Below are 46077 nucleotides of genomic sequence, written 5' to 3'. Positions count from 1 at the left end.
GGGAATTCCGGGGACAGTATACGCATAGGAATTCCGGGGACAGTATACGCATTACAGCGCAATCGCCACGACAAGCCCATGCATCATATACGAAAATGGTGCGCCCGACGGGATTCGAACCCATGGCCCCCAGATTAGGAATCTGGTGCTCTATCCTGCTGAGCTACGGGCGCCCGGGTATTCCCATAAGGGGGATGGCGGGGCGGTGCAACATCAGTTGGCTTTGCCGGGCGGGGCGACGGGGAACAGGATCGGGGCGATTTCGACGCCTTCTTCGACCAGGGCGCGCGCTTCTTCGGGGGTGGCTTGGCCGTGGATCGGGGCGGGGTCGGTTTCGCCGTAATGCATCGCGCGGGCCTGGTCGGTGAACTTGTTGCCCACCCAGGTCGATGACTTCAACGCCTCGGCCTGCATCTGCGCGATCGTGCGCAATGCGGCGATCGCTTCGGGTGGCAGGGGCACATTGGCCGCTTGCGCCGGGGCGGGTGCGGCGGGCAGGTTTTTGGGCGCCCGATCGGGGCGCTGGTTGGCCTTGCGGCCCAGATTGGGGGCCGACACCGCGCGGGTCACTTCGGCGCTGCCGCAGATCGGGCAGGTTACCAGCCCGCGCGCCTGTTGCGCGGCAAAATCGTCGGACGAGCCGAACCAGCCTTCAAAACGGTGCGCGTTCGGTGAACAGCAAAGGTCATAGACTATCATGGGGTTGATCTGGGGATTTCACGCCGGTTGACAAGACTTGGCACCTGCCGCCGCACATCGGCGAGCCGGGCCAGATCGAGCGTGGCATAGCCGATCCCCGCGGCGGTGCCCATGTCGAGCAGCACATCGCCCCACGGATCGATCACCAGCGAATGGCCATAGGTTTCGCGCCCGTCGGCGTGCAGCCCGGTCTGCGCGGGCGCGATGACAAAGGCGCTGGACTCCACCGCGCGCGCGCGCAGCAGCAAGTGCCAGTGCGCCTTGCCGGTCGGCACGGTGAACGCGGCCGGCACGGTGATCACATCACAGGCCCGCCGCCCCAGTTCCTCGAACAGTGCGGGAAAGCGCATGTCGTAACAGATCGCCAGACCCAGCCGCCCGACCGGGCTGTCGACCGTCGCGACGTGTTCGCCCGGGCGATAGGCAGCGGATTCGCGCCAGCTTTCCCCCGTGGCCAGATCGACATCGAACATGTGGATCTTGTCATAGCGCGCAACGATCGCACCGGTCGGGCTGATCACAAAGGCGCGGTTGGCAAAGCGGCCTTCGCCATCGCCCTCGGCCAGCACCGGCAATGACCCGATATGCAGCCAGATCCCCGCCCGCGCCGCCGCCTCGCGCAATGTGGCAAGCGTCGGGCTGGCCGCTTCGGCCACGATATGCGCGCGGGCGCGGGCGCGATTGCGATCGAGCAAGCCGGCCATTTCGGGGGTGAACAGCATTGCCGCCCCCTCACCCGCCGCCTGGAGCAGCGCATCGGCAATGGTGGACGCGTTGGCCGCGGGGTCGATGCCGCTGGTCATCTGCAGCACGGCCACGCGCACGGCGGCGTGGTGGTCGGTCATGCCGCCAGCAACGGATCGAGCCCGCCCTGGCGATCGAGCGCCATCAGATCGTCGCACCCGCCGATATGCCGGCCGTCGATGAAGATCTGCGGCACGGTCATGCTGCCGGGCGCGCGTTCCAGCATTTCGGCGCGCTTCGGCCCGCCCATGGTGATGTCGTATTCCACCGGCGCGACGCCTTTTTCCTGCAACAGCGCCATGGCGCGATAGCAATAGGGGCACCCCCACTTGGTGTAGATTTCCACGCGCGGGGTCGGGGCAGCAGGTTCACGCATCTTGGCCTCTTGAAATCGGGATCATCCACCACACATGACGGATCGAACGATGCGCCGCAAGCCGGGCACCGTTCCTTAGATCGGCCCGTTCGGACGCCTTTCAAGGGTTCGCACCGGGTCATGTGCAAATTGCTCAGCAAGAGGATTGTGCGATGAACCGTTTTGACTTTACCCCCTATCGCCGGACCACCGTGGGTTTCGACCGCCTGTTCGATCTGCTCGAACGGCAGGCCCGTGCCCAGACCGGGGACAATTACCCCCCGTTCAACATCGAACGTCGCGGCGATGACCAGTACCGTATCACGCTCGCCGTAGCCGGGTTCAAGCCCGAGGAGCTTGACATCACCGCCCAGCAGAACCTGCTGGTGGTAAAGGGCCACAAGTCCGATGTGGAGCCCGACGCACGGCAGTTCCTGCACGTCGGCATTGCCAATCGCGGCTTTGAACGGCGGTTCGAACTGGCCGATTATGTGCGCGTGGACAACGCCGACCTGGCCGATGGCCTGCTGACCATCGATCTGGTGCGCGAAGTGCCCGAAGCGATGAAGCCCAAGAAAGTGCTGATCGGCGCGCAAACACCGCTGTCGGTGATCGACGGCGGATCGAGCGCAGCGGCCTGATTGCGGCCAACTGGTAACGATGTGGGGCGGGTCGGCAACGGCCCGCCCTTTTTGCCGAACCACGCAGCGGATCGAACGAAGCTATCCCTCGTCATTCCAGCGAACGCTGGAATCCAGTTGCAACGGTTCAAAGCCGTAATCGATCGCAAGGTCGCGCCAATCCGGATTGGCGGATTCAATCAGGTCGAGTTTCCAACCCCGCTTCCAGGCCTTCAGGCGCTTTTCCCGCAAAATGGCAGATTCCATCGTCGGATGAGATTCAAACCAGACCAGAGATTTCACATCATGCGCGGCAGAAAAGCCGCCGAACGTGCCAGCGCGATGTTGAGCAACCCGCTGGAGCAGGTTTGACGTTACGCCGATGTATAGCGTGCCATTGCGCTTGGACGCCATCAGGTAGACCGCCGGTGCAATGTTCCTTGCCATTGCAAAGTTGCTACTGGATTCCAGCGTTCGCTGGAATGACGAGGGAATAAAATATCAGACCAGCCGGGCCTGTTTCACCGCTGCGGCGATGAAATCGCGGAACAGGGGGTGTGGGTCGAGCGGGCGGCTCTTGAGTTCGGGGTGGAACTGCACGCCGACAAACCATGGGTGATCGGGCCGCTCGACGATTTCGGGCAGCAGACCGTCGGGCGACATGCCCGAAAAGACCAGCCCGCCCGCTTCCAGCCGGTCGCGATAGGCGGCGTTGACTTCATAGCGGTGGCGATGGCGTTCGCTGATCGTGGTTGCGCCATAGATCGCAGCAACGTGGCTGTTGCCGTCCAGCCGTGCCGGATAGGCACCCAGCCGCATCGTGCCGCCCAGATCGCCGCCTTCGGCGCGGGTTTCCAGGCCTTCGGGGGTCATCCATTCGGTGATGATGCCCACCACCGGTTCGTCGACCGGGCCGAACTCGGTCGATCCGGCCGCGGCGATCCCGGCGGTGTTGCGCGCACCCTCGACACAGGCCATCTGCATGCCAAGGCAAATTCCGAAAAACGGCACGCGGCGTTCGCGGGCAAACCGCACCGAGGCGATCTTGCCTTCGGTGCCGCGTTCGCCGAACCCGCCGGGCACCAGAATGCCGTGCATCGGTTCCAGCCTGGCGGCGATTTCCTCGTCACCCTGTTCGAACAGTTCGGCATCGAGCCAGCGGATATGCACTTTGACCCGGTTGGCCAGCCCGCCATGGACCAGCGCCTCGTTCAACGATTTGTAGGCATCGGGCAGGCCGACATATTTGCCCACCACGCCGATCGTCACTTCGCCTTCGGGGTTGTGGAAACGGTCGACCACATCCTGCCAGCGCGACAGTTCGGGTTCGGGCGCGGTCAGCCCGAAATGGCGCAGCACTTCGTTGTCCAGCCCTTCGGCATGGTACTGCAACGGCACTGAATAGATGCTCGACGCATCGAGCGCGGGGATCACCGCCGATTTGCGCACATTGCAGAACTGCGCGATCTTGGCGCGTTCGTTTTCGGGCAACGGCTTTTCGCAACGGCACAGCAGGATGTCGGGCTGAATGCCCAGCCCGGTCAGTTCGCGCACCGAATGCTGGGTCGGCTTGGTCTTCAATTCGCCCGCCGCCGCGATATAGGGCACCAGCGTCACATGGACAAAGCAGCTCTGTTCGCGCTGAAGCTCGTTGTGCAACTGACGCAGCGCCTCGATGAACGGCAGCCCTTCGATATCGCCGACCGTGCCGCCGATTTCGCACAGCACGAAATCCAGATCGTCGGTTTCTGCCTGTGCGAATTCCTTGATCGCGTCGGTCACGTGCGGGATCACCTGCACCGTCGCGCCCAGATAGTCGCCGCGTCGTTCGCGCGCAATGATATCGCGATAAATACGCCCCGAGGTGATGTTGTCGGCCTGCCGCGCCGAGACCCCGGTAAAGCGTTCATAGTGGCCCAGATCGAGATCGGTTTCGGCCCCGTCGTCGGTCACATAGACTTCGCCGTGCTGATAGGGGCTCATCGTGCCCGGATCGACGTTGAGATAAGGGTCGAATTTGCGGATGCGCACGCGATAGCCGCGCGCCTGCAGCAGCGCCGCGAGGCTTGCCGCCATAAGACCCTTGCCGAGCGAGGAGACCACGCCGCCGGTGATGAAAATGTACCGCGCCATGGGAGTAAAGCCTTACCGTCAGAAGTTGGACACGCGCAAGCGGTTGCCGGGGATATTTGCGGGCAATCCACAAGAACCGTGCATCACGAAAAAAGCACGGCCCCGCCCCGCCGCACAGGCAGGTCGTGGCCATGACCTTTTTCAACGCTGGAAAAAACCGGCCAGCCCCCCGTTTTGCGCCGGGGAGCTGATGCCGGGATCATGTTACTGCTTCGCGGCGCCCGACAGCGGATCGGCCGGAAGCGGCTTTACCGCAGGAGTAGCGGGCGCCGAAGGAGCCGCCGACGGAGCGACAGCAGGCGGCGGCGCCAGCGGATCGGCGGGCGCCACCGGCACCGTGCGCACCAGCGAGGTATCGATATTGCGAGTCGCGGTGGTCTTGACCGCCAGCGCCGCCAGGATCACCGACAGCACCACGAACGCGGTCGCCAGCACGCTGGTCGCGCGGGTCATGAAATCGGCCGCTCCGCGTGCCGACATGAAACCTGCCGGGCCGCTGGTGGTGCCGAGCCCCCCGCCTTCGGATTTCTGCATCAGAATGATCGTGACCAGCAGCGCGGCGACAATCGCCTGCACCACGGTAAGAAAGATAAAAATCGTCATGGCTACTCGCCTGAATGGAATAACGCGCACTTAGGCGCGGGCAGACCCGAGCGCAAGCCCACCCTACAGCTCGCCCGTGCCGGCCGCCGCCACGATCGGCAAAAAGGCATCGGCGGTCAGGCTGGCCCCGCCGACCAGCGCGCCGCTGACCCCCGGCGCCGCCAGCAGCGCGGCGGCGTTTTCACCATTGACCGATCCGCCATAGAGAATGCGCACTTTGGCACCTGCATCACCAAACCGTGCCGTCAGCCGCGCGGCAATCACCGCGTGGATCGCCACGACATCCTCGACCGCCGCCACACGCCCGGTACCGATCGCCCAGACCGGCTCATAAGCGACTGACAGGCGCCCCAGCGTGGCCGCCTCGGCAACGCCATCGCCTGTCGGCAGAGAGGCATCGACCTGGCGCGTGACCACCGCTTCGGCATGTCCGGCATCGCGTTCGTCGAGCGTTTCGCCCACACACACGATCACCCCCAGCCCGGCCGCCAGCGCGGCCTCGGCCTTGGCCTGCACCAGCGCATCGGTTTCGCCATGATCACGGCGCCGCTCGCTGTGGCCGACAATCACGAAATCGGCACCGATATCGGCCAGCATGGCCGCCGAAACATCACCGGTATGCGCGCCCTTTGGCGCGGTGTGGCAATCCTGCCCGCCCACGCCGATCGCCGACACTTCATCCCGCAACAGCCCGATCAGCGGAAACGGCGGTGCCAGCGCAACCGCCACATCCTTGTACCGCGCCGCGCCCCGGTCGATGGCGCGCGCCTCGGCCAGCAGGGCCCGGCTGCCGTTCATCTTCCAGTTGCCGACTATATAAGGACGATGCACCATGGCGGGTAAACTTGCCTTCTTTGCAGGGGCCGGAATGCCTGCGTTGCACAGGCGTCCGGACTCGGGGGGTCCAACGCGGCTACCAAATGCGCGCTGCGAATGCAAAACGCGTGGCTGTGGATTTTGTCCAGGGTGGCAGAACCCGCAATTCGCGGCTTGGCGAACCGAAAACCAGTGACTAAGGCAGCCGGCATTGTTCCTGCTTAACGATCGGCTGTCATGCTCGACTTTTTTCGTGCCCTTACCAGATCCCGCATTGGCGCGGTGGTCGGCCTTGTCTTTCTGATCCTGATCGTGCTGGCCTTTGCCGGCGCCGATGTCGGCGGCATGCGCACCGGCAGCCTGCTCGGTGGCGAAAACGTGGCCAGCGTCGGCGGGGCACGGATCACCACGGGCGAACTGGAAAAGACGATCCGCACGTCATACGACAGCGAACGGCAGCGCACCCCCACGCTGAGCATCAAGGACTTCCTTGGCCAGGGCGCGCTGGAGGAAATCCTGACCGGGCTGATCGATCGTGCCGCCACCTGGGAATGGGGCCGCAAATACGGCATCGCCGTCAGCGACCGGCTGATCGACAGCGAAATTGCCAAGCTGCCCGCATTCCAGGGCGCCGACGGCAAGTTCAGCCAGGATGCCTACAAACAGTTGCTGGCGCAGCGCGGGCTGACCGATCAACTGGTGCGCGACGACATCGGCAAGGGCCTGATGAGCAAGCTGGTCTATTCGGGCGCCGCCGAAGGCGCCACGATGCCCGCTACGGTCACCCAGGTCTATGCCGCGCTGGTGCTCGAAAAGCGCACCGGTAACCTGCTGTTCCTGCCCTCTCAGGCGTTTGCCCCCAAGGCTGCGGCCAGTGACCAGCAAGTCGCCGATTTCTACAAGGCGAACATCGTGCGCTATCAGCGGCCCGAACGCCGCACCATCCGCTATGCGGTGATCGATGACAGCGCGCTGAAGAACGTGCCGCCGGTGGCCGAGGCCGATATCCGCAAGCGCTATCAGGCCAATGCCGACCTTTATGCCTCGGGCGAAACCCGCTCGATCACGCAAGTCATCCTGCCGACCGAGGCCGCGGCCAAGGCGTTTGCGGCCGAAGTGGCCGGGGGCAAGTCGATCGAGGCGGCGGCCACTGCCAAGGGCCTGGCGCCGGCCAAGATTGCCGACCGCACGCAAGGCCAGCTTGCCGCCGATGGTTCGAAAGCCGTGGCCGATGCGGTGTTCGCCGCCCCCACCGGCAAGACCATCGCCCCTGCCAAGGGCGCGCTGGGCTGGGTTGTCGCGCGCGTCGATGACGTGAAGAAAAAGCAGGGCAAGACGCTCGATCAGGCGCGCCCAGAAATCGTCGCCGCGCTGACCGCCGACAAGCGCAAGGCGGCGCTGACCGACCTTGCCACGCGGATCGGCGAAAAAGTCGAAAACGGCACCAGCCTGCCCGACGTCGCCAAGACGTATGGCCTGACCGTGATCACCACTGATCCGCTGCTGGCCGATGGCACCGTGGCGGGCAAACCCGACACCAAGGCCCCCGCCGACGTGCAGCCCCTCCTGCAGACCGCGTTCTCGATGGAGCGCGAAGGCCAGCCGCAGATTGCCGGCCTGCCCGGCGGGCTGCGCGTCGCGGTCTATGACGTGGGTACCATCACGCCTGCCGCCCCGGCCCCGCTGGGCGATGTGAAGGCGCAAGTCGCCGCCGACTGGGCGCGCCAACAAGGTGACACCGCCGCCCAGGCCGCCGCCGACAAAGTGCTGGCCGCGCTGGCCAAAAACACCTCGCTCGGCGATGCGGCGAAATCGCTGGGCGTGGCGCTGCCCCCGGTCAACCCGATTGCGGCCACGCGTGCACAACTGGCGCAGATGCAGGGCCGTGTCCCCGCTCCGCTGGCGCTGATGTTCTCGATGGCCAAGGGCTCGGTCAAGAAACTGGCCGCGCCGGGTCAGGCCGGTTGGGTCGTGGTTCAGCTCGACACGGTCGAGCCCGGCAAAGTTGCGCCCAACGATCCCGCCGTCGCGCAGGCGGCGGGCGATCTGGGCAAGGCCACTGGGCGCGAGTACGAAGAGCAATTGCGCACCGCAATCACGCACGAGATCGGCGCCAAGCGCAATCCGACCGCGATTGCCACGGTGCAGACCCAGTTGGCGGGCACCGGGCAATGACCACCGCGCCCGGGCTCGATGCAGCGGCGCCCGACAACGCCGCCGCGGCCCGCATCGCGCTCGAGGCGGGCCGTCCCGCGCTGGTCTGGCGGCGGCTGATTGCCGATACCGAAACCCCGGTGGGTGCCGCGCTGAAACTGATGCGCGAAGGCCGGGGCGATTTCCTGCTCGAATCGGTGCAGGGCGGCGAAGTGCGCGGACGCTACAGCCTGTTGGGCATCGCCCCCGATCTGGTGTTCCGCGCGCGCGGCGCGGTGGCGGAAATCAACCGGGGTTGGGCCACCGATCAGGACAACTTTGCCACGCTGCCGGGCAACAGTCTGGATGCCTTGCGCAAACTGGTCGATGAATGCCGCATCGATGTGCCCGCCGGGCTGCCGCCGGTGCTGGCCTGTCTGGTCGGTTATTTCGGCTATGAAACGATCGGCCTGGTCGAAAAACTGCCACGCGCACCCGATTCCGCGCTCGATCTGCCCGACATGCTGTTTGTGCGCCCGACCGTGCTGCTGGTGTTCGACCGGTTGAGCGACGAACTGGTGGCGGTGGCGCCGATCTGGGCGTCATCGCTGGCGCCCGCGCGCGCGATTGCCGCAGCGGGCGATCGCATCGATGCCGCGCTCGCCGGGCTGAATGGCCCCCTGCCCGCCGAACCACGCCTGACCACGCCGGTCGAGCCCGTGCGCACGCCGGTGATGCCGCCCGAACGCTACGCCGCGATGGTCGAGCGTGCGCAGGACTATATCTACGCAGGCGACATCTTTCAGGTCGTGCTGGCACAGCGCTTTACCACGCCGTTTCCGCTGCCGGCTTCGGCGCTCTATCGCTCGCTGCGGCGGATCAACCCTTCGCCGTTTCTCTATTTCCTCGATCTACCCGGTTTTGCACTGATCGGGTCGAGCCCCGAGATTCTGGTGCGCATCCGCGATGGCGAAGTGACCATCCGGCCGATTGCGGGGACGCGGCCGCGTGGGAAAACCGTCGAAGAAGACCGCGCCAACGAGGCCAGCCTGCTGGCCGACCCCAAGGAACGCGCCGAACACCTGATGCTGCTCGATCTGGGCCGCAACGATGTCGGCCGCGTGGCGCAGGCGGGCACCGTACGCGTGACCGAAAGCTATACCGTCGAACGCTATAGCCATGTCATGCACATCGTCTCGAACGTGGTCGGGCGGCTCGACACCGCGCGCGCATCATCGGTCGATGCGCTGTTCGCCGGGTTTCCTGCGGGCACCGTCAGCGGCGCGCCCAAAGTGCGCGCGTGCGAAATCATCGCCGAGCTGGAGCCTGAAACGCGCGGCGCCTATGCGGGCGGGGTCGGCTATTTCGCCCCCGACGGGTCAGTCGATTCGTGCATCGTGTTGCGCACCGCCGTGCTCAAGGACGGGGTGATGCATGTTCAGGCGGGCGCCGGCATCGTCGCCGACAGCAACCCGATCTACGAACAGCGCGAATGCGAGGCCAAATCGGGCGCGCTGTTTGCGGCCGCGCGCGAAGCGATGCGGGTGGCCAGCGACGCAAAGTTCGGGCAGTAGGCAGGCCATGATCCTCGTTATCGACAATTACGACAGCTTCACCTGGAATCTGGTCCATTATCTGATGGAACTCGGCGCCGAAGTCGAAGTGGTGCGCAACGACGCGCTTTCGGCGGGTCAGGCGATCACCTCGGGCGCGCAAGGGCTGCTGATTTCGCCGGGCCCCTGCACCCCCAACGAGGCGGGCATCAGCCTCGATCTGGTCGGCGCGGCGGCGGATGCCGGGGTGCCGCTGCTGGGCGTATGCCTGGGGCACCAGGCAATCGGGCAGCATTTCGGCGGCACCGTGCAACGCGGCGGGCTGATGCATGGCAAGACCAGCACCGTTACGCATGACGGCACCGGTCTGTTTGCCGGGGTGCCCTCGCCGTTTACCGCGACACGCTATCACTCGCTGATCGTCACCGACATTCCCGATGACCTGGTGGTCAATGCTGAGTCGGACGACGGGCATGTGATGGGATTTCGCCATGCCACCAAACCGATCCATGGCGTGCAGTTCCATCCCGAATCGATCGCGACCGAGCACGGCCATGCGATGATCGCCAATTTCCTGCGCCTGTGCGGGGTCAGTCCACGCGATCTGGCGGCATGACCGCGCTGCCAGCCGTCGATGCGACGCCGCTGGGCGAAGCTGACGCGCAGGCCGCGTTCGGCGCAATCCTGGATGGCGATGTGCCCGATGCGGCGATTGCCCAATTCCTGATCGCGCTGTCCGACCGGGGTGAAACCGCCGCCGAGATTGCAGGCGCGGCGCGCGCGATGCGCGCACGGATGATCCCGATCGCCGCGCCCGCCAACGCCATCGACGTGTGCGGCACCGGCGGCGACGGGCACCACACGCTCAATGTCTCAACCGCGGTCAGCCTGGTGGTCGCCGCCTGCGGCGTGCCGGTGGCCAAGCATGGCAACCGCGCCGCCAGTTCCAAGGCAGGCGCGGCGGACACGCTCGAAGCGCTTGGGCTCAATCTCGACCGCGCTGCGCAAACCGCCGAGGCAACGCTGGCTGACCTTGGCATCGCGTTCCTGTTTGCCGCGCGCCATCACCCGGCGATGGGCCGGATCATGCCGATCCGCCGCAGCATTGGCCGCCGCACGATTTTCAACCTGATGGGCCCGCTGGCCAATCCGGCGGGGGTCACGCGCCAGCTCGTCGGCATTGCCCGGCCGGCCTATGTGCCCATCTTTGGCGAGGCGCTGCGACGGCTGGGCACCACGCGCGCATTTGTGGTGTCGGGCGATGAAGGCCTTGACGAACTGAGCCTGGCCGGGGGCAATGAAATTGCCGACGTGGCCGGTGATACGGTGCTGATGCACCGCATCACGCCTGCCGATGCAGGGCTGAAGACAGTCCCGGTCGATGCCCTGCGCGGCGGCGATGCAGCCTACAATGCCGAGGCGTTGCGGCGCCTGCTGCTGGGCGAACCCGGCCCCTATCGCGACGCCGTGCTGTTCAACGCCGCCGCTGCGCTGATGATTGCGGGCGAGGCAGCCGACTGGCACGCGGGCATCGAGGAAGCCGCCGAAGCGATCGACAAGGGCCTGGCCAAGGCGCTGCTCGATTGCTGGATCGCCACGCTGGCAGGATGACATGACCGACAAACTCGCCGAAATCTGCGCCACCAAGCGCGACGAAGTAACCGCGCGCAAGGCCGCCACCAGTCTTGCCACGCTGCACGAACGCGCCGCCGCACAGACCGTGCCGCGCGGGTTCGAGGCCGCATTGCGCGCCCGCGCGGCCACCGGCTTTGCGCTGATCGCCGAGATCAAGCGGGCGAGCCCGTCGAAAGGCCTGATCCGCCCTGATTTTCAGCCCGCCGACCATGCCCGCGCCTATCAGGCGGGGGGCGCTGCGTGTCTGTCGGTGCTGACCGATGCGCCCTATTTCCAGGGCCATGAAGACTATCTGATCGCCGCGCGCGCGGCCTGCGACTTGCCGGTGATCCGCAAGGATTTCATGATAGACCCGTGGCAATGCGCCGAAGCCCGCGCGATCGGCGCCGATGCCATCCTGATCATCGTCGCCGCGCTCGACGATGCGCAAATGGCCGAGATCGAGGCCGCCGCGCGCGAACAGGCGATGGATGTGCTGGTCGAAGTGCACAACGAGGCCGAAATGGAGCGCGCGCATCGCCTGCAATCGCGCCTGATCGGCGTCAACAACCGCGATCTCAAACGGTTTGTCACCGATCTGGGCGTGACCGAACGGCTTGCCCCGCTGGCGCCCGAGGGCGCGTTGCTGGTGGGCGAAAGCGGGATCAATGTGCACGCCGATCTGTTGCGCCTGGCCGCCTGCGGCACGCGCACGTTCCTGGTGGGTGAAAGCCTGATGCGCGAAACCGATGTCGCCGCGGCCACGCGCAAACTGCTGACCGGCACCGCCTAATTCCTCCCCGGCACGGGGACGAAATAAACTCTGCGACAATTTCGCAACAGAATCGGGTTCTTTACGGTTCTTTATGCGGCTTTTCTCTGGGCCCGCGACTAATCGGGCGTAAATAGGGCCCTGTCGGCAATACCGCCGACACCCCTGTTTGGCCAAGGACGCCAATTCCCATGTTCGATATCCCCGTGTGGGCCGATATCGCCGCCGCGTTGGTGGTGGCGATTGTTTTCGCGCGTGTTTCCGGAATGGTTCGCTATGTCGGCAACAACCGCGTCGCGATTGTCGAAAAACTGTGGAGCGGTTCGGGTTCCGCCACTGGCGGCCTGATCGCGCTGTCGCACGAAGCAGGCTATCAGCCCGCCGTGTTGCGCGGCGGGTTCCACTTCTTCTTTCCGTTTCAGTACCGGCTGCATGCCGAACCGATGGTCACCATTCCGCAGGGCCAGATCGGCTATGTCTTTGCGCGCGACGGCGCGCCGCTCGAACCGACGCAGACACTGGCCAGCAACGCCGCCACTGCCAATTTCCTCGACGTGCGGGCGTTTCTGACCAAAGGCGGACAAAAGGGCCCGCAGCGCACGATCCTGCGTGAAGGCACTTATGCCATCAATCTGGCGCAATTCGTGATCATCAGCCGCGACCAGATCCACGGCCTGATGCTCGAACGCAGCGATGCGCACGTGTTCGAACAGATGTCGGCGCTGATTGCAGAACGTGGCGGATTTGACGCGGTGGTGATCAAGGATGCCAGCGACCAGATCGGCATCGTCACCGTGCATGACGGTCCGGCGCTGGGCGCCGAACAGATCATCGCGCCCGAAGCCGGCACCGATCAGGCCGATCCCGCCACGTTCCACAACTCGTTTCAGGACCCGGAGAAGTTCCTGGCCGCAGGCGGCCGTCGCGGGCGCCAGTTGCAAGTGCTGGTCGAGGGCAGCTATTATATCAACCGCCTGTTCGCGACGGTCGAGATGGTGGCCAAGACGGTGATCGAGGTCGGCCATGTCGGCGTGGTGATCAGCTATAACGGTGCCGACACCGAAGACACCTCGGGCGATGACTATCGCCATGGCGAACTGGTTGCGCGCGGGTCGCGCGGGGTGTGGTCGGAACCGCTGTTGCCCGGCAAATATGCGTTCAACACGTATGCGGGCAAGATCCTGATCGTGCCGACCACCAATTTCATCCTGAAATGGGAACAGGCGTCGGTCGGCAACCACCGCTATGACGAAAACCTGGCCGAAGTGCAGTTGATCACCCGCGATGCGTTCGAACCGATGCTGCCGCTGTCGGTGGTGGTGCATATCGATTACCGCAAGGCGCCGCTGGTGGTGCAACGCTTTGGCGACATCAAGCGGCTGGTCGAACAGACGCTCGATCCGATGGTTTCGGCCTATTTCAAGAACGTCGCGCAGAAACGCACGCTGATCGAACTGTTGCAGGAACGCGCCGACATCCAGCAACTGGCGGGCGAACAGATGCGCACGCGGTTTTCGGCCTATAACCTCGAATTGCAGGAAGTGCTGATCGGCACCCCCCGCCCGTCGAGCAGCGATGAAAACCAGATCGAACGCGTGCTCGAACAGTTGCGCGCGCGCCAGGTCGCCGAGGAACGCGTCGCCACCTATGAAAAGCAACGTGTTGCCGCCGAAAGCGAAAAGGCGCTGCGCGAGGCCGAAGCCCGCGCCAGCCAGCAGACCCAGATCACCCAGTCGGAACTGTCGATCACGGTCAAGGAAAACGAGGGCAAGGCGCAATTGAAGCTCGCCATGCAACAGGCCGACCAGACCCGCACGCTGGCCCGCGCCGAGGCCGACAAAGTGAAGCTGATCGGCGAAGGCGAAGCGGCGCGGATGGTCGCGATTGCCGGGGCCGATGCCGAGCGCATCACCCGCACCGGGCTTGCTACCGCCGAAACGATCGCCAAACAGGTCGAAGCCAGCGGCGGCGCGCGCTATCAGTTGACGCGGCAAGTGATCGAACGCCTGGCCCAGGCGCTCGAAACCTCGGGCGTCGATGTCGTGCCGCGGATCCAGATCAGCGGCAACGGCACCGATGGCGCCAATCCGCTGGCGGGCCTGATCGCCATGCTGTTGTCGGAAAAGGGCGAAGCGCTGCTGAACCGCGAGACCGACCAGGCGGTTTGAAGGCAAAACGGGGCGTTGCTGCAGCAGCGCCCCAAGCCTGCCACATTTGCCCCCCATGCCATGGCCATGAAGACACTTGGCCTGCTGGGCGGCCTGAGCTGGGAAAGCTCGGCCGAATATTATCGCCTGATCAATCAGGGCGTGCGCGACGCGCTGGGGCCGACGCATTCGGCGCAAATCCTGTTGTGGTCGTTCAATTTTGCCGAACTCGAAGCCATGCAGCATGCAGGCGACTGGCCGACGCTGACCGCGCGCATGGTCGATGCCGCACGTCGGCTCGAAGAGGCGGGCGCCGACACGCTGCTGATCTGTTCGAACACGATGCACCAGTGCGCCAGTGCGATCGAGGCGCAAACCGCCATCCCGCTGTTGCACATCATCGACCCGACCGCACAGGCGATCCGCGCGGCGGGGCTGACCCGCATCGGCCTGATCGGCACACGGTTCACCATGGAGCGCGATTTCTACAAGGGGCGCCTGGCGGACCACCACGGGCTCGACGTGATCGTGCCCGATGCCGAAGACCGCGCCGAAGTGCACCGGGTGATCTACCAGGAACTGGTCGCCGGACGCATCGAATCCTCCTCGCGAGAGGCCTATCGCGGCATCATCGGCCGGCTGGTGGCGCGCGGGGCACAGGCGATCGTGCTGGGCTGCACCGAAATCATGCTGTTGATCGGCGCCGAAGACAGCCCGGTGCCGCTGTTCGACACCACCGTTCTGCATGCCGGCGGCGCCGTGCGTGTTGCCCTTGGCTGACCCTGTCAAAACTGGCACAGACGCGACCATGACAGATCTGACCCATCTCGATGAGCACGGCGCGGCACGCATGGTCGATGTCGGCGGCAAGCCCGCGACGCACCGGGTGGCGATTGCCGGCGGCCGTATCCGCATGAGCGCCGCCGCACGCACCGCGATTGCCGACGGCACCGTCCCCAAGGGCGACGTGTTCGCCACCGCGCGGATTGCCGGGATCATGGCGGCCAAGCGCACCGCAGACCTGATCCCGCTGTGCCATCCGCTGGGCCTCGATGCGGTCACGGTCGATTTCGTGCTGGAGGAGGATGGCGTCACAGCCACCGCCAGCGCATCGCTGACCGGGCGAACCGGGGTCGAGATGGAGGCGATGACCGCCGTGTCGATCGCGTTGCTGACGATCTATGACATGGCCAAAGCGATCGACAAGGCGATGGTGATCGGCGAAGTGCGCCTGATCGAAAAGCGCGGTGGCAAATCGGGAACCTGGCGCCCGGACGCGCCCGCCTGATGCCGCGCACGCCGCCCTTGCCGCCGCCCTTGCCGCTGGCCGAGGCGCAGGCACGCCTGCTCGCGCTGGCCCCCGCACTGCCGATCGAATGGCGCGATGTGGCCGATTCCAACGGCTATTTCCTGGCTCAGGCGCTGCCCGCGCGGCGCGATCAGCCAGCCGCGCCGCTGTCGGCAATGGATGGCTTTGCCATGCGCGCAGCCGATCTGCCCGGGCCGTGGCGGCTGGTCGGCGAAAGCGCGGCGGGGCACCCGTTCGCCGGAACAGTCGGCCCCGGCCAGGCGGTGCGCATCAGCACCGGCGCGGTCGTGCCCGCGGGCGCCGACATGGTGCTGCTGAAGGAAGACAGCGCGGTCGATGCCGACACCTTGACGCTGGTCGGCACTGCGCCCGATCCCGCCGAACGCCATATCCGCCCGCGCGGCATGGATTTTGCCACCGACGATGCGATCCTGCCGGCCGGATGGCGGATCAATGCCGCCGCGATTGGCCTCGCGATTGCCGCCGGGCACGATCGCGTGCCCGTGCGCCGCGCCTTGCGCATGACAGTGATCGACGGTGGCGACGAATTGGCACCACCCGGCACCACCCCCGCCACGCATCAGATTCCCGCCAGCAACGGGCCGATGCTCGCCGCCATCGGCCAGGGTCTGCCGGTAACATCCAGGCGGATCGGACCGGTGCCCGATCGGCTCGATGCCCTGATCGCGGCGTTTGACGCCGCCGCCGGGGCCGACGTGATCGTCACCAGCGGCGGCGCATCGGTGGGGGACCATGATCTGATCCGCCCGGCGCTGGCGGCAATGGGCGTGGAGATCGATTTCTGGCGCGTCGGCATCAAACCCGGCAAGCCGCTGCTGGTGGCGCGGCGCGGGGATCAGATCATTCTTGGCCTGCCGGGCAATCCGGCATCGGCCTGGGTGACCGCGTTCCTGTTTCTGCTGCCGCTGCTGCGCGCCATGCTGGGCGCCGCCGCGCCTTTGCCGCGCACGATTGCCGTCCCGCTGACAACGCCAATGGGCAAAGGCGGCAGCCGCATGGAATTCCTGCGTGCGCGGTGGGATGGCGCGGGCGTGGCGCTCGACCAACAGCAGGATTCGGGCGCCCTGTCACCGCTGGCGCGGGCCAATGCGCTGGTGGTGCGTGAACCTGGCGCGCCGCCCGCACCGGTCGGTACGCCGGTGCAAGTCTATCTGACCGAAGCGATCGACGCGCTCCATTGAAAAATGGCGGAATTGCTTGACTAGTTCCGTTTGGTTGCCTAATCGTTCCGCATTCGTTCACGACCTTTGGACCAGTTACCAGCGGGAGACCGGGTGATGCTGACGCGCAAACAGCACGAACTCTTGACTTTCATCCAGAACCGACTGGAAGATTCAGGCATTTCCCCCTCGTTCGAAGAGATGAAGGAGGCGCTCGATCTGAAATCGAAGTCGGGGGTGCACCGGCTGATTTCGGCATTGGAAGAACGCGGCTTCATCCGCCGGCTGGCCAATCGTGCACGCGCGCTGGAAGTGATCCGCGAACCCGACACCGCCAGCCCTCGCGCCGCCGCGCGCGCCGCTGCCCCGGTGATAACCCCGCCGCGCGCCGTAGCGCCGCCACCCGCCAACGACGTGATCGAAATCCCGCTCCATGGCCGCATCGCCGCCGGGGCCCCGATCGAGGCGATGGAAGACCACGCGATGCTGCCCGTCCCTGCCGCGCTGCTCGGCCCCGGGGAACACTATGCGCTGGAAGTTTCGGGCGATTCGATGGTCGAGGCGGGCATTCTGGATGGCGACTTTGCGCTCATCCGCCGCACCGACGTGGCGCGCGACGGCGAAATCGTGGTCGCGCTGGTGCGCGGCGAGGAAGCCACGCTGAAATACTTGCGGCGCGAAAAAGGCATGGTCCGCCTCGACCCCGCCAACGCCGCCTATGACCCGCAATTCTACACCCCCGGCGAAGTCCAGGTGCAGGGCAAGCTGGCCGGGCTGTTGCGCCGGTATCATTGACGCGCGGCGCGGCCTGACGGTCACGGCCAGTGGTGCCACACATGGTCGCCGCTGGTCTGGGCCACAGTGCGGATCGTACCACTGGCCAGATCGATGGTCATCCCGCCGGTGCGCGCCAGCAACGTGCCATCGGCCAGCAACTGGCGGGGATGGCATACCGCCGGCAGCGGGTGATCGGCGATCACCAGATCGCTTTGCGCGCAGGCCTGGGCCAGGCCGTCTTCGTTCAACCGGCGATGGCTTTGCGCGATCATCAGCACGGTGCGCCGTCCATAACGGGTAAGCGCCAGTGCGCAGAAATCATGCGTGCATTGCGCACCGGGCCAGTCCTCCAGCGGGCGGGTGGCGCCGGCCATGCCAGAGGCCTCGAGCACCTGATCGCGCGCGAAATGCCCCTGCCCCGGGCTCAGCACGACCAGATCGGGGCCCAGCCCGGTGATCCCGACATGGCGACCATCGCCGGCAATCAGGATATCGGGGGGGCGGATCATGACCCAGACGCACAGCGCCAGCACCATCGGCACCAGCCCCCAGCGCCGCACCGGCCCGCTCCATAGCGCCAGCCACAACCCGCCCGCGATCCACAGGCCATAGACCCACCCGGGCATCGCGGGCAGCGTGGTCACCGCACCGGGCAAGGATGCCGTGGCGTGCGCGACCCACAGCACCGCATCGAGCGCGCGGCCGGTCACCCACCACGCCGGGCCGCCCAGCCCCAGCGGATCGAGCAACAGCGCCAGCGCCAGTCCCGGCATGGCCACACACACGACCAGCGGGATGGCCACCAGGTTGGCCAGCGCGCCGTACAGGCCCGCCCGGTGAAAATGGAACAGCGCCATTGGCAGCAACGCGCATTCGATGGCCAGTCCGCCCACCACCAACAGCACCACCTGGCGCCCCAGCCGTGCCAACGGGCCTTCCTCGCGCCGCGTCATGAAGCGTTGCATCGGCGCCGCACCGTGCAGCGCGATCACCGCGATCACCGCGCCAAAGCTCATCTGGAACCCCGGCCCCGCCACAGCTTCGGGCCAGAACAGCATCACGAACAAGGCCGCCACCGCCAGCAGGCGCATCGACAGCGGATCGCGACCCAGCGCCAGCGCGCCCAGCACCAGCACCGCGCCTGCCACTGCGCGCATGGTCGGCACTTGCGACCCGGTGATCAGGCAATAGGCCACCCCTGCCCCGGCCCCGCACATCGCTGCCAGCAGCGGCAATCGCACGCGCAGGGCAATCCACGGCACCAGCCCCAGCCCGCGAAACACCAGCAAATAGACCGCCGCGATCACCGCGCTGACATGCAGTCCGCTGATCGACAACAGATGGGCGAACCCCGCATCGCGCATCGCCTCGGCATCGCTGCGCCCGATCGCGCCGCGATCCCCGCTGGCCAGCGTGGCGGCAATCGCACCCGCCGATCCCCCCAGATGCGCCAGCACATGATCGCGCAAGCCCGCCGCCACCCACCGCATGGACGGTGCAGGCGCGGCCCGCGCGATGACGGTAACCGGGCCGCCGATCGATCCGGTCGCGGCGATCCCCGCAAACCAGGCAGCAAAGGCATAGTCGTGGCTGCCGGGCAGCATCGGCGGCGCGGGTGGATCGAGCCGCGCGCTCGCGGCAATCGTGGCACCGGGCACCAGATCGCCGCGATCGATCTGCGCGGGGATCATCACTTGCACCAGCACCGGGCGATCCACCCCGGCGATCCGCGCCGCCAGCAACAGCCGTGCGCCGCCGCTGGCATCCTGCCGATCGACGATCCGCCCCGCCAGCACCACGGTTTCGCGCATGGCAATGGGCGGCGCGCCAACCAGCGCGGACTTCATCCAGATCGCCGCGCACCCCGCCGCCAGCATCAGCGCCATGCCGATCAGCGCGTGGCGCAGATGATCGGCCTGCCCTTCGCGCGCGATCAATGGCGCAATGACCATGGCCGCAGCGCACAAGCTGATCCAGGCCGCCCATTGCCACGGCCCCGACAGCGCGATCCATGCGCCAATTCCCGTGCCATAGCCCACCACCAGCCATGGCGCGCGCTCGAACGGATGCGCGTTCAGGAATTGTTCGATGGTGCGCTGCACACTGGACAACGTCCCCAAACTGTCCCAATGCGCGTTCGTCTTTGCCACTGGTCCGATCGCGCGATTCCCGGCGTCGGCGCACGGTTCGGCCAGCGACGAAAAGGTGGTTCCGGCGGACGCAGGTTCGGCCATGGCCATGATGAAAAGGATTGCGCCAGCAATGGCAAGCGCGAGTGGTTCCAATTCTGCTGCTTCGGACCGCAAGGCTGCGGTGGTTACCCGTTTTGCCCCGTCGCCGACCGGTTTTCTGCATATTGGTGGCGCGCGCACCGCGCTGTTCAACTGGCTGTTTGCGCGCCATCACGGCGGCACTTATCTGCTGCGGATCGAGGATACCGATCGCGCGCGGTCGACCGAACCGGCGATCGAGGCAATTTTCGATGGCCTGTCGTGGCTGGGGCTGCAAGGCGATGAAGAACCGGTGTTCCAGTTTGCCCGCTCTGAACGCCATGCCGAAGTTGCGCACCGTCTGCTGGCGGCGGGCCATGCCTATCGCTGCTATCTGACGCAGGAAGAACTGGCCGCGCGGCGGCAGGCGGCGCAGGCCGAACGCCGCCCGTTCCGCATCGACAGCGAATGGCGCGATGCCGATCCGTCGACCTGGCCCGTTGGCCAGACCTATGTGATCCGCATCAAGGCGCCGCGCGATGGCGAAACCGTGATCGACGATCTGGTGCAGGGCACGATCACCGTCAGCAATCGCGAGATCGACGATTTCGTCATCCTGCGCAGCGACGGCACGCCGACATATATGCTGGCGGTGGTGGTCGACGATCACGACATGGGCGTTACCCACGTGATCCGGGGCGATGACCATATCAACAACGCCTTTCGCCAGTTGGTCGTCATCCGCGCCATGCATACGATTGAACAGGCCGAAGGCACCGGCGCCTGGCCCGATCCGTTTTATGCGCATATTCCGCTGATCCACGGCGCCGACGGGGCAAAGCTGTCAAAGCGCCATGGCGCACTGGGCGTCGATGCCTATCGCGATGAACTGGGCCTGTTGCCCGAAGCGGTGGTCAATTACCTGCTGCGGCTCGGTTGGGGCCATGGCGATGAGGAAATCATTGCCCGCGAACAGGCGGTGGAATGGTTCGACATCGCCGATGTGAACAAGGGCGCGGCGCGGTTTGACCTGAAAAAGCTGCTCAATCTCAACGGACACTATATGCGTCTGGCCGATGATGCGCGGCTGACCGATGAAGTGGGCAAACGGCTCGCCATCACCGACCCGGCGCAACTGGCGCTGCTGACGGCCGCGATGCCGGTGCTCAAGGTGCGCGCCGCCGATCTCAACGAATTGGCCGACGGCGCGCGGTTCCTGTTCGCACGCCGCCCGATAGAACCCGATGCGAAGGCGGCGGCGCTGCTCACGCCGGAGGCGCGAGCGCTGCTGGGCCAGGTGATCGACCGGCTCGATGGCACCGACGACTGGACGATCGAGGCGCTCGAAGCGGCGGTCAAGGCGCTGGCGCAAGAGCTGGGCCTTGGCCTTGGCAAGCTGGCGCAACCGTTGCGCGCCGCGTTGACCGGCACGACGATTTCGCCGGGTATCTATGACGTGCTGGTGCTGCTGGGCCGCGAAGAGGCGATGGCGCGGCTCGGCGATCAGCGCGCCGAGGCATCGGCCGCATGACCGGCGGACGTTCAAGAATTGGGGCATCTCTCAACCATCGCGCATGACCGGGATGCCCGGTGCGATATTGACCTAGGAGGACTGAGACGTGAGCAATACCCAGGCAACGCTGCAGACCGGCGGCACCACCGTGGAATTGCCGGTGACGAGTGGCACGATCGGTCCCGACGTGATCGATATCCGCAAGCTCTATGGCCAGACCGGCATGTTCACCTATGACCCGGGCTTTACCAGCACGGCGAGCTGTGACAGCGCGATCACCTATATCGACGGCGATGAAGGCGTCCTGCTGCACCGGGGCTATCCCATCGGGCAACTGGCCGAACATTCAACGTTCATGGAAGTCAGCTATCTGCTGCTCAACGGCGAATTGCCGACCGCGGCCGAACTGTCCGAATTCAGCCGCACGATCACGCGCCACACCATGGTGCACGAACAGCTCAGCAGCTTTTACAGCGGTTTCCGCCGCGACGCGCACCCGATGGCGGTGATGTGTGGCGTGGTCGGCGCGCTGTCGGCGTTTTACCACGATTCGACCGACATTGCCGATCCCGTGCTGCGCCGCATCAGTTCGCACCGTCTGATCGCCAAGATCCCCACGATCGCGGCGATGGCCTACAAGTATTCGGTCGGTCAGCCGTTCGTCTATCCCGACAACCGCCTGTCCTACACCGGCAATTTCCTGCGCATGACTTTCGGCGTGCCGGCCGAGGAATACCAGGTGGTGCCCGAAGTCGAACGCGCGCTCGACCGCATCTTTATCCTGCATGCCGATCACGAACAGAACGCATCGACCTCGACCGTGCGTCTGGCCGGTTCGTCGGGCGCCAATCCGTTTGCCTGCATGGCCGCCGGCATCGCCTGCCTGTGGGGCCCGGCGCATGGCGGCGCCAATGAAGCGGCGCTCAACATGCTGCGCGAAATCGGCACGCCTGATCGCATCCAGCACTATATCGAACGCGCCAAGGACAAGAACGATCCGTTCCGCCTGATGGGCTTTGGCCACCGCGTCTACAAGAACTACGACCCGCGCGCGACCGTCATGCAAAAGACCGTGCGCGAAGTGTTCAAGGCGCTGAACGTCACCGATCCGCTGTTCGAAACCGCGCTGCGGCTGGAAGAAATCGCGCTGTCGGACCCGTACTTCATCGAAAAGAAGCTGTTCCCCAACGTCGATTTCTATTCGGGCATCATCCTGTCGGCGATCGGTTTCCCGACCACGATGTTCACCGTGCTGTTCGCCCTGGCGCGCACGGTCGGCTGGGTGGCGCAATGGAACGAAATGATTTCCGATCCCGGCCAGAAGATCGGCCGCCCGCGCCAGCTCTACACCGGTCCGACTGCACGCGAATACGTGCCTGTCGAACAGCGCTGATCACGATCCGATCAAAGACAAAGGGCGGGATTGCCGAACGGCAGTCCCGCCCTTTCTGTTTGCGCGATCAAGCCGCCGCCCGCCCCGGCAGCGACAGTTCAAACCGCGCGCCCGGTCCCGGCGCGACTGTCAGATCACCGCCCATGGCACGGGCCAGACGGCGCGAGATATAGAGGCCGAGGCCGCTGCCGCCATCGCCGCTGCGGCCGAGCCGTTCAAACTTTTCGAACACCCGCGCGGCCTGTTCGTGGTCCAACCCGGCACCCTGGTCGTGCACCGCCACCCAGGCCTGTGCGGTATCGCCGCCGCATTCTATCGTCACCGTCGAATGCTGGGGGCTGTAACGGATCGCATTGGTCAGCAGGTTGAGCAGGATCTGCAACACGCGGCGAAATTCGCCGGTGGCCGGGACTTGCGTGCCCTCGGCGGGCGGCACCAGCGTGATTCCGCGTTCCTGCGCGCGCATCGCCAGGATGCCTGCGGCGCGGCGCGCGCAATCGGCCAGATCGATGCGATCGGGCGCGGGGCTGAATTCGGGTGCCTCCACCGCGTCGAGATCGGCCAGATCCTCGACCAGCGACAGCAGATGGCGCCCGGCCTCGGCAATATCGGCGGCATAGCCGGCATAGGCGTCGGCTATCGGCCCGGCCAGCCGCGTGCGGATGGTTTCGGCATTGGCGATGATGCGGTTGATCGGCTGGCGCAAGGCCGGGGCCAGATCGCGCCCGATCAGGCGATTGCCCGGCAAAGTCACCGGCGCAATCTCTTGCGCTGGCGGTCTAGGGTCCGCCAGCGCATCGGCCAGGATCAGCAGATCGAACCCCGCATCACCATGCGGCACAATCCGCGCGCGCCAGGTGCGCGCCGATCCGGCGATATGAAACGCCACATCGTCAAGCAGGCGCCAGTGCAAGGGCTGGCGGTGCGCCACCCCGATCAGGTCGACCGCTGCGCTCCACACCAGGCCTTCGCGTTGCCAGCGTTCGGCCAATGCGCTCAGCGCCGCCGCCTCACCGGCCAGATCGGCATCATCGCCGCGCAGATCGACCGCCAGCACACGTTGATCGGCGCCCAGCACCGCATGGATCGCGGCAATCTGGTACAACACCGCATCATCGGGCGCGATGTCGGCCACCGCGTCGCCCGCCAGGCGCCATTGCGTCAGTTCGATGCGCGTGCCCTGCCCATCGGGCGCGGCATAGGCCAGAAAGGCGATCATCTTGCCTTCATCGACTGCGCCAAGCTGCCGCAATTGCGCCACGCCCGATGCGCGCACCCGGCGCACCAGCGTCAACAGCGCGGGCACCGCCAGCGTGCCCGGCATATCACCGCCGCACCGCACCTGCAGCCCGGCGAGCGCCGCGTCAGCCTCGACCAGACGGTCGGCGTTGTCGCAAAGACCCCGCACCGGGGTGACCCGGCTCATCCGCCCTGCCCCGCCAGCACATGCTCTGCCGCCCCGGCATCGGCGGGCAGCGCCACCAGCGCGGGATCGGCCTCGGGACGGATCGCCAGCAATTGCGCCGCCGCATCAGCGGGCGACAACCCGGTGGCGCGCAGCATCAGCGCCAGCCGCAAGGGATCATCCTCGGCACAGGCGAGCGTGACCAGTTCACGTGGTTGCCCCGAAGCCAGCGCCAGCGCGCTGAGAAACAACGGCACCCCGGCCTCATCGATGCGCAAGGCCATCGCCGTGTCGGGCCCGAGCACCGTCAGCACGCGGCGCAGCAACGCCAGGCGCCCATGCGGATCATCGGGCGCGGCGTGCCGGGGATGGCGCACCGGCGCGGCATGTTCGGCGCGCACCCCATCGGCAATCGCGTGGGCCATATGCAACAGATCACCGGGCAATTCCCCCAGCGGCAGGCACATCCGGCGCAAACTTTGCCCCAGCCGCGTCTGCACCGCCAACAGCGCGGTGGTCGCAATCGCCACATCATCGCCCACCGTGCCCGCATCGAGCCGCCGCCTGATTAGCGGGGGCAGCACCGGATCGAGCGCGCGGCGCGCGGCCAATTGCGCGATCAGCCGTGTTTCGATGGCGATGGCATGCAGATGCAGGGCAATCGCGCGATTGGCCATCAGCCTGTCGCGCACCGGATCGGCCAGTGCCGCCTCATCCGCCACCAGTTGCGCGGCCAGATCACCCGCCAGCGCCCGCACGCGCGCCACGGTTTCATCATCCAGCAGCATGGTCGGCCCCAGCCCGACCAGACTTTCGAGCACATGCGCCGTCATCGCCAGCCGATGGTCGGCGGCGGTCAACGCGCTGTCGGGGTGTGCCGCCTGTGTCATGGCGCAACCCTAGCCGGTTCCGGTTAAATCGGGGTTAGCCACCGGAGTCACCGCGATGGCCCAGACCATCAGCCCCAGCACCGCCGTGCGCAGGCAGAAATCAAACGGCAACAGCGCGCTGGTTACCGCCAGCGCCACACCCAGCACCAGCCGGTCGCGCAACCACCAGGTGGCCCGCCGGTCGCGCACCACGCGCGGCAGCAGATGCAGCAACAGCATCAGCGCCAGCGGCGCAAACCAGGTGATCGCAAACGGCCAGGCCAGCGCCAACGGCACCCCGGTGACATGCGGAATATCGCTGCGCCAGGCCGCCAGCATGACAAAGGCCACATCGATGACCGCCTCGAACCCTGCCCCGGTGGGCGATGCCTTGCCGGTTTCGAGCAGCGACTGCCGCTCGATCCGGGTCATCAACGTGGCCACTTTGGCCAGCACCCAGGCCAGCGCGAGCAAGGCAAAACCGGGGGTGCGCCAGCCGAACCAGCCCGACCCCAGCCCCAGCAACAGCGCCACCACGCCGCCCATTGCCACCACCCAGGGCCGCGTTCCGGCATGGAGCAGCGCAGGGCCCGCCCCGTGCACAGCGCGTGCCGCCAGCCATTCGCCGGGGCTGCGCACATGCGCGCTTTGCGTGTGCAGCCGCAGCCACACCGGTTCGAACGCATGGGCTTCGTCTTCGCTGCGCACCACGGTCCAGCGGCCATCGTCGAGCACCGCCGTGGGCAGCACCTGCAACGGCACCCGCCCCTGCACCGCCAGCCGCAACAGCGCCGCCGGCGCGTTCCATTCGGGCGGCAGATCGCCCAGCCCGGCAACCAGCCGGCCCGGCAGCCGCATCGCCCCGGCATAGGCGTGGTTGATATCGATCCGTTCAAACCCGGCGGCCATGCCTGCCTCGACCGGCAGCGCCAGCACGCCGTTGGCATCCTTCAGATGCGCCAGCGCGATCTCGGGCTGGGCCAACAGCCCGTCGCCCAGCACGATCAGATCATCATCGGCATTGACCAGCGGCAACAGCGCGTGGGCCGACGTGATCACATGAAACCGCGCGCCACCGGATTCGCTGGCATGCTGCAATGCGATCACTTCGCCGGTCAGCGCCTCGGTCACCACGACGATCCGCGTGCAGCCCAGCGCCAGCGCCAGACCAAGCTGGTGTCGGGCCAGCGACCGCCCACCGATCGTCAGATAGCCACGCAAACCCTGCGGTTCACCGGCAACGGCATCGGTTATGGACAGCAATGCGACCCGCAAGGTCCCCGGTCTCCTGTTTCGCGGCGGCGTAAGAGTCTGTTTCGAAAGTCGCCTTTCGGCGACTTTGTGCCACCCACCACCCCGCACCCCCGACCCAACCGCCCATTTAAGGTACCCTGTGGGTGGTTGGGTCGGGGGTGCGGGGTGGTGGGTGGCACTTTCAAAACAGACTCTACATGCGGACCTAGACCATTCGCGCAAAAGGTAAAGTCACGCTGCGGGATCGATCTCGTCGAGCAGGCGGCGAATGCGCCGCACGATGGCCGGATCGCCCGGCACGCCGGCAATGGCCTCGTCGGCCAGCGTGATCAGCTCATCGCCATGAAACGTCGCCGCCAGCCCTTTCAGCCGTTCGGCGGCCTGCCGCCAGTTGGCATCGCAGCGTGCGCGCTGCATCAGGTCGAGCGCCGCCAGCGCAGAATCGAGGAACGCGCGGCGCAGTTCGCGCCGCAGTTCGGGATCATCCCCCAGCGCGCGCACCAGATGCGCATCGATTGCTTCACCAAGATAGGCCATGATCGCCACGATGCCCCCGCGCGGGTTAAGGCGGGGTTACACAAGGCCCGAAAACCGTGTTAGAACCGTGGCCATGAACGGGGGAACACGCATCATCGCGCTCGATGGCGGAACAGTCGAGGCCGATCCGGCCAGCCATTCGGCCTTTCCGGTCGACGAAACCGCCGACGATCACGCCGATTTCACCGAATCCGGGGCGGATTTTGCCGCCCCGCGCGGCGCCTTGCGCTGGCTGGTGCCGGGGCTGGCCATCGTGCTGCTGCTCGGCTGGACTGTGCTGTTCGTGGTGGCCAAGGCGGGCGCCTTGCGCGCCGCGCCGACGCCCGATGCGGTGGTCAACCTGATTGCGATCTGGGCGCTGCCGGTGATGCTGGTGCTGGTCGGCGTGCTGATCGCGCGCACCACCTTGCGCGATGCCAGCCGCCATGCCGTGGTGATCCATGCGCTGGCCGATGAAAGCCGCGCGCTCGAATCGCGGCTGCGCGCGATGAACACCGAATTGTCGCTGGCGCGCGATTTCATCGCCGCACAGGGCCGCGATCTCGAAGCGCTGGGCCGCGTGGCGGTCGATCGCCTGACAGGATCAGCCGACCGGTTGAAAGATCTGATCGCCGGGCAAGGCCAGGATATGGATCATATCGGCACGGTCGCGGCCAAGGCGCTGGACAACATCGGCACACTGCGCACGCATCTGCCGGTGATCAGCAATTCGGCCAAAGACGCCGCCAACGCGATTGCCCTGGCCGGGCGCACCGCCGAGGCGCAGTTGGAAGACCTGATCGCCGGGTTCAACCGCCTCAATGAATTCGGCAGCGCCAGCGGGCGCAAGGTAGAGGATGTGCGCGCCGCGGTCGATGCCGCGCTCGATGCCTTTGCCGGTGCCAGCGAACGGATCGCGGTGGCGGGCGATGTGCGCCTGCGCGCGGTGATCGATCAGCTCGATGCGCAACGCGCGCGCATCGATGCCGAAGAAGTGACCGCGCTGGCCGCGATCCGCGCCCGCGCCGATGCGCTGGCGGGCGAACTGGCGCGCCAGCGCGAAGTGATCGCCAGTGCAGAGGAAGGCAGCCTGGCCGCGCTGGCCACGCGCATTGCCGCGCTCGATGGCGATGTGCGTAAAGTCGCCGCGTCGCTGGCGCGCGCGATCGAGGAAGTCGGGCGCGACCACGATCAACTGGTGTCGGATTCGCGCGACCGCCTGCGCCGCTTTGAAGAAAGCGCCGGATCGCTGGGCCGCGCGCTGGTGGATGAGGCCGGTTCGGTCGATGATGCGCTGGCCACCCGGCGCCACGCGCTCGAAGCCGCGCTCAACGCCACCGCCGAAGGGTTTGCCGCCCGGCTGGAGGCGCTCGATGCCGCGATCGGCCAGCGCCGCGCGGCGATGGCCGCCGCCGCCGCCGACAGCGCCGATGCGATCGACACGCGGCTGGCGCGCATCGACAGCACGATCGAAACGCAGCGCCAGCGGCAGATTGCCGCGATCGAGCATCTGGCCACCACGTGCGACGCCCTGGCCACGCGCATCGCCGCCTTTGCGCAGACCATCGATTCCACAGCCGAGGCCGGATCGCGCACCACCAGCGTGGTCGATGCGGCGATGGCCACGCTGACCGACCGGCTGACCGCGGCGCGCACCGCGCTGGGCGGCACCGATACGACGATTGCCGGGCTGACCGATGCCGCGGTGCGCCTGCTGGAACTGATCGAGGCGGCCAAGGACCACACCCGGACGCAAATCCCCGAAGCGCTGCGCAGCGCGATCGCCGGGATGGACGGGGTGGAACGCCGCGTGCTGAGCCTGCGCGAAGGGCTGGTCGAGGCGGGCAATGCGGGCGCCGCGCTGTCCGACATGGTCGATGCCACCGGCGCGCGGCTGGGCGATGTACGCGGCGATATCGCCGCGATCCACGACGCATTGCTGACACGCACCGCCGAACAGGAAAAGCGGCTGGGCACAATCCGCGATCTGGTGCGCGCGGCGCAGGCCGACAGCGACACGCTGACCGGATCGATCGAGCGCCGTCTGGCGGGCGCGATTGCCGAACTGGAGGCCGCCGCGCACAAGGCCGGGGCCGATCTGAACGACAGCACCGCCGCCGACATCAGCGCAATGGCCGCGCGCTTTGGCGAAGAAACCAGCGCGGCACTGGCGCGCGTGGTGCAAGGGCGCGGCGCGCAGATGATCGCCCGGCTGGAAGAAGCGATGGACAGCGCGTCCAGCTCTGCCCGCGAAACCGCGTTGCAGATGCGCGATCAGCTTGCGCGCATCGACGAACTGGCGGGCAATCTGGAAAGCCGGGTCAACCACATCCGCGAACGCGCCGAGGAACACGTCGACAGCGATTTCGCCCGCCGCACCGCACTGATCACCGAAAGCCTGAATTCCACCGCGATCGACATCACCCGCATCCTGTCGGCGGATGTGTCGGAAAGCGCCTGGGCGTCATACTTGCGCGGCGAACGCGGCATCTTCACCCGCCGCGCCGTCTCTCTGCTCGACACCGCCGACGCGCGCGCGGTGCAGCAGCATTACGAAACCGACGAGGAATTCCGCACCCACGTCAACCGCTATATCCACGATTTCGAAAGCATGCTGCGCCAGTTGCTGTCCACCCGCGACGGCAACGCACTGGGTGTGACGCTGCTGTCGTCCGACATGGGTAAGCTTTATGTCGCGCTGGCCCAGGGCATCGAACGCCTGCGGACATAAGCACCCGCTGCCGCCTTTCCACAATCTATCTTACAACACCCGCTCGTCCTGAGCCTGTCGAAGGACGCTAGTTGCAGGAACCACCGGGCCGCCATCCGGTAAGCTGGCTGCAACGCCAGATGGGCATAGGCTACAACGAAGCCGCCCGCTGGCACGAACGCTTCGAAGCCGAAGGCCCGTTTCGCTGGAGCCCGTAGGGTGTGTGGCATAGGGACGCCCTGCGCCCACCGCGAGCACCAGGATTGACCTCACCAACTGTTGCTTCGCCAGATCCGATTGCGGACTAGTGATTTTCGGACGCCCCATCCAGATAGTCACCTTTTTCGATGGCCTTATAGTCATACTGGCTCTGGACTTCTCCGGCCTCATATCGCACCTTCAAAGCATCTTTTTTCGACATCAGATTGAATTTGATGGTTCATTTTGCATAATTTTTGCCTAAATAGCATATAAATTGACTGACGCACTGATTCGGGAGCGCGAAATGCTATTGAGATTCAGCGCGAAAAATTATCTCTCGGTCTCTGGCACTGACGAGATCTCGCTGGTTGCATCCAGCCTCAAAGGTCCGGAATGTAGCTTGGCGCCCATCCCCGGAACGGATCTCTCAGCACTGCCGAGTGCAATAATTTATGGCGCCAATGCGTCTGGTAAGACAAATTTTTTGAAGGCGTTTAGCTTTCTCAGAAGCGCTATCCTCCAGTCACATACGCGCGGTAATCCTGAGGGCGGTGTTCCGCGCATTCCGTTCAAGCTTGATCCAGCTCGCGCACGGGAAACATCCGCGCTAGAAGCCGAATTCATCGTCGATGGGGTCAGGCTGCAATACGGTTTCGAGTGCGACGACAACGCCTTTATTGCCGAGTGGTTGTACGCCTACCCAGAGGGTAAGCGGCGTAGAATGTTCGAGCGTACAGGAAACGAGGTCGAGTTCGGATCCCATTTCAAAGGGCCGAAGAAAATTCTGGTTGACCTCATGCGAGCAAATAGTTTGTTCATTTCGACTGCGACACAGAATGATCATGAGGAATTAAGCAAGATCGTCGCTTTCTTCAGACGTACCCGTTTCAGCATGAACGTAGCAGTTGCTAAAGAACTGATAAATAATACTTTTAAGAAAGACCAAGTCGATCCAAGAACGATAGAATTTCTTAAATCCATCGGAACAGGAATTATCGGCTTCAGGCAAATGGACATTGAAATTCCCGACTCTGTCAGGATGATCACGAAAGAATTTGTCTCAATTGCTCGAAAGCATATGGGAGAAACTGCGACCATCGAAGATGATAATTCTGACCGCTTACGAGATGTTGCGATAGAATTCTCTCATGCGGGCGTTTCGGGCGAACCTTGCTATTTCGGCCTTGAGCGCGAAAGCTCAGGAACACGGCGCCTTGTTCTAATGATGAACACTGTATTCAAAGCACTTGACGAGGGAACTCTCGTCGTGATCGACGAACTCGATGCGAGCCTTCATACCTTTGCCGCTGCCCAGATCTTGGAGCTTTTTGAAAACCCGAAAATCAACCAAAACGGGGCCCAACTGATTGCTACAACACACGACACGAACCTGCTTAGTCTCTCAACATTACGGCGTGACCAGATTTGGTTTTGCGAAAAGGACGAAACTGGCGCGTCGCATTTGTTCCCGTTGTCCGACATAAAATCGAGGCCAACCGATAATTTCGAACAGGGATATCTTGAAGGCCGTTACGGCGCGATCCCTTACTCGGGCGATCTCGTCGCGTTGTTCGAGGCGAAATGATGAGAGAGCGGCGATCACTACGACGGGCCCCGCCCACCCGTTCGCCAAAGCGAAAATTCATCATCTATAGTGAGGGTAAGAACACCGAGCCCGATTATTTTCGTGCCGTGCAACGTGACCTTCTGGGCGCGCTCGTAGACCTTGATATGATTGATGCTGCTGGCGTACCGATGACGATTGCGGAGCGGGCGTGCGAGCGGGCATCGTCTATGAAGCGAAGTCGCGGGCGAAAGTCATCGTTTGAGGAAGGCGATCAGGTGTGGGCAGTTTTCGATTGTGATGAACATCCCAAGGTTCCCGAGGCACTCGAACGGTGCCGTACTAGCGATGTAAAGGCCGCCTTTTCCAATCCATGCTTCGAAGTTTGGCTTATACTTCATTTTGATGATTTTGACCGCCCGGACGACCGTCATCAGGTTCAAGCTGCCTTAGCCAAGGTATGCGAAGGCTATGATCCAAAGGGCAAAAAATCGGCGGATTTTAGCAAATTGATGCCGAAGGTCGGTGACGCCGAGGTGCGAGCGAAACGGCAACTGGCATGTCGAGAAAGCGAGGGGCAGCCACCAAGGCGACCGTTTACGACGGTCTTTAATCTGACCAACGCATTGCGTGAAGCCCACCTTGCTTACAAGGGCTAGGACGCCGACAATGGCGCTTACTTTGTGCCACCAAGAATAGACCCCAATCTATCCTTGTCGAACGTTTCCCATGAATGACGGCTTTCGGGTTCTGTGCGGCCGCCACTGAACTACCAAAATGGACGCGAAGCGGTCATTACCGACATGGCTGAGATGGTGGCGGCTATGCCCTTCCCTCTCACCCCCAATCAATGAAAATCCCGTGACCTCGGGATCACCAGCATATCCCTCGGATGCCCGCGTGTCGGCGCCGGGATCGGGCGGGCCACTTCGTCGGCACGGGCCAGTGCGGGGTCGAAGGGCTGGTGGGACAGGCGGGCCAGGTCGTGGCTGGCGTCGGTCAGGTGGGCGGCGATCACGTGGATCACTTCGTCGTCGTATTCGACGCGGCCGCGCACTTCCATCAGGCGGGCGCCCATTACCACCTTGCGCTGTTTTTCTTTCAGGTCGGGCCAGATCACCAGATTGATCACCCCGGTTTCGTCTTCCAGCGTGATGAAGCAAACGCCCTTGGCGCTGCCCGGTTGCTGGCGCACCAGCACCACGCCTGCGACATGGACCATGGCGTGGCTTTTGCGGGTGCGCAGATCGGCGGCGCGCAGGAAACCGCGTTCGGCCAGGCGCGCGCGCAGGAATGCCATCGGGTGCGCCTTTAGCGACAGGCGCAGGGTCTGGTAATCGGCCACCACTTCCTCGCCCGCGGGCATCACCGGCAGGCGCGTCCGCACCGCCTCTATCCCTTCGTCGCGCGCGCGCATCGCGGCAAACAGCGGCAGATCGGGCGCGGCGATCAGGCTGCGCGCGTGCCACAGCGCTTCGCGGCGCGAAATGCCGATCGATCCGAACGCATCGGCGCTGGCCAGCCGCTCGATCACCGACGGCGACAGCCCGGCGCGCGCGCGCAGATCGGCCAGATCGTGATAGGGCCCCTCGTGCTGGCGCGCGGCGATCAGCGCGGCGGCATGGACCTGCGCCAGCCCATCGATCTGGCGCAGACCCAGCCGCAGCGCATGACGCTCCGCCCGAACCGCCCGCCCCCCGTCACCGCACGCAAAGCCCTCCCCCTCAGGGGGAGGGTTGGGTGGGGGTGTTTGCGGCCGGTATGGCGTGCCACCATGCGAACTTGCAGACACCCCTTCCCAACCCATCCCCAATGGGGCGGGGTCAACGATTTGCCGTTCCAGCGTGCAATCCCATTCGCTGTGGTTCACATCGGGGGGCAGCACCGTCACACCATGATCGCGCGCATCGCGCACGATCTGTGCAGGGGCGTAAAACCCCATCGGCTGCGAATTGAGCAGGCCACAGGCAAACGCCGCCGGGTAATGGCATTTCAGCCAGCTCGACACATAGACCAGGTGGGCAAAGCTGGCGGCGTGGCTTTCGGGAAAGCCATATTCGCCGAAACCCTTGATCTGGTTGAAACAGCGCACGGCAAAATCGGGGTCATAGCCGCGCCCGATCATGCGCGAGACCATCATCTCTTCCAGTTCGTGCACCATGCCCCGGCTGCGGAACGTGGCCATCGCCTTGCGCAGCCGGTTCGCCTCCAGACTGGAAAACTGCGCCGCGTCCAGCGCGATCTTCATCGCCTGTTCCTGAAAGATCGGCACGCCATAGGTGCGCCCCAGGATCGCGGTGAGTTCATCGGGCGGGCCGTGGTGCGGATCGGGCGCGGGGATCATCACCGGTTCATCGCCGCGCCGCCGTTTCAGATAGGGGTGCACCATGTCGCCCTGGATCGGGCCGGGGCGCACGATCGCCACCTGCACCACCAGATCATAGAATTCGCGCGGGCGCAGGCGCGGCAGCATGTTCATCTGCGCGCGGCTTTCCACCTGAAACACCCCCAGCGAATCCCCCCGGCACAGCATGTCGTAAACCGCCGGATCTTCGCGCGGGACGCTGGCCAGCGTCAGATCGCGGCCATGGTGCGCGCCCAGCAGATCGAGGCATTTGCGGATGCAGGTCAACATGCCCAGCGCCAGCACATCAACCTTCATGATGCCCAGCGCGTCGATATCGTCCTTGTCCCATTCGATGAAACTGCGATCGGGCATCGCGCCATTGCCCACCGGCACGGTTTCGATCAGCGGGCCCTGGGTCAGGATGAACCCGCCGACATGCTGCGACAGGTGGCGCGGCATGCCGATCATCTGTTCGGCCAGCCGGATCACCCGGCGCAGATGCGGATCGGCCAGATCGAGCCCGGCCTGCGCCACGTTGCGCGCGCCCACTTCGCCGCCCCAACTGCCCCATACCGTGCGGGCCAGCGCGCCGGTCACATCCTCGGTCAGGCCCATCGCCTTGCCCACTTCGCGGATCGCCATGCGCGGGCGATAATGGATCACCGTGGCGCACAGCCCGGCGCGATGGCGGCCATAGCGGCGATAGATGTACTGGATCACTTCCTCGCGCCGTTCGTGTTCGAAATCGACATCGATATCGGGCGGTTCCTTGCGCTCTTCGGAAATGAACCGGTCGAACAGCAGCGCGTGGCGGGCCGGATCGACCGCGGTGATGCCCAGGCAATAACACACCGCCGAATTGGCCGCCGATCCGCGCCCCTGGCACAGGATCGGCGGGTTTTGCGACCGCGCGAAATCGACGATGTCCTTGATCGTCAGGAAATACGTCGCCAGGTTCAGCTTGCCGATCAGCGCCAGTTCGCGGTGCAGCGTCTGCGCCACCGCCTCGGGCCCGCCGTCGGGATAGCGCTGTGCCGCGCCGATCCAGGTCTGTTCGGCCAGCCAGCCTTGCGGATCGCGCCCGTCGGGGCAGATTTCCTCGGGATATTCGTAACGCAGTTCGGTCAGCGCGAACGTGCAGGCATCGGCCAGCGCGCGCGCGGCGGCAATCGCATGGGGCCAGCGTTCGAACAGGCGGATCATTTCGGCGGGCGATTTCAGATGGTGTTCGGCGTGGGGTTCCAGCCGGTGCCCGGCGGCGGCCACGGTGGTGCGGTGGCGGATCGCAGTCATCACATCGTGCAGCGGGCGCCGCGCCGGTTCGTGATAGAGCACATCGTTGGTGGCCAGCAGATCCAGCCCGTGCGCCCGCGCCAGCGCATCGATCGCGTTGATCCGCGCGACATCGTCGCCCTGATGGAAATGGCATACCGCGATATGCCGCATTGTCGGCAGGCTGTGGACAAGATGGGGGACAAGCCCGGCAAAATCGGTGGACAGGCTGGTCATGACCGGTGGATCATGCGCCTCTCCCTTCAGGGGAAGGGCTGTCACATTGGTCGGCACCATGATCGTCAGCGGCTGATCCAGATCGCGCGGCGGGATCGCCACCAGCGCGATGTCTGCGCCATGCGCGGCCAGCATCGCCAGCGTGATGTCGCATTGCCCCTTGTCCTGCCAATCGCCATCGGGCGTGGCCATGCGGCCCTGCGAAATCAGCCGGCACAGGCGGCCATAGCCGGCGCGATTGTGCGGATAGGCCAGAAATGACAGTCCTTCGGTGGTTTCGATCCGACAGCCGATCACCGGGCGCAGGCCGAGCGCCAGCGCCTCGCCATGCAGGCGCACCACCCCGGCCAGCGAATTGGCATCGGCAATGCCGATCGCGTCATAGCCCAGCGCGCGCGCGGTGGTGACCAGATCGACCGCATCCGACGCCCCGCGCAGAAACGAAAAACAGCTCATCAGCCCCAGCTCGACAAAATCCGCCCGCGCCGGTGCGCCCGGCCCGGTGGGCACGGCATGGCGGCGTTCGGGGGTGAGCGCGGATTCGGGCATCGCCGGTCAGCCCCGCGCCGCCAGCGCCAGATCGGCGGCAAAGCGCGCCGCCTCGTCCGCCCGCGCCGCCTCGCCCAGCCGCAACTGGTGCGCCGGATGGCTGGTGATCACCAGCCGCGCGCCATCGTCCAGCGCGATCAACCGCCCGCGTTCCTGCTGCACCCCGATGGTGCGGCCCAGTATCGCCCGCGCCGCGCTGGCCCCCAGCGCCACGATCACGCGCGGGCGGATCAGCGCGCGTTCGGCATCGAGCCACCAGCGGCAGGTATCGATCTCGCGCGCGGTGGGGGTCTGGTGCAGGCGCTGTTTGCCCTGCGACACATGCTTGAAATGGCGCACCGCATTGGTCAGCCGCGCCACCGCCAGGTTCAGCCCGATGGCATCGGCGTGCTGGCGCAGGACGTGCCCGGCGGGGCCCACGAAAGGGTGCCCGGCCTGTTCCTCGTGATCGCCGGGCTGTTCGCCGACGATCATCAGCCGCGCATCGGGTGGCCCCTTGCCCGGCACCGCGCGCGTGCCGTTGCACCCGATCGCACAGCGACGGCACGCCGCCACCGCTTCATCGAGCGCGGCCAGCGTGGCGGGCGGGCGACCGGCATTGTCCCCGCCCAGCGCGATCATCGCCGCCTCGCGCGCCTGGGCAGAGGCGATCAGTTCGGGAATCAGATCGGCCTCGGGCAGGTTTTTCCAGTACCGGCGCGGCATTTCCTTGACCATGGCATCGATTTTCAACCGCGCCGGGTTGAAGATCGATGCGTAATAGGTGCGCCACAGCGCCTCGGCCGGATCGCCCGCCGGGCAATCGGTGCGGCTGGCCGGGGGCCCTTCGTGCAGCGCGGCGCCATCCCAATGCACCGCGCCCTGCGGGGTGAGGATCGACCAGCGCATCGCCGCAAACCGGCGCACGAAAAACCCGGCATTGGCGCGCAGGATATGGTGCATGGGTTCGAACCATGCGACGTAATGTTCGCCTTGCCCGGTTTCCACCACGCGAAACCGCACGAAAGCGCGCATCTTGTGCATGTCGCGCCGCACCGCGCGGGCCAGCGCATCGATCGCCCGCACATCGGGATCGGCCCGGTCCGCCATCAGCCGGGGCACGGCCTGCAACCGCCAGAGCACACGATAGAGCAGATCGAACCGGCCCGGATCACGGTGCAGCGCGGCCCGCCCGGCCAGATCGAGAAAATCGCGCGAGGCACGCACCGGCGGCGCATCGGCGCGCGGCGCGGGGGGATCATCGCCCGCAAACAGATCGCGCGCCGCCTGCCCCGGCACCGACCAGCCCACCCGGTCGGGCGCCACCCCGGCCTGGATCAGCCGCCGCGCGCCATCGCGCCAGCCGTCGAAATCATCGGGTGCGCCAATCGCCATGGTCACGCGGGCGATTGTGCCGGTCATGCAAACAGTTCCAGTTGTTCGCCCCGGCGCGGCGCCACCACTGCGCGCAGATCGGCGCGATCGGCCAGCACCACCGGGCGCCAGTCGGCGGCGATGATGAACGGGCGCACTTTGGTCAGCGACACGGTCAGCCGCGCCAGATCGGCCAGATCGAGCCGCCGTTGCCGCCGCGCCGACAGGATCGCCGCCACCGCGCGCACTCCCAGCCCCGGCACGCGCAACAGCGCCTCACGCGGGGCGCGGTTGACATCGACCGGAAAGCGGTCGCGGAATTTCAGCGCAAAGGCCAGCTTGGGATCGATATCGAGCGGCAGCATCCCGCCCGGACCGGTTGCCGCGCGCACATCGTCGAGCCCATAGCCATAAAACCGCATCAGCCAGTCGGACTGGTACAGCCGGTGTTCGCGCAGCAACGGCGGGCGTTTGAGCGGCAGCACCGCGCTGGCATCGGGAATCGGGCTGAACGCCGAATAATAGACCCGGCGCAGACCGAACCGGCCATAGAGCCCCGACGAGCGGGTGATGATATCGGCATCGCTGGCCGCATCGGCGCCGACGATCATCTGCGTCGATTGCCCGGCCGGGGCATAGCGCGGGGCATGGCGGAAACGCCGCCGCGCATCGCGCCCTTCGACAATCGCACCCGCCATCAGATCCATCGCGCCCTCGATGCGCGGCGCCGATTTGTCGGGCGCCAGCCGGGTCAACCCGGCGACCGTGGGCAATTCGACATTGATCGACACCCGGTCGGCATGGAGCCCGGCGCGGCGCACCAGATCGGGATCGGCCTCGGGAATTGTCTTGAGATGGATATAGCCACGAAATTCATGCTCTTCGCGCAGGATCCTGGCGGTTTCGATCAACAGTTCCATGGTGTGGCTGGAACTCTTGATGATGCCCGACGACAGGAACAGCCCCTCGATATAGTTGCGGCGATAGAACGTCATCGTCAGGTCGGCGACCTCTTGCGGGGAAAACCGCGCGCGGCGCACGTTCGAACTCTTGCGGTTGATGCAATAGTGGCAGTCGAAAATGCAGTGGTTGGTCAACAGCACCTTGAGCAGCGATATGCACCGCCCATCGGGCGCATAGGCGTGGCAGATGCCCATGCCTTCGGTCGATCCGATCCCCTTGCCCGACCGGCTGTCGCGCCGGGTGGTGCCCGATGACGCGCACGAGGCATCGTATTTTGCCGCATCGGCCAGGATCGCCAGTTTTTCGAGCGTGCTGAGTTGGGTCATTTGTTCCTTATATGTTCCATTTTTCACCAAGGCCAGTGGCCAGGCGGGCAAGATGGAACGCGGGCGATTTTCCCCTTGCACAATCCGGTGGAAACTCTTGAATGGGCGCGGCGCGGCAACCGGGGGGAACGGCCATGAACACGATGATGCGCAAGGCATGGCTGGGCATCCTGCTGGTGCCGATGCTGGCCGGTTGCGCGCTGAAACTGCCGCAGATCGACCGGCCCGCGCTGGCCAGCCAGGCGGTGATCCCTGCCCATCCGATCGCGGTGAACAGCAACGAACTGTTCGCGGCGCGCGCCGTTGCCACCAGTGGCAGGCCCGCCACCGGATCGATCTATGCGCGATCGCGCCGCCTGCTCGCGGCCGACCATGCCGATGGCGCCAACGCCGCCAAATGCGCGGCGCTTGCCGCCGCACATCCCGCGCTGACCCGCGATGTGCCCATGCGCAAGGATGCCATCGTGGTGCTGTCGGGCGGCGGCGCGCACGGCACGTTTGGCGCGGGGTTGCTGCTCGGGCTGCAGGATGTCGGTGCTTTGCCCGAAGAGGCGCAGATCGTCACCGGGATCAGCACCGGCGCGTTGCAGGCGACATTCGTGTTCCTGGCCCGCCAGCCGGTGCCCGCCGACCGCACGTATGGCTGGCTCAACCCCGGTGCGCTGGCAGTGCATGCGCTGCCCGGCGCGATCGGCGCATCGCCACCGGTGCCCGGCCATTCCAGCCTGGAAGACCTGGCGCTGGCCTATGCCATCCATGACGAGGCCGAGATTGCCCATCTGACCGTGCCGGGCAGCAGCGGACTGCTGACCAAGGGGCTGACCCTGATCGAACAGGGCGCGCTGGCCGATCTGACGCCGCTGCGCACGCGGCTGCGCGATCTGATCAGCCCCGATACGATCGCGCAGATCGCCTTGCAGGGCTGTGCCCAGCGCGCGCTGCTGATCGGGGCGGCCGATTATGACGATGGCAACGGCTATGCGCTCGATCTGACGCGGCTGGCGCTGTCGGCCTTCGATCGGGACGGGCAGGCCGTGGGCATGGACGCGGTGCGCGATGCCTATGTCGCGGCGATGATCGCCTCATCGTCGGTGCCGGTGCAGACCCTGCCGGTGCAATTGCGCTTTGCCGTGATCGGCGAGGCCGGGCAGAGCGTGCACCAGCACATGTTCATCGACGGGGGCGCCAAAGTCGGCGTGTTCGTGCCCGACCGCACCGATGCGCGCGCGGTTACGCTGCTGGTCAACACCTCGCTCGCGACCAGTCCCGCCGACCCCGCCAATCCGCCCGTGGCCACCGCCAAATGGGATGTCGCCAGCTTTCTCGACCGGATTGTCGAGGATATTCTGGAAACGCAGATCTACAACCTGTCGGTCGGGCTGGTGCAGGATCGCGTCGATCTGGCCCAGGGCCAATTGCACATGGCCTATCTGTCGAACCACGACGACAACACCGCCACCGGCACGCTGGGCCCCGCCCCCGCAGACCATGTCTATGCCGCCAACGGCACGCGCCAGACCTGCACCGCGTGGCAGGCGGTCGATGTCAGCGTCCCCAACCCGCCGCAGCAGTATTTTCCCGACTATATGGCCTGCCTGATCGATTATGGCCGCAGCCGGGGGCAACAACAGCAATGGAACCTGATCCTGCCGGCGGCGAAATAGCGGGTTCACCCTCTCAAGGCCGCCATGGCGATTACCGGCGGCGGGCGCACCGGACCGCGCCGCGTGCGGGGGCCCAGGCCAAACAGCGGCAGCAGCCCGAACCGCGCCAGCAGGCGATGCACCAGCAGTGGCCCGACCACCCCTGTCATCGTGCACACGATCCAGTAAAGCCCGGCCCAATGCGGCACATGCAAGTGCATCAGCGCCGTGCGCGCGCCCGCCGTGCCCAGGATATGCATGACATAGATCGCCATCGATGCCGTTCCCAGCGGCACGAACAGCGCGCGCGCGCCGGTCTGTGCCAGCAACCGCGACAGCGCCAGCATGGCCGCGATGCCGCCGATCGCGGCCGGCAATGCCGCCGGTTTCAGATAGGGCGCCTCGCCAGACAACGGCATCACCAGGCAGCCGATGACCCACAGCGCGATCGCGGCGGGCAGCACCAGCAACGCCGTGCGCGCGCGCAAGCCCCTGATCGTATCGGCCGCCAGCACGCCGGTGACGAAAAATACCGCCTGGTAACACACCTGGTGTGCGATCTGATCGCCATCGAGAAACTGGCTGGCGACCATGCCCGCCAGCGCCAGCGGGATCAGCACACGCGCGCGCACCCCCACCAACGCGATCACGGTCATATAGACCATCAGCGCATAGAGGAACCAGAACGGTGAAATCGGCCGCCACGCGATCATCGCCAGCGCCGACCAGTCGGCATGGCCGTTGGTCATCCCCGACAACCGGACCATCAGCACCCCCTGCACCAGCGACCACAACACATAGGGCCAGGCAATCGTCGACACTTTGGCCCGCAGGAAATCGCCCGCCCCGCGCCGCAGCGATCCGGGCACATTCAACCCGGCCAGCACCATGAACAGCGGCATGTGAAAGGTATAGAGCGCCAGATCGAACGTGCGCCAGCCCGCGCCCGTGGCAATCCCCGCCGACACCAGCCCGCGTTCGGCATGCCCTGCGACCACCAGCACCACCCCCAGCCCGCGCGCCAGATCGAGCCATGCCACACGCCGCCCGCTCAATTCGCCATCCTCGCCGCTCCACGCAGTGTTCACACCGCAGTCTATGCACCGCACGCACGCAGGCGCACGCGATGACGCATCGATCGTGGAGCTATAACCGGCGTTCGATTTGCCACGCCGGTCATCCGCACAAGCCTTGCAGAAACCATTCGGGCACACCGCCGCGCCCGTCGCCGGGCAGGCCCCGGCGATAGATCCAGTAACGGCGCCCGCTGCTGTCTTCGATGCGATAGTAATCGCGCAGCCGCGCCCCGCCTTTTTCGCGCCACCATTCGGGCGCGATCCGTTCGGGGCCTTCGGCGCGGGCGATTTCGTGCACCGCGCCGCGCCAGCGGAACAGGCGCGGCAATCCGTCGGGCGCCTCATAGATCACCGCGATCGGTTCGGCGCGGTCGAGCAGTTTGAGCGGGCGGGCGTGGAACGCCAGTTCCTCCTGCATCGCGCGCGTCGGATCGGGGGTGACCCAGCCTTGCGCGCGTTCGGGCAGATGGCTGGCGCGCGGCACCGGCATGGCCACTGCCGCAGCCCCCAACCGCGCCGTCAGCCGGTCGATACAGGCCGCCAGGCTGGTGCCGTGCTGTTGCGCCGATGCCTCGAGATCGGTCTGGCTCAGCATCAGCGGTTCGGCCCAGGGCGCCGACAGCCGCACCACCTCGATGCCGAAACCGGCGTCGCAATCGTCCAGCTTGTGCGCAAACAGCCGGGTGATATGCGCCGCATCGCGGGTCGGCGCCGCCAGTTCGAGCGCGCGCCGCAACACCCCGCCATCGACTTTCCACAAAGTCAGGTCGAGCCGCCGCGCGCCCTGCCCGTGCGCTTCAAGCCGCCGTGCCAGCGCCAGCGCCAGATCGGCCACCACCCGGTCGAGCAGATCGCGATGGCGCAGCGGTTCGATCAGCCGGCGCAGCACCGTCGGCACCGGCGCGGCGATGACCGGCAGGATCGGTTCGGGCACGCGCCCGGCAAACTGGTCGAGCCGCACCAGCGGATTGGCCGCAGGCGCACGCCGGTCGCGAAACCGCCGCGCCAGCGCGGACCGACCGATCGCGGCCAGATCGCCGATACGTTTGAGCCCCAACCGGTCGAGCAGCAGCAGCACCGCATCATCCAGCCGCAGCGCCGCCACCGGCAGATCGCGCAAGGCATCGAGCGGATCGCCCCCCTCGGCCAGCGCAGACCGGTCGGGGCCATGATGTGCCAGTGCCCAGGCCGCCCCCGCCGTGGGCGCGATCGCCAGCCGCACCTGCAACCCGCGCGCGGCAAAACAGGCACGGGCATCGACCATCAGCGCGTCTTCGCCACCGAACAGGTGCGCCACCCCGGTCACATCGACGATCAGTCCGTCGGGCGCGTCCAGCGCGCTCCACGGCCCCCAGCGCTGTACCCACAGCGCCAGCGTTTCGAGGAAGGCATGATCCCCGGCGGGATCGGCGGGATGCACTACCAGCCCCGGCGCCAGTGCGCGCGCATCGGCCAGCAACATGCCCCGGCGCGCACCCGCGGCGCGCGCCGGGGGGCTGACGGCGGTAATACGCGGCCCATGTGCGGTTTCGCCGATCAGGATCAGCGGCGCGGACGGATCAGGCCTGTCCTGACCCAGCCGCCAGCGATCGATCGCCAGCGTCGGACACCACGCCGCCATGATCCGTCGCGAAGACGGCGAGGCTGTGCCGTTCTCCATCATCACCAACTATCCATTGACCGGGTTGAAACACATGCGCGCGGAACAGATCGGCGCGCCAGCGCGGATCGCCAGGGGCATCCCGGTTCCAGCGCGGCGACGGACTGGGCGCGGCGGCAACGTCCCAGCGCATGCGCGCAGAGCCCAGATCGTGCCGCGCCGACAGCCGCACCATCCACAACGGCACGCCATGGCGTTCCGCCGCCAGGCTGAGCCGACGCGACGCGGTGAAATCCAGCGCCGCCGGATTGCCCGCCACTTCGCCGATGACAAAGGCCAGATCGCGGCAGCGCAACCCCTCTTCCAGCGCGAACAGCGCATCTTCGGCACGCGGGGCGGCGACATGGATCAGGCGATGGCGCAGCCCCGTGGGCAGGCCGGGGCGATAGGGCCGCCCCGACAGCCGGATCGCCGCCCGGTCCTGCACCCACAGCCACGGGCGATGATCGGCCGGATCGTCCATGGCATCGCGCGCCAGGGCCAGTGCCAGCGCGGCGCCGCTTGCCTCATCGGCAGAGGCGAACAGTTCGGTGTGGCGGCAGGAGGCACGTGCGGGATGGTGGAGTGGGATCGCCCCGCGCATGGCGTTCTGTAGAGGCAGCGCCCCTCCACCGGCTTTGCCGGTCCCCCTCCCCGTGCCGGGGAGGAATGATACGGAGGCTGCGAATCGATCCATGTTCCTATTATGTTCTCATTTGCCGATTGCGCAACAGCAAACGGGCCGGGGAACTGTTGCTCCCCGGCCCGCAGAATTTGCCGAAAAACAGATCCGTCAGAGAATCGGCGGCACCGATGAAGGCGGCAGATCGGCGTCTTCTTCGTGCACTTCGGTCAGTCCGCGCCCGACGTGGCTGCGGCTGCGGCTATAGGCGTAATAGACCACCAGGCCGAGCGCCGCCCAGCCGATGAACAGTTCGACCGTTGCCGCCGACAGGCTGTAGAACAAGTACAGGCAGCCCAGGATCGAGATCGGCGCGATCACCCACACCGCCGGGGTGTGGAACGGACGATGGCGCCCGGCATCGGTCACGCGCAGCACCATCACCGCGATCGACACCGCGGCAAAGGCGAACAGGGTGCCCGAATTCGACACATCGGCCAGCAGCCCAACCGGAAAGAACGCCGCGAACAGCGCCACGAAGATGCCGGTCAGGATGGTGATGACGTGCGGGGTGTGAAATTTCGGATGCACTTTCGAAAAGAATTCGGGCAGCAGCCCGTCTCGGCTCATCACAAAGAAAATGCGCGTCTGGCCGAACATCATCATCAGGATCACCGAGGGCAGCGCCAGAATCGCCGCCGCACCGACCAGCCAGCCGACAAACGGATGGCCGACCGACCGCAAGGTCCACGCCAGCGCTTCCTTCGAACAGACCACCGCGTTGTCATGGATCAGCGAACAGGCCTGCGACAGCGCGGGCGTGCCTGGATCGAGCGCGACATGCCCCGGCCCGAACACCGGCTGTGCGCCCACCGTGCCGATCACCCCTGCGGCCACCAGCATGTAGAACACCGTACAGATCGCCAGACTGCCGATCAGCCCGATCGGCATATTGCGCTGCGGATTGGTGGTCTCTTCGGCGGCGGTCGACACCGCATCGAACCCGACATAGGCGAAAAAGATCGAGGCCGCCGCGCCCGAAATGCCCGTAAACCCGAGCGGGGCAAACGGCACGAACTGGCCAGAGCGGATCACCGGCAGCGTAAGCGCCACAAACAGCGTCAGCGCGGCAATCTTGATCGCCACCAGCACCGCGTTGACCGTCGCGCTTTCCTTGGTGCCCAGCACCAGCAGCACGGTGATGATCGCCGCAATCGCCATCGCCGGCAGATTGATCAGCCCGCCGTCAAACGGCCCGCGCACCAGTTCGAGCGGCACGATTATGTGAAAACTGTTCTGGACGAACCCGATCATATAGCCGGACCAGCCGACCGACACCGCACCCGCCGCAATCGCATATTCCAGGATCAGCGCCCAGCCGACCATCCAGGCGACCAGTTCGCCCATCACCGCATAGCTGTAGGTATAGGCAGACCCCGAAACCGGCACCATCGCGGCCATTTCGGCATAGCACAAAGCCGCCACCGCACAGACGAACCCGGCAATCACAAAGCTGAGCATCATGCCCGGCCCCGCCTTTTGCGCGGCCTCTGCCGTCAACACGAAAATCCCGGTGCCGATGACGGCCCCAACCCCCAGCATGGTCAATTGAAACGCACCCAGCGACCGATGCAGCGATTTCTTCTCGGCCGTGGCTAGAATGGCGTCGAGTGATTTGACGCGACCAAACATTGAATTCTCCCGCCTTGGTCATTGCAAGATCTCGGCCCGCTCCGGCGCAACCTGCCGGACGGACCTGATTGCAATCGAAACCAGGTTATGGCGCGCGACGCTAGCCGCATGCCCGCCCCCGGCAAAGAGCTTTTTGCCTGCCGCTGCCCCTTGCCCTTGACGTCTGGCCGGTTAAGGGTCTGACTCGAAACGCGCGAAAGGGCGCGTTTCGAAGTCGGCACCAGCCCGCTCCCCCACCCGACCGCCCAATAACATACACTTACGTGGGTGGTCAGGTGGGGAGCGGGCCGGTGCCGACTTCCCGAACCGCCAGGTTCGGGTCAGACACGAAGGCAAGGCATTCGCTGCCAAAAGAGTGGGAAAAGACCATGTCGACAACGTTCCAGCTCGATACATCCACCAGCCGGGCGCATCCCACGCCCGCGCCGATGAAGCGGTTGACCGTGCCGCAGGTCCGCGAACGCAAGGTCGATGGCGTGACCGCCGAGCCGATCGTGATGCTGACCGCCTATACCGCGCGGCAGGCGCAATTGCTCGATGCGCATTGCGATCTGCTACTGGTCGGGGATTCGCTGGGCCAGGTGATCTATGGCCTGCCGTCGAGCGTGCCGGTCACGCTCGACATGATGATCGCCCATGGCGCGGCGGTGGTGCGCGGCAGCTATCACGCGGCGGTGGTCGTCGACATGCCGTTCGGCAGCTACGAAGCCTCGCCCGAACTGGCCTTTTCCAGCGCCGCGCGCGTGCTCAAGGAAACCGGCTGCGCCGCAATCAAGCTCGAAGGTGGCGAGGCAATGGCCGAAACGGTGGCCTTTCTGGTGCGCCGGGGCATCCCGGTGATGGGCCATGTCGGCCTGACACCGCAGGCGGTCAACGTGCTGGGCGGCTACAACGCGCGCGGACGCAGCGCCGCCGAGGCGGACAAGATCCTGACCGATGCGCGCGCACTCGATGCCGCCGGGGCCTTTGCCGTGGTGATCGAAGGCGTGGTCGAACCGATCGCGGTGGCGATCACCCGCGCCATCGCCTGCCCCACCATCGGCATCGGCGCCTCGGCGCAATGCGACGGCCAGGTGCTGGTGACCGAAGACATGCTGGGCATGTTCGAGCGCGTCCCGCGCTTTGTCAAAGTCTATGAAAACATCGCCGCAACCATCGACAATGCGGTGCAGACTTATGCCGCCGAAGTGCGCGCGCGCAGCTTTCCGGGCCCCGACCAGACCTATCAGCCACGCAAAGGCACGCCGCAATGATATCCTCCCCAGAA

At 65.8% G+C, this 46077-nt stretch carries 38 protein-coding genes and 1 tRNA gene; 19 read left to right on the top strand and 20 right to left on the bottom strand.

The features are described 5' to 3' along the window. Positions 1–96: 96 nt before the first annotated feature. The 4 genes from AQZ49_RS10780 to grxC all read right to left on the bottom strand — a co-directional run bounded on the left by AQZ49_RS10780 (position 97) and on the right by grxC (position 1819). Positions 97–173, bottom strand: a tRNA-Arg gene (locus AQZ49_RS10780). Positions 174–213: 40 nt separating this feature from the next. Further along, positions 214–699 carry a DUF1178 family protein gene (locus AQZ49_RS10775; RefSeq protein ID WP_067615360.1) on the bottom strand — a complete coding sequence of 162 codons (486 nt, stop codon included), beginning with the start codon at positions 697–699 and terminating at the stop codon, positions 214–216. Beyond that, entirely contained in the window at positions 696–1544 is an 849-nt protein-coding gene (locus AQZ49_RS10770; RefSeq protein ID WP_067615358.1) for a carbon-nitrogen hydrolase family protein, read from the bottom strand. Before AQZ49_RS10770 ends, AQZ49_RS10775 begins: the two co-directional genes overlap by 4 nt. Next, positions 1541–1819: a glutaredoxin 3 gene (gene grxC, locus AQZ49_RS10765; protein WP_067615356.1), complete on the bottom strand. Its 279-nt coding sequence runs from the start codon at positions 1817–1819 to the stop codon at positions 1541–1543. The genes AQZ49_RS10770 and grxC overlap by 4 nt, the downstream gene beginning before the upstream one ends. Before the next feature lie 152 nt (positions 1820–1971). Here grxC and AQZ49_RS10760 point away from each other — a divergent pair, with 152 nt between their 5' ends. Beyond that, positions 1972–2439 carry an Hsp20 family protein gene (locus AQZ49_RS10760; protein ID WP_067615354.1) on the top strand — a complete coding sequence of 156 codons (468 nt, stop codon included), beginning with the start codon at positions 1972–1974 and terminating at the stop codon, positions 2437–2439. 81 nt (positions 2440–2520) lie between these two features. Here the strand turns inward: AQZ49_RS10760 and AQZ49_RS10755 are convergent, their stop codons facing one another. From AQZ49_RS10755 to tpiA, 4 genes are all read right to left on the bottom strand, one after another. After that, the gene (locus AQZ49_RS10755; protein ID WP_067615352.1) at positions 2521–2865 is read right to left on the bottom strand and encodes a GIY-YIG nuclease family protein; all 345 of its coding nucleotides are present in this window, start codon (positions 2863–2865) and stop codon (positions 2521–2523) included. Between the two features lie 54 nt (positions 2866–2919). Next, on the bottom strand, positions 2920–4551 hold the full coding sequence (locus AQZ49_RS10750) for a CTP synthase (RefSeq protein ID WP_067615350.1): 1632 nt from the start codon (positions 4549–4551) through the stop codon (positions 2920–2922). Between the two features lie 204 nt (positions 4552–4755). Continuing rightward, the gene (secG, locus tag AQZ49_RS10745) at positions 4756–5148 is read right to left on the bottom strand and encodes a preprotein translocase subunit SecG (RefSeq protein WP_067615459.1); all 393 of its coding nucleotides are present in this window, start codon (positions 5146–5148) and stop codon (positions 4756–4758) included. Positions 5149–5217: 69 nt separating this feature from the next. After that, positions 5218–5988: a triose-phosphate isomerase gene (gene tpiA / locus AQZ49_RS10740; protein ID WP_067615348.1), complete on the bottom strand. Its 771-nt coding sequence runs from the start codon at positions 5986–5988 to the stop codon at positions 5218–5220. 219 nt (positions 5989–6207) lie between these two features. Here tpiA and AQZ49_RS10735 point away from each other — a divergent pair, with 219 nt between their 5' ends. The 10 genes from AQZ49_RS10735 (at position 6208) to lexA (ending at position 17474) form a co-directional block, all read left to right on the top strand. After that, complete coding sequence (locus AQZ49_RS10735) at positions 6208–8145, top strand: SurA N-terminal domain-containing protein (RefSeq protein ID WP_067615346.1); 1938 nt, start codon at positions 6208–6210, stop codon at positions 8143–8145. After that, positions 8142–9677 (top strand): anthranilate synthase component I family protein, encoded by a 1536-nt coding sequence (locus AQZ49_RS10730; RefSeq protein WP_067615344.1) that lies wholly within the window; start codon positions 8142–8144, stop codon positions 9675–9677. The genes AQZ49_RS10735 and AQZ49_RS10730 overlap by 4 nt, the downstream gene beginning before the upstream one ends. A 7-nt stretch (positions 9678–9684) precedes the next feature. Beyond that, positions 9685–10272, top strand: a complete 588-nt coding sequence (locus AQZ49_RS10725) for an anthranilate synthase component II (RefSeq protein WP_067615342.1) — start codon at positions 9685–9687, stop codon at positions 10270–10272. Continuing rightward, positions 10269–11267 (top strand): anthranilate phosphoribosyltransferase, encoded by a 999-nt coding sequence (gene trpD / locus AQZ49_RS10720; protein WP_067615340.1) that lies wholly within the window; start codon positions 10269–10271, stop codon positions 11265–11267. Before AQZ49_RS10725 ends, trpD begins: the two co-directional genes overlap by 4 nt. A gap of 1 nt (position 11268) precedes the next feature. After that, positions 11269–12063 carry an indole-3-glycerol phosphate synthase TrpC gene (gene trpC, locus AQZ49_RS10715; protein ID WP_067615338.1) on the top strand — a complete coding sequence of 265 codons (795 nt, stop codon included), beginning with the start codon at positions 11269–11271 and terminating at the stop codon, positions 12061–12063. Between the two features lie 170 nt (positions 12064–12233). Next, positions 12234–14210, top strand: coding sequence for an SPFH domain-containing protein (locus AQZ49_RS10710; RefSeq protein ID WP_067615336.1), 1977 nt, complete (start codon positions 12234–12236; stop codon positions 14208–14210). A 66-nt stretch (positions 14211–14276) separates the two neighbouring features. Then, complete coding sequence (locus AQZ49_RS10705) at positions 14277–14969, top strand: aspartate/glutamate racemase family protein (RefSeq protein ID WP_067615334.1); 693 nt, start codon at positions 14277–14279, stop codon at positions 14967–14969. Between the two features lie 28 nt (positions 14970–14997). Further along, positions 14998–15477: a cyclic pyranopterin monophosphate synthase MoaC gene (moaC, locus tag AQZ49_RS10700; protein ID WP_067615332.1), complete on the top strand. Its 480-nt coding sequence runs from the start codon at positions 14998–15000 to the stop codon at positions 15475–15477. After that, complete coding sequence (locus AQZ49_RS10695) at positions 15477–16700, top strand: molybdopterin molybdotransferase MoeA (RefSeq protein WP_067615330.1); 1224 nt, start codon at positions 15477–15479, stop codon at positions 16698–16700. Before moaC ends, AQZ49_RS10695 begins: the two co-directional genes overlap by 1 nt. 96 nt (positions 16701–16796) lie before the next feature. Continuing rightward, positions 16797–17474 carry a transcriptional repressor LexA gene (gene lexA, locus AQZ49_RS10690; RefSeq protein WP_067615328.1) on the top strand — a complete coding sequence of 226 codons (678 nt, stop codon included), beginning with the start codon at positions 16797–16799 and terminating at the stop codon, positions 17472–17474. A 20-nt stretch (positions 17475–17494) separates the two neighbouring features. Here the strand turns inward: lexA and AQZ49_RS10685 are convergent, their stop codons facing one another. Continuing rightward, complete coding sequence (locus tag AQZ49_RS10685; protein ID WP_231739186.1) at positions 17495–19690, bottom strand: ComEC/Rec2 family competence protein; 2196 nt, start codon at positions 19688–19690, stop codon at positions 17495–17497. A 28-nt stretch (positions 19691–19718) separates the two neighbouring features. Between AQZ49_RS10685 and gltX the strand changes: the two genes are divergently transcribed. Next, positions 19719–21197 carry a glutamate--tRNA ligase gene (gltX, locus tag AQZ49_RS10680; protein WP_067615324.1) on the top strand — a complete coding sequence of 493 codons (1479 nt, stop codon included), beginning with the start codon at positions 19719–19721 and terminating at the stop codon, positions 21195–21197. Between the two features lie 88 nt (positions 21198–21285). After that, on the top strand, positions 21286–22572 hold the full coding sequence (locus AQZ49_RS10675; protein ID WP_067615322.1) for a citrate synthase: 1287 nt from the start codon (positions 21286–21288) through the stop codon (positions 22570–22572). 67 nt (positions 22573–22639) lie between these two features. Here AQZ49_RS10675 and AQZ49_RS10670 read toward each other — a convergent pair whose 3' ends face one another. The 4 genes from AQZ49_RS10670 to AQZ49_RS10655 all read right to left on the bottom strand — a co-directional run bounded on the left by AQZ49_RS10670 (position 22640) and on the right by AQZ49_RS10655 (position 26637). Further along, a complete protein-coding gene (locus AQZ49_RS10670) occupies positions 22640–23998 on the bottom strand; it encodes a sensor histidine kinase (RefSeq protein WP_067615320.1) in 1359 nt (452 codons plus the stop codon). Then, a complete protein-coding gene (locus tag AQZ49_RS10665) occupies positions 23995–24867 on the bottom strand; it encodes a hypothetical protein (RefSeq protein WP_231739185.1) in 873 nt (290 codons plus the stop codon). The genes AQZ49_RS10670 and AQZ49_RS10665 overlap by 4 nt, the downstream gene beginning before the upstream one ends. A gap of 9 nt (positions 24868–24876) precedes the next feature. Further along, entirely contained in the window at positions 24877–26121 is a 1245-nt protein-coding gene (locus tag AQZ49_RS10660; protein WP_231739184.1) for a hypothetical protein, read from the bottom strand. 210 nt (positions 26122–26331) lie between these two features. Continuing rightward, positions 26332–26637, bottom strand: coding sequence for a hypothetical protein (locus AQZ49_RS10655; RefSeq protein WP_067615456.1), 306 nt, complete (start codon positions 26635–26637; stop codon positions 26332–26334). Positions 26638–26710: 73 nt separating this feature from the next. On the opposite strand from AQZ49_RS10655, the gene AQZ49_RS10650 reads away from it, so the two are divergent. The 4 genes from AQZ49_RS10650 (at position 26711) to AQZ49_RS21825 (ending at position 31750) form a co-directional block, all read left to right on the top strand. After that, positions 26711–29347 (top strand): hypothetical protein, encoded by a 2637-nt coding sequence (locus tag AQZ49_RS10650; RefSeq protein ID WP_156428247.1) that lies wholly within the window; start codon positions 26711–26713, stop codon positions 29345–29347. Between the two features lie 71 nt (positions 29348–29418). Beyond that, positions 29419–29544, top strand: a complete 126-nt coding sequence (locus tag AQZ49_RS22815) for a DNA translocase FtsK (protein WP_082701700.1) — start codon at positions 29419–29421, stop codon at positions 29542–29544. Between the two features lie 257 nt (positions 29545–29801). Continuing rightward, on the top strand, positions 29802–31112 hold the full coding sequence (locus tag AQZ49_RS10645; protein ID WP_156428246.1) for an AAA family ATPase: 1311 nt from the start codon (positions 29802–29804) through the stop codon (positions 31110–31112). Beyond that, a complete protein-coding gene (locus AQZ49_RS21825) occupies positions 31109–31750 on the top strand; it encodes an RloB family protein (protein ID WP_082701698.1) in 642 nt (213 codons plus the stop codon). The genes AQZ49_RS10645 and AQZ49_RS21825 overlap by 4 nt, the downstream gene beginning before the upstream one ends. A gap of 188 nt (positions 31751–31938) precedes the next feature. On the opposite strand, the gene AQZ49_RS10635 is transcribed toward AQZ49_RS21825, so the two are convergent. From AQZ49_RS10635 to AQZ49_RS10625, 3 genes are read right to left on the bottom strand one after another with little or no spacing between them, the layout of a single operon-like run. Then, positions 31939–35496, bottom strand: a complete 3558-nt coding sequence (locus AQZ49_RS10635) for an error-prone DNA polymerase (protein ID WP_067615312.1) — start codon at positions 35494–35496, stop codon at positions 31939–31941. 6 nt (positions 35497–35502) lie between these two features. After that, complete coding sequence (locus AQZ49_RS10630; protein ID WP_067615310.1) at positions 35503–36897, bottom strand: UdgX family uracil-DNA binding protein; 1395 nt, start codon at positions 36895–36897, stop codon at positions 35503–35505. Next, positions 36894–38138: a putative DNA modification/repair radical SAM protein gene (locus tag AQZ49_RS10625; RefSeq protein WP_067615308.1), complete on the bottom strand. Its 1245-nt coding sequence runs from the start codon at positions 38136–38138 to the stop codon at positions 36894–36896. The genes AQZ49_RS10630 and AQZ49_RS10625 overlap by 4 nt, the downstream gene beginning before the upstream one ends. Before the next feature lie 134 nt (positions 38139–38272). Here AQZ49_RS10625 and AQZ49_RS10620 point away from each other — a divergent pair, with 134 nt between their 5' ends. Then, positions 38273–39802 (top strand): patatin-like phospholipase family protein, encoded by a 1530-nt coding sequence (locus AQZ49_RS10620; protein ID WP_067615306.1) that lies wholly within the window; start codon positions 38273–38275, stop codon positions 39800–39802. A gap of 5 nt (positions 39803–39807) precedes the next feature. Here AQZ49_RS10620 and AQZ49_RS10615 read toward each other — a convergent pair whose 3' ends face one another. From AQZ49_RS10615 to AQZ49_RS10600, 4 genes are all read right to left on the bottom strand, one after another. Beyond that, positions 39808–40869: an acyltransferase family protein gene (locus AQZ49_RS10615; RefSeq protein ID WP_197411003.1), complete on the bottom strand. Its 1062-nt coding sequence runs from the start codon at positions 40867–40869 to the stop codon at positions 39808–39810. An 88-nt stretch (positions 40870–40957) separates the two neighbouring features. After that, positions 40958–42520: a DNA polymerase Y family protein gene (locus tag AQZ49_RS10610; protein WP_231739182.1), complete on the bottom strand. Its 1563-nt coding sequence runs from the start codon at positions 42518–42520 to the stop codon at positions 40958–40960. After that, complete coding sequence (locus tag AQZ49_RS10605) at positions 42417–43100, bottom strand: hypothetical protein (protein ID WP_067615299.1); 684 nt, start codon at positions 43098–43100, stop codon at positions 42417–42419. The genes AQZ49_RS10610 and AQZ49_RS10605 overlap by 104 nt, the downstream gene beginning before the upstream one ends. A 189-nt stretch (positions 43101–43289) precedes the next feature. Beyond that, the gene (locus AQZ49_RS10600) at positions 43290–44810 is read right to left on the bottom strand and encodes an amino acid permease (protein WP_067615297.1); all 1521 of its coding nucleotides are present in this window, start codon (positions 44808–44810) and stop codon (positions 43290–43292) included. A gap of 368 nt (positions 44811–45178) precedes the next feature. Between AQZ49_RS10600 and panB the strand changes: the two genes are divergently transcribed. Then, positions 45179–46063 (top strand): 3-methyl-2-oxobutanoate hydroxymethyltransferase, encoded by an 885-nt coding sequence (panB, locus tag AQZ49_RS10595; RefSeq protein ID WP_067615296.1) that lies wholly within the window; start codon positions 45179–45181, stop codon positions 46061–46063. Positions 46064–46077 lie beyond the last annotated feature (14 nt).

The sequence above is a fragment of the Novosphingobium sp. FSW06-99 genome, from assembly GCF_001519065.1.
GTDB lineage: Bacteria > Pseudomonadota > Alphaproteobacteria > Sphingomonadales > Sphingomonadaceae > Novosphingobium.
This window is presented reverse-complemented; position numbering and strand designations above follow the sequence as displayed.

Bases quoted from the DNA above. Each gene is read 5' to 3' on its own strand.
- AQZ49_RS10775 (WP_067615360.1), bottom strand. From the start codon at position 699: ATGATAGTCTATGACCTTTGCTGTTCACCGAACGCGCACCGTTTTGAA.
- AQZ49_RS10770 (WP_067615358.1), bottom strand. From the start codon at position 1,544: ATGACCGACCACCACGCCGCCGTGCGCGTGGCCGTGCTGCAGATGACC.
- grxC (WP_067615356.1), bottom strand. From the start codon at position 1,819: ATGCGTGAACCTGCTGCCCCGACCCCGCGCGTGGAAATCTACACCAAG.
- AQZ49_RS10760 (WP_067615354.1), top strand. From the start codon at position 1,972: ATGAACCGTTTTGACTTTACCCCCTATCGCCGGACCACCGTGGGTTTC.
- AQZ49_RS10755 (WP_067615352.1), bottom strand. From the start codon at position 2,865: ATGGCAAGGAACATTGCACCGGCGGTCTACCTGATGGCGTCCAAGCGC.
- AQZ49_RS10750 (WP_067615350.1), bottom strand. From the start codon at position 4,551: ATGGCGCGGTACATTTTCATCACCGGCGGCGTGGTCTCCTCGCTCGGC.
- tpiA (WP_067615348.1), bottom strand. From the start codon at position 5,988: ATGGTGCATCGTCCTTATATAGTCGGCAACTGGAAGATGAACGGCAGC.
- AQZ49_RS10735 (WP_067615346.1), top strand. From the start codon at position 6,208: ATGCTCGACTTTTTTCGTGCCCTTACCAGATCCCGCATTGGCGCGGTG.
- AQZ49_RS10730 (WP_067615344.1), top strand. From the start codon at position 8,142: ATGACCACCGCGCCCGGGCTCGATGCAGCGGCGCCCGACAACGCCGCC.
- AQZ49_RS10725 (WP_067615342.1), top strand. From the start codon at position 9,685: ATGATCCTCGTTATCGACAATTACGACAGCTTCACCTGGAATCTGGTC.
- trpD (WP_067615340.1), top strand. From the start codon at position 10,269: ATGACCGCGCTGCCAGCCGTCGATGCGACGCCGCTGGGCGAAGCTGAC.
- trpC (WP_067615338.1), top strand. From the start codon at position 11,269: ATGACCGACAAACTCGCCGAAATCTGCGCCACCAAGCGCGACGAAGTA.
- AQZ49_RS10710 (WP_067615336.1), top strand. From the start codon at position 12,234: ATGTTCGATATCCCCGTGTGGGCCGATATCGCCGCCGCGTTGGTGGTG.
- AQZ49_RS10705 (WP_067615334.1), top strand. From the start codon at position 14,277: ATGAAGACACTTGGCCTGCTGGGCGGCCTGAGCTGGGAAAGCTCGGCC.
- moaC (WP_067615332.1), top strand. From the start codon at position 14,998: ATGACAGATCTGACCCATCTCGATGAGCACGGCGCGGCACGCATGGTC.
- AQZ49_RS10695 (WP_067615330.1), top strand. From the start codon at position 15,477: ATGCCGCGCACGCCGCCCTTGCCGCCGCCCTTGCCGCTGGCCGAGGCG.
- lexA (WP_067615328.1), top strand. From the start codon at position 16,797: ATGCTGACGCGCAAACAGCACGAACTCTTGACTTTCATCCAGAACCGA.
- AQZ49_RS10685 (WP_231739186.1), bottom strand. From the start codon at position 19,690: ATGGCCGAACCTGCGTCCGCCGGAACCACCTTTTCGTCGCTGGCCGAA.
- gltX (WP_067615324.1), top strand. From the start codon at position 19,719: ATGGCAAGCGCGAGTGGTTCCAATTCTGCTGCTTCGGACCGCAAGGCT.
- AQZ49_RS10670 (WP_067615320.1), bottom strand. From the start codon at position 23,998: ATGAGCCGGGTCACCCCGGTGCGGGGTCTTTGCGACAACGCCGACCGT.
- AQZ49_RS10665 (WP_231739185.1), bottom strand. From the start codon at position 24,867: ATGACACAGGCGGCACACCCCGACAGCGCGTTGACCGCCGCCGACCAT.
- AQZ49_RS10655 (WP_067615456.1), bottom strand. From the start codon at position 26,637: ATGGCCTATCTTGGTGAAGCAATCGATGCGCATCTGGTGCGCGCGCTG.
- AQZ49_RS10650 (WP_156428247.1), top strand. From the start codon at position 26,711: ATGAACGGGGGAACACGCATCATCGCGCTCGATGGCGGAACAGTCGAG.
- AQZ49_RS21825 (WP_082701698.1), top strand. From the start codon at position 31,109: ATGATGAGAGAGCGGCGATCACTACGACGGGCCCCGCCCACCCGTTCG.
- AQZ49_RS10635 (WP_067615312.1), bottom strand. From the start codon at position 35,496: ATGCCCGAATCCGCGCTCACCCCCGAACGCCGCCATGCCGTGCCCACC.
- AQZ49_RS10630 (WP_067615310.1), bottom strand. From the start codon at position 36,897: ATGACCGGCACAATCGCCCGCGTGACCATGGCGATTGGCGCACCCGAT.
- AQZ49_RS10625 (WP_067615308.1), bottom strand. From the start codon at position 38,138: ATGACCCAACTCAGCACGCTCGAAAAACTGGCGATCCTGGCCGATGCG.
- AQZ49_RS10620 (WP_067615306.1), top strand. From the start codon at position 38,273: ATGAACACGATGATGCGCAAGGCATGGCTGGGCATCCTGCTGGTGCCG.
- AQZ49_RS10610 (WP_231739182.1), bottom strand. From the start codon at position 42,520: ATGATGGAGAACGGCACAGCCTCGCCGTCTTCGCGACGGATCATGGCG.
- AQZ49_RS10605 (WP_067615299.1), bottom strand. From the start codon at position 43,100: ATGCGCGGGGCGATCCCACTCCACCATCCCGCACGTGCCTCCTGCCGC.
- AQZ49_RS10600 (WP_067615297.1), bottom strand. From the start codon at position 44,810: ATGTTTGGTCGCGTCAAATCACTCGACGCCATTCTAGCCACGGCCGAG.
- panB (WP_067615296.1), top strand. From the start codon at position 45,179: ATGTCGACAACGTTCCAGCTCGATACATCCACCAGCCGGGCGCATCCC.